Origin of the sequence: Pantoea stewartii subsp. stewartii, from assembly GCF_008801695.1 — a bacterium.
Lineage (GTDB): Bacteria > Pseudomonadota > Gammaproteobacteria > Enterobacterales > Enterobacteriaceae > Pantoea > Pantoea stewartii.
Genome location: NZ_VZPF01000010.1, coordinates 1 through 56,831 on the forward strand (window position 1 = coordinate 1; position 56,831 = coordinate 56,831).

A 56,831-nucleotide genomic window follows, 5' to 3' on the forward strand; every position below is an offset into this window, starting at 1 on the left:
GACGTGGTTGCGTTACGTCATCGGTCATATACAGGACTGGCCGGTGAACCGGGTCCGCGATCTGCTGCCATGGAAGGTCGAGCTTCCCTCTGCCTGAACGTCAATACGGTCTGAATGCGACGCTTACGTTCTTTTATTGCGTCCGCAAAAAGATAAAGTGCCACCAGCAGGTCGGGTGGCGGCATAAAAAAAGGGACGATATCTCGTCCCTTTTATCTGTATCAGAACCGATTACTGCAGCAGCGAGATATCGGCCACCTGCAGGAACAGCTCACGCAGTTTCGACAGCAGCGTCAGTCGGTTAATTCGCACCGCCGGGTCTTCTGCATTCACCATCACTTTATCGAAGAAGTTGTCTACCGCTTCACGCAGCTGCGCCAGTTCAATTAACGCATCCTGATAACGTCCTTCTGCAAAGTAAGGCTGCAGTTTGCTGCTCAGGGCGGTCACAAACGTGGCCAGTTGGATCTCTTCATTTTCTTTCAACAGTGATGCCTGAACGCTGTCATTCAGCGGTTCTGTTGATTTTGCCAGAATATTCGAGACACGCTTGTTGGCCGCCGCCAGCGCGGCCGCTTCATCAAGCGTACGGAAATGCGAAACCGCCTTCATACGTGCATCAAAGTCCGCCGGACGGGTTGGACGACGTGCCAGCACCGCCTGCAAGGTATCGATGCTGTGGCCTTCTTCCTGATACCAGGTACGGAAACGGCCCAGTATAAAGTCGATGACGTCATCAACCACGTTCGCATTGCTCAGCTTGCTGCCATACAGACGTACGGCCTCTTCGGTGAGCGTTTGCAGATCAAGCGGCAGATTTTTTTCCACGATGATGCGCAAAACGCCCAGCGCGGCACGACGCAGAGCAAAGGGATCTTTATCGCCTTTAGGATGTTGACCGATGCCGAAAATACCGGCCAGCGTATCCATCTTATCAGCAATGGCCAGCGCACAGGCTACCGGGCTGGACGGCAAATCATCACCTGCGAAACGCGGCTGATATTGCTCGTTCAGCGCCACAGCGACATCTTCGGCTTCACCGTCATGACGCGCATAGTGCATGCCCATAACGCCCTGGGTGTCGGTAAACTCAAACACCATGTTAGTCATCAGATCGCATTTTGACAGCAAGCCTGCGCGTGTGGCGTGATTCACATCTGCGCCCGTTTGTGCCGCAATCCAGCCCGCCAGCGCCTGAATACGATCCGTTTTATCACGCAGCGAACCGAGTTCCTTCTGGAACAATACGGTTTCAAGACGCGGCAGATGATCTTCAAGACGTTTTTTACGATCGGTATTAAAGAAGAATTCAGCATCCGCCAGACGCGGGCGCACCACCTTCTCATTACCAGAAATAATCTGCTGCGGCTCGCTCGACTCAATGTTGGTGACGAAAATAAAATTTGGCAGCAGTTTGCCTTCCGCGTCATAAACCGGGAAATACTTCTGATCGCCTTTCATGGTGTAAACCAGCGCTTCAGCCGGCACCTTAAGGAATTTTTCCTCGAAGGTGGCGGTCAATACCACCGGCCATTCCACCAGCGATGTTACCTCTTCCAGCAGGCTGTCACTCAGGTCGGCTACGCCACCTAAACGCCGTGCTGCGGCTTCCGCATCGGCTTTGATCATGGCTTTGCGGACCTGATAGTCGGCAATCACCTGACCGCGCTTTTCCAGCACATCCGGATACTGATCGGCGTTCTCAAGCGTGATTTCACTTTCGCCCATGAAGCGGTGACCACGGATAACGCGATCGGACTTGATGCCAAGAATCGTGCCGGGGATCAGTTCATCGCCCAGCAGCATCGTAACGGTGTGCACCGGACGCACAAACTGCACGTCGCTATCGCCCCAGCGCATCAGTTTCGGTACCGGCAGTTTGCTCAGCGCCGTGGCAATCATGCCCGGCAGCAATGCCTGCGCCGCTTCGCCTTTCACCTGAGCGCGATAGACCAGCCATTCGCCTTTATCGGTGCTCAGACGTTCAGCCTGATCGACCGTGATACCGTTACCCCGTGCCCAGCCTTCTGCCGCTTTGGTGGCATTGCCCGCTGCATCAAAGGCGGCGGCAACGGCAGGTCCACGCTTTTCTACTTCACGATCGGGCTGGGAGGCGCTCAAATGGGCGACTTTCAGCGCCAGGCGACGCGGTGCAGCAAACCAGCTCACTTCGCCATGGTTCAGATTCGCGGCATCCAACTCGGCCGTCACCTGGGCAGCAAAGGCTTCTGCCAGGCTACGTAATGCTTTCGGTGGCAGCTCTTCGGTGCCGATCTCCACCAGGAAGGTTTTCTCAGTCATGGCTGCCTCTTACTTTTTGTTATTGCACATCGGGAAGCCCAGCGCTTCACGAGAAGCGTAATAGGCTTCAGCCACGGCTTTGGTCAGGGTGCGAATACGCAGAATATAACGCTGACGTTCGGTCACCGAGATCGCCTTGCGCGCGTCCAGCAGGTTAAAACTGTGTGCGGCTTTCAGAATGCGCTCGTAAGCGGGCAAAGGCAGCGGTTTTTCCAGCGCCAGCAACTTCTGCGCTTCCTTCTCATACTGTTCGAAACAGGTGAAAAGAAAATCGACGTCGGCATATTCGAAGTTATACGTCGACTGCTCCACTTCATTCTGATGGAACACATCACCGTAGGTGGTTTTGCCTAACGGACCGTCGCTCCAGACCAGATCGTAAACGCTGTCCACGCCCTGGATATACATGGCCAGACGTTCCAGACCATAGGTGATCTCGCCGGTAACCGGTTTACACTCCAGGCCACCGACCTGCTGGAAATAGGTAAACTGCGTCACTTCCATACCGTTAAGCCAGACTTCCCAGCCCAGTCCCCAGGCACCCAGCGTCGGGTTTTCCCAGTTATCTTCAACAAAGCGAATGTCGTGTACGGTAGGATCCATACCCAGCGCTTTCAGCGACCCGAGGTACAGCTCCTGAATATTGTCCGGCGACGGCTTGATGATCACCTGGAACTGATAGTAGTGCTGCAAGCGGTTCGGGTTTTCGCCATAGCGGCCGTCGGTAGGACGACGGGATGGCTGCACATAGGCCGCAGCAATCGGCTCCGGGCCAAGTGCGCGCAGGCAGGTCATTGGGTGTGAAGTACCAGCGCCCACTTCCATGTCCAGTGGTTGAACAATGGTGCAGCCCTGGCGCGCCCAGTAATCCTGCAATGTCAGGATCAGGCCCTGAAAGGTCTTGGTATCAAACTTTTGCATGATGAGTTCGCACGCGGTTCGGCTAGATAAAAAAAGAGTGCGACAGTATACCCTTTGACCGCGTGATATGCAGCCGGAAATCCGGCGGCGCAGCCGCGAGAGTGGATTTTTGGTGTCAGATTTAGCCTGCTGGCGGCCTGTCATCGCCTGATTAACCGATACGGTTATGCGTTTTCATGCGATCCTGTGCACAGAGGGTTCTGAATCCCCGCTATTGCGCTTGTTGACGTCGACGCGACTGGCTACGCTTTGCACCGGGACGGTGCTGCGCCAGAGGACACCATGTCGCAAAAGATTTACTGGATTGATAATTTGCGGGCGATTGCCTGCCTGATGGTCATCGTCATTCACACCACAACGTGGTATCTGACCGGGCCGATGGCCATAAAAGGTCACTGGTGGGATATTGCTAACCTGTTCAATTCAGCGTCACGCATCTGTGTGCCGCTGTTTTTTATGATTTCAGGCTATCTGTTCTTTGGTGAACGCAGTACGCAGCCGCGCCACCTGTGGCGACTGCTGGGATGTCTGGTTTTTTACAGTGCCGTGTCACTGGTTTATATCAGCCTGCTGACGCCAATTGGCGAAGGCCGTTCAATTTTAAAAATGCTGCAGAAGCCGGTGTTCTACCATCTGTGGTTTTTCTTCGCGCTCATGGGGATTTACCTCTTGTCGCCCCTGATTCAGGTAAAAAGCGTGCGGCCGCGCTACGTGGCGCTACTGGTGCTGATTGTGGTGGTCCTCGCGAATCCCAATACCATGGACCAGTCGTGGGGGCGCTTTCACTGGTTGCCCATTAACCTTTACCTGAGCGGCGACAGTATCTATTACCTGCTCTACGCCTTATTAGGCCGGGCGATCGGTACCATGGACACAGAAAGGCGCGCTATCACACCGTTGGCTGCCGTGACCTTTGTGGCCTGCGTGACCGGCATTATGCTGGGTACGAAGCGCGCGTTAATCGTTAATGGTGCCTTTAACGATACGTGGTATCTCTATTGCGGACCGCTGGTATTCATTGCCGCAATAAGCGCGCTGGTGGTGTTCAAAAATGCCTTTAATCAACGTACGCTGCCCGGTCTGGCCATCATTTCGCGCTACTCTCTGCCCATCTACGGCTTTCACGCCCTGTTCATCCATTTTATTCGCACCCATCACTATGACGATATGGCGCGTCCCTGGCTCGACCTGCCTGCCGTTTTTACCGTCACGCTGGTGGGCAGCTTATTACTGGGAATGCTGCTCAGTCGGGTGGATAAACGACATTGGGTGACCTGAGTCAGCGCGTCAGGTTCCAGCCTCTGGCGCGCCACAGCGCGGGTAACGCGGCCATATCGGTGAACACGGTCACCAGCGGATGATGGAGTTCGGGATTATGAGCGTCGGCACAGTAATAAAACACCGGCATGCCTGCTGCGATACCGGCACGCGCCCCCGCTTCGGAGTCATCCACCAAAATACAGCGCTCGACGGGTACCTGCATTTGTTGGGCTGCGTGAAACATCAGCTCGGGTTCGGGCTTCCAGTGGCCAATATCGTAACCGCTGTAAAGACGGTCAGCGAAATGATTCAGCATGCCGGTGAGGCCCAGCGAGTGCTGCATCTTTTTCACCGTGCCGTTTGACACCACGCATATCGGTACTGCCATTTGCCCGACCAGTGCCTTCGCACCGGCTATCGGCTTCAGTTCACGGTCAAACAAACGGGCCACTTCGCGCCGGTAGGCCGGTTCAACGTCCTCCAGCGGCAGAGCGACCCGATGCGTTTCACTGACGTCGCGGATGATGTCATACAGCTTTACCCCTTTGTACTTTTCGAACATCTCCTGTAGAGAGAGCGTAATCCCGTACTGGGCAAAGGTGGTGACATACGCGCGGGTGCACAGGACTTCACTGTCAACCAGGGTACCGTCACAATCGAAAAAGACGCATTCAACAGACATCTGACTCCTCCTTTTGTTCGGGGTACCTTAACACGTCAGCGTGGCCCTGAGGGGCCGGGATATGGCAATCGGTTGCGAAAAATCATTGTATTGCCGGGGCAAAATCGCCAGGATACGCGCCGGTGAAATTTTCTTCTGGATAAATGGCATGAATAAACAAGGCCTTTTTCAGCGCGTATTCAAACTGCAGGAGCATGGTACAACGGTTCGTACCGAAGTGATCGCAGGCATTACCACGTTTTTGACCATGGTATACATTGTTTTTGTGAACCCGCAGATTTTAGGTGTCGCAGGCATGGATACCCGGGCAGTGTTCGTAACGACCTGTTTGATTGCCGCGTTCGGCAGCATCCTGATGGGGCTGTTTGCCAATCTTCCTGTCGCCCTGGCCCCGGCGATGGGCCTCAATGCCTTTTTTGCCTTTGTGGTCGTCGGCGCGATGGGTTACTCATGGCAGGTCGGCATGGGTGCCATCTTCTGGGGCGCACTGGGTCTGCTCATCCTGACTCTGTTGCGGGTACGTTACTGGATGATCGCCAATATTCCGCTTAGCCTGCGCGTAGGCATCACCGCTGGCATTGGCCTGTTCATTGCCATGATGGGCCTGAAAAACGCCGGTATCATTGTGGCCAACCCGGATACGCTGGTCAGCGTGGGTAACCTCAGCTCACACAATGTGCTGCTGGGTGCGCTGGGCTTCTTTATTATCGCCATTCTGGCCTCACGCAACATTCACGCCGCCGTGCTCATTTCGATGATCGTCACTACGGCGTTGGGCTGGCTGCTGGGCGACGTGACGTTTACGGGCGTAGTTTCTGCGCCGCCATCTGTCACCGCGATTGTCGGTCAGGTTGATATTAAAGGCGCGTTCAACATCGGCATGGCAGGCGTCATATTCTCCTTTATGCTGGTCAATCTGTTTGACTCGTCCGGCACCTTGATTGGCGTGACCGACAAAGCCGGACTGGCTGATGAAAAAGGCACGTTCCCGCGCATGAAACAGGCGTTGTATGTCGACAGCATCAGTTCGGTAACGGGCGCGCTGGCAGGAACGTCATCGGTGACCGCCTATATTGAAAGTACCTCCGGCGTAGCTGTCGGCGGCCGTACCGGATTGATGGCCGTGGTCACAGGCCTTCTGTTCCTACTCGTCACGTTTTTATCGCACCTGGCGGCCATGGTACCGGCCTATGCTGCGGCAGGCGCGTTAATCTATGTTGGCGTGCTGATGACGGCCAGCCTGTCCCGCGTCAAATGGGATGACCTGACCGAAGCCGTCCCGGCATTTGTAACTGCCGCCATGATGCCCTTTAGTTTTTCGATTACAGAAGGCATCGCACTGGGCTTTATTGCGTACTGTGTAATGAAGCTGGGCACCGGTCGCTGGCGAGAAATCAGCCCCTGCGTCGTCATTGTCGCCTTGCTGTTTGTATTGAAAATCGCCTTTATCGACGCGCATTAAAACCGTACGCACCAGACTAAAGGGCGGGAAAGCAGTGAGCGTTACGGTAAGCTCGTAACGCTCCAGTACCTCAGACGAACTGGCAGGCCTGCTCCAGGCTCAGCCGGGGTAATCGGGGCGGGAGCTTGTCGGGTAAGCCATAGCCCAGGTTAATGAGCAGGTTGGCCTGCCAGCTGGTACCGGCAAAAAAGGCCGCGTTCACTTTAAGCGGATCGAATCCTGACATCGGGCCTGCATCCAGCCCCAGCGCACGCGCGGCCATGATCAGATAGCCTGCCTGCAGGCTACTGTTACGAAATGCGGTTTCTTTAACCAGATCGGGTGTGTTGGTAAACCAGTTTCGCGCATCGGCATGTTGAAACAACATGGTCAGATGCTGATAAAACTCGCTGTCCCAGGCAATAATCACGGTGACAGGGGCGCGCAGGGTTTTCTCAAGGTTGCCGGAGGCCAGGGCCGGCTTCAGCTTTTCTTTTCCCTCCGCAGAGGTGACAAAAACAAAGCGACCGGGTGAGCAGTTGGCCGAGGTCGGTGCCAGGGCAACCATCTGATAGAGCTTCTCCAGCAGCGACTGCTGCACCGGTTCAGGCTGCCAGTGACTGTGCGTACGGGCCTGGTAAAACAACGTATTCAGCGCGGCATCATCGAGCGGTATCGTCATATAACTCTCCAGGAAAACATCCAGTATTTAACCTGTACGTTGCGTTCACGCTTTTGGATGCCTATTCGCCCGGTTTAGTGTGAATGACCTGGCACGCCGCAAAACGTGAGCAATCTTATCCCTCGTTATCATACCTTGCGTTACGGCAACCGATGCGCAACGCACGGCGGATTGCGTTTCTGGATGCACATTTCCACCGCCGTCTGCCCGCTGAGCTACTTACCAATACAGAAACTGGAGAAAATCCGGCCTAACAGATCGTCCGAGGTAAATTCACCCGTAATTTCACTTAGCGCCTGCTGCGCCAGACGCAATTCTTCTGCCAGTAATTCCCCTGCCCATGCGCCCAGCAGTTGATGTTTTCCCTGCTCCAGGTGGGTTGCGGCTAATTCCAGTGCCTGCAAATGACGACGGCGTGCCAGGAAGCCGCCTTCCATATTGTCGGCAAACCCCATGGTCTGTTTGAGGTGATCACGTAAGGTATCAATCCCTTCGCTGGTGCGGGCAGATAGTCTGATCAGGGCATGACCATTGACGTCCGTCAGGCCGAGCGTTTCACCGGTGATGTCCGCTTTATTCCGCACCACGGTGATCGGCAGTTGAGACGGCAGGCGAGCGACAAAATCGGGCCAGATTTCCGCCGGTTCGGTCGCCTGCGTGGTGGTGCCATCAACCATAAACAGTACGCGGTCCGCCTGTTCTATTTCATGCCAGGCGCGCTCGATGCCGATACGTTCCACCTCATCACTGGCTTCGCGTAAACCGGCGGTATCAATGATATGCAGTGGCATACCATCAATATGGATGTGTTCACGCAGCACATCGCGCGTGGTGCCGGCGATATCCGTGACGATAGCCGCTTCACGCCCGGCAAGTGCATTAAGCAGGCTCGATTTTCCGGCATTTGGCCGACCGGCAATGACGACTTTCATCCCTTCGCGCAGCAGGCTGCCCTGTCTGGCTTCCGCGCGCACCGCATCGAGATCGCGAATGACAGCATTAAGCTGCCCTTCGATTTTGCCGTCAGACAGGAAATCGATCTCTTCATCTGGAAAGTCAATGGCCGCTTCCACGTAGATACGCAGGTGAGTCAGGGCTTCCACAAGCTGGTTAACACGGACAGAGAATGCGCCTTGCAGGGAATTTACCGCCGAACGCGCGGCCTGTTCTGAGCTGGCGTCAATCAGATCGGCAATGGCTTCCGCCTGGGCCAGATCGAGTTTGTCGTTCAGAAACGCGCGTTCAGAAAACTCCCCAGGCTGCGCGATACGTAATCCGGGCAGGGCCACAATCCGTTTCAGCAGCAGATCCAGAATCACCGGGCCGCCGTGACCTTGCAGCTCCAGCACATCCTCGCCGGTAAAGGAGTTAGGGCCAGGAAACCATAGCGCGATGCCCTGATCCAGCACGCTGCCATCACTGTCGTTAAACGATAAGTAGTCGGCATAACGTGGTTTAGGGAGTTTACCCAGCACCTGGCGGGCAACCTCTGCGGCCTGCGGACCGGAAACACGCAAAATGCCAACGCCGCCGCGTCCGGGCGGCGTGGCCTGAGCAACAATGGTATCGCTATGGCTCATACATTTTCTCTCACTACAAAAAAAAAAGGCGGTCGCTTTGACCGCCTGAGCATAACCTGTTTTATCGCGGGAGACCTCCCGCGACGGTTTTACGCTTTCTTCTTGTCGCGGCTGTGTAAGCCACGTTTTTCCAGCCCGCGATAGATCAGCTGCTGCTGGAGAATGGTCACCAGGTTACTGACGATGTAGTACAACACCAGACCTGACGGGAACCACAGGAAGAACACGGTGAAAATTACAGGCATATACGTCATGATCTTCTGCTGCATCGGATCGGTCACCGTCGTCGGTGACATCTTCTGAATGAAGAACATGGTGATGCCCATCAGGATCGGCAGAATATAGTACGGATCCTGCGCTGACAGGTCATGAATCCATAAAATAAACGGCGCATGACGCAGTTCAACCGAGCCAGACAGCATGTAGTACAAGGCCAGGAAGATAGGCATCTGAATCACCAGCGGCAGACAGCCACCCAGCGGATTCACTTTTTCAGCCTTATACAGCGCCATCATTTCCTGGCTCTGCTTCTGCTTATCATCCCCTAAACGCTCACGCATCGCCTGAATCTTCGGCTGCAGCATGCGCATTTTCGCCATCGAGGTGTACTGCGCTTTCGTCAGCGGGTACATGATGCCACGCACGATGAACGTGATGATGATGATGGAGAAGCCCCAGTTACCGATAAAGCTGTGAATGAACTTCAACAGTTTAAACAGCGGCTGAGAGATAAACCATAACCATCCATAGTCCACAGTCAGGTCAAGATGCGGCGCAATCGCGGCCATTTTATCCTGAATTTCCGGACCTACCCACAGTGTGGCATCCAGTGTCTGCTGTGCACCCGGTGCAACGGTGACCGGCGCAGATTTATAGCCGATAGCCGCCACGCCATTTCCCAGATTGCTGGTGTAAAGCGTGTTGGTTCCCTGCGTGCGCGGCACCCAGGCGGTAGCGAAATACTGCTGCAACATCGCCACCCAGCCATTGGTGGTGGTGGTGTTGAGGTTTTCGTTATCGGCGATGGTATCGAACTTAATCTTTTCGTATTTCGATTCGCTGGTGGAGTAAGCCGTACCGCGGAAGGTATGCAGCGCAAAGTTATTGCTGCCGGTATCGCGGTGCTTAGGCAAATCGATGGTCTGTTTTAACTGACCAAACATTGACACTTCCAGCGGCTGCTGGCTGGTGTTGTTAATGTTGTAATCAACGTTAACTGCATAGTCGCCACGCTTGAACACAAACGTTTTGGTATAGACAACGCCGTTTTCCGCCGTGAACGTCATCGGAACACGCAGCTCGCTCTGACCGTCAGCCAGTTCGAAGTGATCCTGTGCCGTGGTATACAGCGGACGCGCACCATTGTTCGGGTTGTCCGGACCATTACGGCCAGTCAGACCGCTCTGCGCCTGATAGACAAACGATGGTGTGGTTTCAAGCAGCTCAAACGGCTTGTCAGAACCCAGCTTATCCGGGTAAGTCAGCAGCAGCGCCTGATCAACATCGCCACCGCGAGTGTTGATGGTTAATGACAGGACATCGGTCTTAACGGTGATCGTTTTACCCTGGCCACTGGCGGGAACACCGGTAGCATCACCGGCAGCGCTGTTGGTGTTTTGCGTGGTCTGGGTCTGCAATGGCTTCGGAGCGTGGTCCGTCTGCCAAGCTTGCCAGATCATGAAAGACACGAACAGAAAAGCGATGAGAAAGAGATTGCGTTGCGAATCCATCGTTAATGTTCTCTGGTATCAAAGGTTTTTGGCGGCACAGGATCGTCACCACCCGGGTTCAAAGGGTGGCATTTTAATACGCGTTTTAAAGTCAACCAACTGCCTTTTATCACGCCAAACCTGCGTAAGGCCTCAATTCCGTATTGAGAGCAGGTCGGATGAAACCGACAGTGTGGCCCCAGCAATGGACTGATACCGCGTTGATATACGCGTATCAGGACGATCAGGAACCGCGCGCCAGGCGACAGTGACGACGCCATAATTTCTCCAACGCTTCCGCCAACATACGGTTATCGAGATCGGCAACACCCTTTTTCGCGATCACCACAAAGTCCATCGACGGCAATTCATGTTGACGCAGACGAAAGCTTTCGCGGGTCAATCGCTTGATCCGGTTACGTTCGTGAGCGCGTTTCACATGTTTTTTCGCGACGGTAAGACCGATGCGGGGATACCCCAGCGCGTTAAGGCGGCCGAGAATAGTAATTTGCGGCGTGCCAGCCCGTTGTGGCTGCTGAAAGACGAAAGTGAAATGAGTGGGAGTTAACAAACGTAACTCCCTGGGAAATGCGAGCTTACCCATCAGGGTTAGCTTTATTACTTAGAAACGGTCAGACGAGCGCGGCCTTTAGCACGACGACGTGCCAGAACCTGACGACCATTTTTAGTAGCCATACGAGCACGGAAGCCGTGTGAACGGTTGCGCTTCAGTACGGACGGTTGAAAAGTGCGTTTCATGGCGATTTCTACCTAAACTTGAAAATTTTCACTGGGTGACGCGTTTTCGGGCCAACAAACAGACCGACGCCTCAATGTGTCTTTAATAAAGAGGCGGGATTGTAATAATTGTACAGTCCCGAGTCAATTTACTTCGCTTGTCGCGGTGCCAGAAAACCCGGATACAGCCCGCTGAGTCCGGGCATTGGGCTTTACGCGACAACGCCGGGGGGAGAATTATACGGGGTCTGCGTTAAAGCGCAAGGATCGCGCAGGATCTTATTGCGATCAAATTCGCCTGCCACACGTCAAAAACGAGAAGCCGTCCGAAAATTTGGATCATTCAGCACGATCCCAGGTGGTTTTTTCTGCCGCAGGCGTAGACTTTTACCCGCGTTCATGCCCTGTGGATAAAAAGGAGAAAAACTGTGTAGAAAGGGAAGATCTCTGTCGCGCTTTGCGCTATGATCCGCCCTCCCTCTGGCGATCCTCCGATGGTTGCGGGGTGGAAAACCGCTGATAGCGGTCGCAGGCGCTTTCTTTCGTCTGTGTCAAAAATGAACGTTTCTTAGATTAGTGCCTACTTTTTCTTATCGAATTTGTACGAGTGGAGTCCGCCGTGTCACTTACGCTTTGGCAACAGTGTCTTGCCCGTTTGCAGGATGAGCTCCCTGCCACCGAATTCAGCATGTGGATCCGTCCACTACAGGCTGAATTAAACGACAATACGCTTGCCTTGTATGCTCCTAACCGCTTCGTACTCGACTGGGTTCGGGATAAATACCTAAACAGCATCAACGCATTGCTGAACGAATTCTGCGGTGCCAATGTCCCGCTGTTGCGTTTTGAGGTGGGCACGCGTCCGGTTCAACACGCCGCAGCGGTCAGCCAGCCCGCGATGGCCAGCGTCAGTGCGCCGGCGGAGCCTGTGCCAAGCCGTCCGGCACCGACACAGATTTTACGTCCGAGCTGGGACAACGTGCCTGCTCCTGCGGATGTGACCTATCGGTCCAATGTTAACAATCGCCATAACTTCGATAACTTTGTTGAAGGTAAATCTAACCAACTGGCGCGCGCGGCGGCACGCCAGGTGGCCGATAACCCTGGCGGTGCCTACAATCCGTTGTTCCTTTATGGCGGTACTGGCCTCGGCAAAACTCACCTGCTGCACGCCGTGGGTAATGGCATCATTGCGCGTAAGCCAAATGCGAAAGTGGTTTACATGCATTCCGAGCGCTTTGTGCAGGACATGGTAAAAGCGCTGCAAAATAACGCGATTGAAGAGTTTAAGCGTTATTACCGCTCGGTTGATGCGCTGTTGATCGATGACATTCAGTTTTTTGCCAATAAAGAGCGTTCGCAGGAAGAATTTTTTCACACCTTCAATGCCCTGCTGGAAGGCAATCAACAGATCATTTTGACGTCGGATCGTTACCCCAAAGAGATCAACGGGGTTGAAGATCGACTGAAGTCACGGTTTGGCTGGGGCCTGACCGTGGCGATCGAACCACCTGAACTGGAAACCCGCGTTGCGATCCTGATGAAAAAGGCGGACGAAAACGACATTCGTTTGCCGGGCGAAGTGGCCTTCTTTATTGCCAAGCGTTTACGTTCGAACGTACGTGAGCTGGAAGGGGCACTGAACCGGGTGATTGCGAACGCTAACTTTACCGGTCGGGCGATTACGATCGATTTCGTTCGCGAAGCATTGCGGGATCTGCTGGCCCTGCAGGAAAAACTGGTCACTATTGATAATATTCAGAAGACCGTTGCGGAGTACTACAAAATTAAAGTCGCGGATTTGCTCTCTAAGCGCCGTTCGCGCTCAGTCGCGCGTCCGCGTCAAATGGCGATGGCGATGGCGAAAGAGCTGACCAACCACAGTTTGCCGGAAATTGGCGATGCTTTTGGCGGTCGCGACCATACCACGGTGCTTCATGCCTGCCGCAAGATTGAGCAGTTGCGTGAAGAAAGCCACGACATCAAAGAAGATTTCTCTAATCTCATCAGAACATTATCTTCGTGACGCTATGAAATTTATTGTTGAACGTGAACAGTTGCTAAAGCCGCTGCAGCAAGTCAGCGGCCCCCTTGGTGGTCGTCCGACGCTGCCGATCCTTGGCAACCTGCTGATGCAGGTGAATGACGGATCGCTGTTGCTGACCGGCACCGATTTGGAAATGGAAATGGTGGCGCGCGTGGCGCTTACTCAGGCGCACGAGCCTGGCGCAACCACCGTGCCGGCACGCAAATTTCTCGATATTTGTCGCGGCCTGCCGGAAGGCGCAGAGATCAACGTCACACTGGAAGGCGAACGGATGTTGGTGCGCTCTGGCCGCAGCCGTTTCTCGCTTTCGACCTTGCCCGCCAGCGACTTCCCCAACCTGGATGACTGGCAGAGCGAGGTGGAATTCACGCTGCCGCAGGCAACGCTGAAACGGCTTATTGAAGCCACGCAGTTTTCCATGGCGCATCAGGACGTGCGTTACTACCTGAATGGCATGATGTTTGAGACCGAAGGCGAAGAACTGCGTACGGTCGCCACCGATGGTCACCGTCTGGCCGTCTGTTCCATGCCCGTTGGCCAGGCGCTGCCCAGCCATTCGGTCATCGTGCCGCGTAAAGGGGTTATCGAGCTGTTGCGTCTGCTGGATGGCGGCGATACGCCGCTTCAGGTACAGATTGGCAGCAGTAATATCCGTGCACATGTGGGCGACTATATCTTCACCTCTAAGCTGGTGGATGGTCGCTTCCCGGATTATCGTCGTGTGTTGCCCAAGAATCCGGATAAGGTGCTGGAAGCCGGTTGCGATCTGCTGAAACAGGCCTTTGCCCGTGCTGCGATTCTGTCGAATGAGAAATTCCGTGGCGTTCGTCTGCATATCACCGAAAATCAGCTAAAAATTACCGCGAATAACCCTGAACAGGAAGAAGCGGAAGAGATGCTGGATGTCAGCTATAACGGCAGCGAGCTGGAAATTGGGTTCAACGTGAGTTACGTGCTGGACGTGCTGAATGCGCTGAAGTGCGAGAACGTCCGTTTGCTGCTGACGGATTCTGTGTCGAGTGTGCAGATTGAAGATGTCGTCAGCCCGGCGGCGGCCTATGTCGTCATGCCTATGCGCCTGTAGGCCATCGTACGCTGGCCTGCTCGCCATTCGGGTTTAGGACAGTATTGTCCGTGACCCGAGCGGCTTGTTTTTCAAAGGCACAATCCCTTTCATCCTGACTTTTGCCCTTCACGCTGGATTGATTCATGGCTTTAACCCGCCTGCTAATAAAAGATTTTCGCAATATTGAACAGGCTGACCTGGCGTTAGCGCCGGGATTTAATTTTCTGGTGGGCGCGAACGGTAGCGGCAAAACCAGCGTGCTTGAGGCGATCTATACGCTGGGCCACGGACGTGCGTTTCGCAGTTTGCAGGCGGGACGGGTAATTCGGCACGATCAGGCCGCCTTTGTGCTGCATGGCCGGCTGGAAGGCCAGGAGCGCGAGTTCTCCGTCGGGCTCAGTAAAAATCGCGCCGGGGAGAGCAAAGTCCGCATTGACGGCAGCGACGGACATAAAGTGGCCGAGCTGGCGCAGTTACTGCCGATGCAGTTGATCACGCCAGAGGGTTTTACCCTACTTAATGGCGGTCCTAAATATCGCAGAGCCTATGTCGACTGGGGCTGCTTTCACAATACGCCGGGTTTTTTTAATGCCTGGAGCAACCTGCGGCGCCTGCTCAAACAGCGCAATGCGGCATTGCGTCAGGTCACGCGCTACAGTCAGGTTCGTCCATGGGATCAAGAACTGGTGCCGCTGGCCGAACAGATTAGCCAGTGGCGCGCCGAGTACAGTGACGCGATCTCAGCCGAGATCGTAACCACCTGCGGGCAGTTTTTACCCGAATTTGATCTGCGTTTTTCGTTCCAGCGCGGCTGGGACAAAGAGAGCGATTATGCCGAACTGCTTGAACGCAACTTTGAACGCGATCGGGCCTTAACCTACACCGCCAGCGGCCCGCATAAAGCGGACTTTCGTATTCGTGCCGAAGGTACGCCGGTGGAAGATTTACTCTCACGCGGGCAGCTTAAACTGCTGATGTGTGCATTGCGTCTGGCGCAGGGCGAGTTCCTGACTAACCAGAGCGGACGCCGTTGTGTTTACCTCATTGATGACTTTGCCTCTGAACTGGACGACAGTCGCCGCCGCCTGCTGGCGGAACGACTGAAGGCGACTCAGGCTCAGGTCTTTGTCAGCGCCATCTCGTCCGAGCATGTAATCGACATGACTGACGAAAAGGGCAAGATGTTCCGCGTGGAACAGGGTAAAATAGCGGTTCAACCTAAAGATTAAATGAGCGAGAAACGTTGATGTCGAATTCTTATGACTCTTCAAGTATCAAAGTTCTGAAAGGGCTTGATGCGGTACGCAAACGCCCGGGCATGTACATCGGCGATACCGATGACGGAACCGGTCTGCATCACATGGTATTCGAGGTCGTGGATAACGCAATCGACGAAGCGCTCGCCGGTCACTGTAAAGATATCGTTGTCACCATCCATGCGGACAACTCGGTTTCCGTACAGGATGACGGACGCGGTATTCCAACCGGTATCCACGAAGAAGAAGGCGTGTCCGCGGCAGAAGTGATCATGACCGTGCTGCACGCTGGCGGTAAGTTCGACGATAACTCGTATAAAGTCTCGGGCGGCCTGCACGGCGTGGGCGTGTCTGTGGTTAACGCCCTGTCACAGAAGCTGGAGCTGACCATTCGTCGCGAAGGCAAAGTGCACCAGCAGATTTATCTGCATGGCGTGCCCGAGGCGCCGCTGGCGGTGACAGGCGATACCGACGCGACCGGTACCCGTATCCGTTTCTGGCCAAGCCATGACACGTTCACCAACGTGACCGACTTCGAATACGACATTCTGGCGAAGCGCCTGCGTGAGCTCTCTTTCCTGAACTCCGGTGTTTCCATTCGTCTGGAAGACAAACGTGACGGCAAAAACGACCATTTCCACTATGAAGGTGGGATTAAAGCGTTTGTCGAATACCTGAACAAGAACAAAACGCCTATCCATCCGACCGTATTCTATTTCTCAACCGAAAAAGACGGCATTGGCGTAGAAGTAGCCCTGCAGTGGAACGACGGCTTCCAGGAGAACATCTACTGCTTCACTAACAACATTCCTCAACGCGATGGCGGTACGCACCTTGCCGGTTTCCGCGCCGCGATGACGCGTACCCTGAATGCCTACATGGATAAAGAGGGATACAGCAAGAAGGCCAAAGTCAGCGCCACTGGTGATGACGCGCGTGAGGGCCTGATTGCCGTGGTGTCGGTGAAAGTGCCGGATCCAAAATTCTCTTCACAGACCAAAGACAAGCTGGTGTCTTCTGAAGTGAAATCGGCCGTTGAGCAGCAGATGAATGAACTGCTGGCGGAATATCTGCTGGAAAATCCGGGTGATGCAAAAATCGTTGTCGGCAAAATCATTGATGCCGCCCGCGCCCGTGAAGCCGCGCGCCGTGCCCGTGAAATGACCCGCCGCAAAGGTGCGCTGGATCTGGCTGGCCTGCCGGGCAAGCTGGCGGATTGTCAGGAGCGCGATCCGGCTCTGTCTGAAATCTACCTGGTGGAGGGTGACTCCGCGGGCGGTTCTGCCAAGCAAGGCCGTAACCGTAAAAACCAGGCTATTCTGCCGCTGAAAGGGAAAATTCTGAACGTTGAGAAGGCGCGTTTCGATAAGATGCTGGCGTCTCAGGAAGTGGCTACGCTGATTACCGCGCTGGGCTGCGGCATTGGCCGCGACGAATATAACCCGGATAAACTGCGCTATCACAGCATCATCATCATGACCGATGCGGACGTCGACGGCTCGCACATTCGTACACTGCTGTTGACCTTTTTCTATCGTCAGATGCCAGAAATTATTGAGCGTGGTCACGTCTACATTGCTCAGCCGCCGCTGTATAAAGTGAAAAAAGGCAAGCAGGAACAGTATATTAAAGACGATGAAGCGATGGATCAGTATCAGATCGCTATCGCCCTCGACGGAACGACGCTGCACACCAATGCCAGCGCACCGGCATTAGGTGGTGAGCCGCTTGAATCTCTGGTCGCGGACTTTAACAGCACGCAGAAGATGATCAAACGTATGGAGCGCCGTTTTCCACTGGCGATGTTACGTGCGCTGGTCTATCACGACACGCTGAGCGATCTGAGTAATGAAGCGGCCGTTAACGCCTGGATTAACGGACTGGTGAGCTATCTGACTGAACGTGAAGCGCACGGCAGCACCTATGTGGCACACGTACGTGAAAATCGTGAGCTGAATCAGTTTGAGCCTGTTTTACGCGTACGGACCCATGGCGTGGACACGGATTATCCTCTGGACAGCGAGTTTATTATGGGGCCGGAATATCGCAAAATTTGCGCCCTGGGTGGCAAACTGCGCGGCCTGCTGGAAGAGGATGCTTACATCGAGCGCGGTGAGCGCCGTCAACCGGTATCCAGCTTCGAACAGGCGATTGAGTGGCTGGTGAAAGAATCCCGTCGTGGTCTGTCTGTACAGCGCTATAAAGGTCTGGGTGAGATGAACCCGGATCAGTTGTGGGAAACGACAATGGACCCAGACAGCCGTCGCATGCTACGTGTCACCATTAAAGATGCGATCGCCGCCGACCAGCTGTTTACAACCCTGATGGGGGATGCCGTTGAACCACGCCGCGCCTTCATCGAAGAGAATGCGCTGAAAGCCGCTAACATCGATATCTAATCGCACAAAAAGATATAAAACCCTTCCTCGTGAAGGGTTTTTTTTTGCCAGATCATCGTGGACCCAAACGTGACACGTTATGGTTCACGCGTGCTGAAAAGCGCCGATAAACTGGTCAATGTGAGCTGAATCGCGCTAGCATTGCTGCAAACCCGACACAATGAGGATGCTATGGCTATTAAACTGATCGCAATTGATATGGATGGCACGCTGCTGAATCCGCAGCACGAGATCACCGCAGGCGTAAAATCGGCACTGAACCGCGCCCGGGAAAAAGGGGTTTCCATCGTGTTGGCGACCGGCCGACCTTATGTTGGCATTGAGCGTTATTTAATGGAACTTGATCTCCATACGCCAGGTCAGTACTGCATCAGTAATAATGGCGCGCTTGTTCATCGGGCTGAAGATGGTGAAGTCGTCGCCGATGTGACGCTGGGCTTTGACGATTACATGTATGTTGAGAAGCTGGCCAGAGAACTGGGCGTGCATTTTCAGGCGTTTGATAAATCACACCTGTATACGCCAAATAAAGATATCAGCGAATTTACGATTCATGAAGCCAGCCTGACCGGCATCCCGGTACGTTATCGGGCCGTTGAAGAAATGGATCCGGCAACGCGTTTTCCAAAACTCATGATGATTGATAAACCCGCTCTGCTTGATGCGGCCATCGCCAGACTGCCTGAGCATGCGCACCAGACGTATACCATTTTGAAAAGCGCGCCCTACTATTTGGAAATTCTCGACCGTCGGGTAAACAAAGGTTATGGCGTAAAAATGCTGGCGGAGAAACTGGGTTTGCAAGCGGAAGAGGTCATGGCGATAGGCGATCAGGAAAATGATCTGGCGATGATTGAATACGCAGGGACCGGCGTCGCGATGGGCAATGCGATTGATTCTGTGAAAAAAATAGCCCAGTTTGTGACCAAAACCAATATGGAAGATGGGGTTGCGCACGCCATTGAAAAATGGGTGCTTTAATCGGTTTCTTTTATGGGTAAAACCGCGCAGACAGGTCAGTCATCTGCAAGGTTTTACCCATAACATCACTGCAACTGTCAAATAACGCGCCTGCTCACGAGTGCTTTCATGCCTGAAAAACAGATTACTTTTGCTCCTCGTCATCATCAACTGACCAACATCAACGTCTGGACGCCCGACAGCCAGTGGCTGGCCTTTGATGTGCGGCCTTCCGGCGCGTCGTTCACCGGTAAGACAATTGAACGCGTTAATGTGAATACCGGCGAAGTGGAAGTGCTGTATGAGGCAACGGCGGGCGCCCATGTTGGCGTGGTGACGGTTTGTCCCACCTTACCCGAGCGCTATGTCTGTATTCATGGGCCAGAGCATCCTGACGACAACTGGCATTATGACTTTCATCATCGCCGCGGCGTGATGATTGAAGCGGGTCAGGCCGCCAGTCTGGATGCATGCGATATCACGCCGCCCTTTACGCCAGGTGCTTTGCGCGGCGGTTCTCACGTCCATGTTTTTAGTCCGGATGGCTCGCGCCTCAGCTTCACCTATAACGATCACGTGATGCACGAGCTGGATATCAGTCTTGATCTGCGCAATGTCGGCATTGCCGTCCCGTTAAAAGCAGTGAAACCAGAAAAACAGCATCCGCGCGAATATGATGGCAGCCATTTTTGTGTAGTAGTCAGTGAAACGACAGCGCACCCACAGCCGGGCAGCGATCAAATCAATCGGGCCTATGAAGAGTGCTGGATTGGTCATCAGGGCTATGAAAAGCCGGACGGCAGCCGTCAACGCTGGGCCATCGCCTTTATTGGCGACACGCTTTCCGCGGCAGGAGACAAGCATCCCGAGGTATTTGTCGTCGATTTGCCAGAGGCACTGGAAGCCTATGCCAAACCCGGCCACTCACAGCTGGAAGGGGACAGCCACCATCTACCCGCGCCACCAGCGGGGGTTCAACAGCGACGGTTAACCTATAGCAAGGGACTGGCGCAGCAACCTCGCCACTGGTTACGTAGCTCACCCGATGGCAGCGCTATCGCCTTTTTGATGGCGGACAGCCAGCAGGTGATTCAATTATGGTCGGTATCGCCTAACGGCGGTGAACCGCGCCAGATAACGCGGCTGAACCACAGCATTCAGTCTGCATTTAGCTGGCATCCTCGTGGTGAAACCATTGCCTTTATTTGCGACAACAGCGTGATGCTGTGTCACTGGCAAACGGGAGAGTGCGAACGCTTAACCGCCCGCACCGGGTCGGCACCGTCCGGGGATGCGGTGGTCTGGTCACCGGATGGAAAAAAGATCGCTTTTATGCGGGAAAAAGAGGGCTGGCAGCACCTGTTTACTGTGACGGTTGCATAGCGGGCATGGGCTGAGCATGCGCCAGATTTTCCTCGGTGTGTGCCAGCTTTTCACTCTGAAGCACGCGGGCACGCGGCGAATCCAGGGCTTTATCCTTGTCGCTGCGATAGTAATCCCAGGGCAGTAACAGCGTATCCATGACGGCAGAAAAAGGCAGATCAACCAGCGCCAGGGGCTTTAGCGCCCAGCTGGCCTGACTGTCCGTCAGAATGTCGGCACTGGCACGTGTGCCCGGATAGTAGCCCTGACTTGCACCGGTATGCGTCATGACGCTGGAACATCCACCGGAAGCGACTGCGCAACACATCACGCCAGCCAACGGTAACCTTTTCATCATTTTCATATGTCGTCCCTTCGATTCTGGCACCTGATTGCGTGAGCGCACCAGCGTACCCTCTCAGTCATGAAGTCCGTTCTGGTCCGGCAATTTACCCTTGAGTGTATGCCATTTCGCCAGTTTGGCGAAAAAAATCACGCATCGGGTCTTGAAAGCCTGGCGTCTGCACCCATTTTCTAAACAGGGTCGTTAAGGCTGCCGCCGAAAGGGGCAATGCGGTCCTGCACAACCTGTCCAATAGTGGAAGGTTGCCAAAACTTGCTGACATTCAGGAGTCTTTTTATGCGTAACTTTGATCTGTCTCCCCTTTATCGCTCTGCCATCGGATTTGATCGCCTGTTCAACCTGCTTGAGTCCAATCAAAATCAGAGCAACGGTGGTTATCCCCCTTACAATGTTGAACTTGTTGATGAGAATCATTACCGCATCACTATCGCGGTAGCCGGTTTTGCTCAGAGTGAACTGGATATTACGGCCCACGACAACGTGCTCATCGTGCGTGGTGCGCATCCGGAAGAGCAGACAGAACGTAAATATCTCTATCAGGGCATCGCCGAGCGTAATTTCGAGCGTAAATTCCAGCTGGCTGACCATATCGTCGTGCGCGACGCGCGCCTGGAAAATGGTCTGCTAAGCATCGATCTTGAGCGTTTGATTCCTGAAGAAGCAAAACCACGCCGGATTGAAATTTTAAAATAAAGCGGCCGTGACGGCTGAGTAAACATGAGAACGGTCACAGCATACAGGTTGTGGCCGTTTTTTTATGACCGCGACAAGCAGATTGATGCGGATGCGGCGAAGCGATCAGTGATGGCCTGATGGTAAGAAAACGAAAAGCATCAGGTCGCGTTGACAAACGCAGGGCTTCACCTGTCCCGCGCCTTCTTTTGCAGGTTCAGATCAATGCTGAATCTGTGCCAGATCTGCTTCACTCAACCCGGTCATTTTCATTACGGTTGTTCTGTCCAGGCCATGCTGCAGCATAGTGCGCGCAACCTCGCGTTTACCTTCATTACGGCCTTCATGCCGCCCGGTCTGAATACCCTTCTCAAAGCCCTTCTGCATACCTTTTTGTTCAAGCTGCTGTGCAATGGTCATAAGCGCGTCTCCGTGTTGCGGCACCCGCAGGGCCAGTTCCTGAATAAAAGCCTCGACGTCTGGGGTTTCACCCGCCTGCACAATGTAGTGCACCAACGATACAATCTGTGATGACGAAAGATAACCGGACAGCAGCACAGGGACAAGTCTGTCCATCAGATTTGCGAGATCGCGCTGATGGATGTGCTTTTGCAGCAGCGTCAGTGCCGCCATGCTGCGATGTTCCATAATCTCATCGTCAGGCATTACCGTAATATCAACCAGAGGGAAGCAAGTACTGTAGAGCCTGCAGGCCAGTGCCGGATGCGTAAAATCATCCAGCCAGCAGGTGGAATAAGGATAGGGTCTGCGTTTACCCATATAAAACAGCACCGGTATCACCAGCGGCAGCGTTTTATAGCCGGCATCCAGGTGGCGCTGCATGGCCGCGACCGCGTAGCGAAGAAGCCTGAACGCCATATGCCTGTCAGGTGAAGACTGATGTTCGATCAGGACGTACATATAGCCCTCACCCGCTGTCGTTTTGAGACTATACAGCACATCACTGAAATACTGCCGGAGATCCGCTTCAACAAAAGAACCGGACGCCAGTTTTAATGTCCGTAAGTCGCAAATCGCGCGCAGATCTGCGGGAAGATGAATTTCCATGAAATCGCGGGCAATGTCAGGTTGGGTGAGAAACTGACGAAAGGTTGCATCATGCGGTGTTGGCGTTGCGTTTTTCTTCTTCATCATTGCTGGCCCGGTTGTAAAGCACACGGGCGAAAGTCGTGATGAGTGAAAAGAGTTGTCTGGTCGCCCTGGCAATGCGGATACTTCCATGCATCCGCATTGCTGTCCAGGCGGAGGTTTTATTCTGCGAGCGGGCTGCCAAAGCCAGCCCGAAAACGCGCGCATGCACAGGCATTTACGAAAGGGTAGTTTCGTCGGGCACGTCAGTTTGACGAGTGGTAAGCGCTAATGTTGCGGCTGCCTGAGCCAGCGCTGACCAATCACGCCACCAAACATATTGACCAGCAGCCCGACAATGATGATTACAGCACCCACAATCTGCTGGCGTGATAAGGTTTCCCCCAGCACCAGGGCTGCCGAAACAATCCCAACAACAGGCACCAGCAGGGAAAGCGGTGCCACACGCCAGGTTTCATAACGGCTAAGCAACGTACTCCAGATGCCGTAACCCATAATGGTCGCCACAAAGGCCAGGTAAATCAGCGTCATCACCGTCTGTAGATCAATGTGCGTCAGACTGGTAATGATTGCCGACCGGCCTTCAAACAGCAGCGAACAGGCAAAGAAAGGAACGACGGGCACCAGCGCGCTCCAGACCACCAGCGACATAACCGGTACGGGATAATGCCGGGTGATGATTTTATTGGTGATATTCCCCAGCCCCCAGGAAAACGCCGCCGCCAGCATAAGCATCATAGTGGTCAGTGTTATGCCGGCGGCGCTCTGGCCAGCCATGCCGGAGGTGGCTAATAAAAAAATGCCTGAGGTGGCAATCAGCATGCCCGCAATGTGATTCCAGCGCAGCTTTTCGGCCAGAAACAGCGCCCCAAGCAGCAGCGTAAAGAACGCCTGCGCCTGTAATATCAGCGAAGCAAGGCCTGCAGGCATACCCAGTATGATGGCCAAAAACAGAAACGCAAACTGCCCAAAACTGATGGTCATGCCGTAAAGTAAAAGCCACTTTACTGGCACAGCAGGACGGCGCACCAGTAAAAGGGCAGGAAAGGCAACCAGTGCAAAACGCAATCCCGCCAGCAAAAAGGGAGGCATGTTATGCAGACCCAGTTTTATGACAACGAAGTTCACGCCCCACGCAATCACTACACACAGGGCTAACAGCCAGTCTTTTCCCGACACCGCACTCTCCTTTTGCCCGCGCTGGCCCGCACGGCCATATGCGCATCACGTCTGTTAATAATGCAAAATGCCTTTGCGATCGGGTTAAGGCAGCGTTGCGCTTCATCAAGGCCGGCCGGATAGAGACGACGCCTTGTTGCCCGATCGGGTCTGTAGATTTAACTGTCGCGCCAGGCGATCTCCACTTCTTCAGCCAGAATCTGTATGGCGCGCTCAATGTTTTCCGCATCCGGTACATAATTCATGCGCATGCACTGGTGCGTGTGCGGCCAGTCATGCTCCAGACCCGGAAAGAAAAAGTGGCCCGGCACCATCAGCACGCCCCGAGCTTTAAGCCGCTGGTACAGCAACTCCGTACTGATCGGTAAATCCCGGAACCACAGCCAGAGAAAAATTGCCCCCTCCGGTTTATGGATCAGACAGCGCTCCGCCGATAAGTAGCGGCGAATAAGGGTGATCGTTTGCATCACCTTGTGCTGATAAAAAGGTTTAATCACTTCTTCAGACAAGCGCAGCAGATCGCCACGTTGAATCATTTCGCTGGCAATGGCCGGGCCAATACTGCCCGGTGCCAGGCTGATGATGCCGTTCATGTTACCGATCGCGGTAATCGTGCTCTCATCGGCGATGATAATCCCGCAACGTGCGCCAGGGAGACCGAGTTTGGATAAACTCATGCAGAGAATGATATTGGGGTTCCACAGCGGCCGCACATCACTAAAAATAATGCCGGGAAATGGCACACCATAAGCGTTGTCGATAAGTAACGGCACCTCATGCTGCTGCGCCAGCGCATCCAGTTGCAGAAGTTCGTCATCCGTAATGACATTGCCGGTTGGATTGGTCGGGCGCGATACGCAAATCAGCCCCACATCGTCATTCATGGGGAGATGTTCAAAATCGACGTGATACTTGAACTGCCCTTCCGGTAATAACTCTATGTTGGGCCTGGCAGAAATAAAGAGGTCTTCATCCAGGCCCGCATCAGCGTACCCCAGGTACTCTGGAGCCAGAGGAAACAGCACCCGTTTTTTACTGCCGTCACTGCGCCGCCCCGCGAACAGGTTGAAGAGATAAAAAAATGCGCTCTGACTGCCGTTAGTCAGCGCGATATTTTGCGCAGTGACAGACCAACCGCACTGCTCACGTAGCATTGCCGCCAGGGCATCCAGCAGCACGGCTTTACCGCGTGGACCATCGTAATTGCATAAGGCCTCACTCAGTTTGCCCTCGTCGTGCATCTGCTGCAGCAACTGCTGAAAATAATCGTTCATTGCCGGGATCTGTGCGGGGTTGCCGCCGCCAAGCATGATCGTGCCGGGCGTACGCAGGCCTGCGCCCATGTCTTCCATCAGACGTGAGATGCCGGAATGTTGAGTAAACTTGTCGCCGAACTGAGAAAAAGCCATAGCGGTTAAAAATTTGTAATAAAGAATGGGATAACCACCATAACGCCCGCTCCCGGCGGGCGCAATGGGCAGCCGCAGGATTACTTCAGCACCTGAGGATTCACGCAGTTCTTTTCAACCTTGCCGCTCATGGCGGCAATGAGATTTTCTACCGCGTCCTGCATCATCCCATAGCGGGTTTCGTGGGTTGCAGAGCCAATGTGCGGCAACGTAACAACATTCGGTAACGACAGCAGCGGCGAGTCAGCCGGCAGCGGCTCTTTTTCGAAAACATCCAGCCCGGCGGCGTGGATCGTGCCCTCTTGTAGCGCGGTAATCAGGGCATTTTCATCTACCACTGGCCCACGGCCCGCGTTGATCAGCACCGCACTGGGCTTCATCATCGCCAGCTGTTCTGCGCCAATTAAATGATGCGTTTCTTCGGTAAGCGGCAGGCTGATGCAAACGAAATCGCTTTCTTTGAGCAGCGTTTCCAGCTCACACCGGCGGGCTGCAAACTGCGATTCGGCCTGGTCGTGCTGACGGCGCGCATTGTAGAGAATGTTCATGCCGAATCCGAAGTGCGCACGCTGGGCCAGCGCCATACCGATGCGTCCCATACCAAGAATTCCCATCGTCTTATGGTGCACATCCATGCCAAACCGGTCCGGACCAATACTTTTTTGCCAGTTGCCAGCTTTCACCCAAGCATCCAGCTCCGGTATACGTCTTGCCGTACTGAGAACCAGCGCCATGATGGTGTCGGCCACCGTTTCCGTCAGTACCGTTGGCGTGTGCATCAGCACTACCCCTCGCTGATTCAGGGCATCCACATCAAAGTTGTCATAGCCGACAGAAACGCTGGAACAGGCGCGCAGTGCGGGCATTTTGGCCAGCAACTCGCCGTTGACTTTTCCGCCCGATCCCAGCATTCCTTCGGCCTGTTGCAGTGCCTGCGCATGTTGCTGCTGGCTTTCGGGTGATAAATCGTTGATTTCGGTGATCGTGGCATAGTCTGCGAGACGCGCACGGAGATCGTCAGGCAATTTTTTATAAAGAATGACGGCGGGTTTCATCAGATAGCTTCCTGTAAATAAATGACGGGCAACACAAAGGTCGCCCGGAGAAGATGCTAACGCTTACGCTTTCAGGCCGGTTTCGCGCCTTGTAGCGGAGGCGCCTTATTTTGTGCGGGTTTGACGATAAGCGTCAGGACCACGGACAGCAGTAGTGCGCCACCCATAAAAATATAGGAGGCCGAAGGACTGCCGGTTGCCCCGTTCAGATAACCCACAATCCAGGAGCCGATAAACGAGCCCAACGCCCCCATACTGTTGATAAGCGCCATTGCGCCGCCGGAAACATTGCGGGGCAGCATTTCCGGAATAATGGCAAAGAACGGGCCATAAGGCGCGTACATCGCGGCACCGGCGACGACTAACAAGGTATAAGACAGCCAAAAATTGCCCGAACCCACCATATACGAACCGAGGAAGGCGAAGGCACCCACCAGCAACAGTGGCCAGACAAACAGTTTACGGTTTTGCGTTTTGTCCGATGCCCAGGACACCACCACCATCGCAATCGTGGCTGCCAGATAAGGCACAGCCGATAACCAGCCCGCTTCCACCATGTCCATTTGTGTACCGTTGCGCAAAATTGAAGGCAGCCACAGGACAAAACCGTAAACGCCAATACTCCAGGCAAAGTACTGCATACAGAGAATGATCACGTTACGATTGCGAAAGGCTTCGCCGTAGTTGCGCACCGCTTTGATGCTTTCTTGCTCTTTTTGCAGCGCGGCCTGTAGCGCGGCTTTTTCTGCATTGCTCATCCAGCGCGCTTGCGCAGGCTTATCCTGTACCATAAACCACCAGGCAATGGCCCAGATCACCGCAGGAATGCCTTCGAAGATAAACATTTCCCGCCAGCCAAACGCCTCTATCAGATACCCTGAAACCACGGACATCCACAGGACCGTGACGGGATTACCGAGAATTAAAAAGGTGTTTGCCCGCGAGCGCTCAGATTTTGTAAACCAGTTACTGATGTAAATCAGCATAGCAGGCATTACCGCAGCCTCGACAACCCCCAGCACAAAGCGAATCGCCGCCAGCACAGGGATGTTGCTGACAACGCCGGTGAGTGAAGCACAGCCGCCCCACAACAGCAGGCACCAGAAGATCAGTTTTTTTACACTGCGGCGCTCCGCATAGATCGCCCCAGGGATTTGAAAAAAGAAATACCCCAGAAAGAACAACGCACCCAGCAGGGAAGACATTCCTTTGGTAATGCCCAGATCGTCATTGATGCCAGCGGCGGATGCGAAGGGCTTTGTTGAATAAAACGCTGTTCATTTTCGACGCCCATTCCATTTTCAGAAATAAAGCAGCGAGGGTTGCCGTAATTATCGCGCAGGTTGATCAGAATATCGTAAATACCCGGCGCATAGATTTCCCATCCGCGGTATGGGTTCATTTGTCGGCCAGGCATGTCGTAATGATCGAATAATGCCTCCGGCATAAACGGTGCGTCAGGGTTGACGGCGCTGTCCCGGCACTTCACACGGCGCGGTTGATAATAATTGACACCCAGCAGGTCGATGATGCCGTCGGCAAGCAAGGCGCTGTCGCCAGGCAGGCAGTGTGGCAACTGGTCATGCTGTTTTAATAAGCCCAGCAGCGCAGACGGATATTCGCCCTTGAGAACCGGATCGAGAAAGCTGCGGTTAAACAGCAGATCGGCATGCTGTGCTGCGTTGACATCTGCCGGATTCGTTGAGCGCGGATAGGACGGTGTGAGATTCAGTACCACGCCTATTTCGCCATCATAGCCGCCGTTACGCCAGGCTCGTACCGCCAGGGAATGTGTCAGTACGGTATGAAAGGCCACGGTAGCGGCGCGTTTAAAATCCACCACGTTGGGATAATGAAAATCATACAGATAGCCGCCTTCAACCGGCACAATGGGCTCATTAAAAGTAAACCAGTGCTTCACTTTGTGACCGAACAGCGTGAAACAGCGCTGCGCGTAGCGGCCAACCGCCTGCACCACTTCGCGGTTTTCCCAGCCCCCTTTCTCCTGCAGGGCCAGCGGCATATCGAAATGAAACAGTGTGATAAACGGCGTAATCCCCTGCGCCAGTAATTCATCAATGACCCGGTGATAGAAATCGACGGCCTCGGGATTGATCTCATCCGCTCCGTCCGGCATGAGCCGCGCCCAGCTCAGCGAGGTGCGAAAGCTGTTGTGCTTTAACGCTTTTAGCAGCGCGATATCCTGCCGCCAGTGTTGATAAAAGCCGGAGGTATCGGCCGGGCCAATACCGTGATGGAAACGATGCGGCTGGTGTGCGAACCAGTGATCCCAGGTGGTGGCGCTTTTACCGCCCTGAAGGCTACAGCCTTCGGTTTGCAACGCCGAGCTGGCGCTGCCCCACCAGAAATTGTCGGGAAAACGGTAGTGCATGTGACTGACTCCTTAAGCCTGGGGATGACCGTGCACGGTATTGCCTGCGGGCACGGTATCCTGAATTTTTTTCTCTTCTGCTTTGATCAGGCTGCGTTCGTAAGCGCGCAGAAAAGGTAAGTACATCAGTGCCGACATCACCATGCAGATCAGGCACATGACCAGTGGACTGAGCGCCCAGTTGGCCGCCCAGGAAGCACCAATCGGCGCGGGCGTCGTCCAGGGCGTCAGCGAAACTACCTGCGCAACCCAGCCCAGCTTTGTGGCGGTATAAGCCAGAACGGCATTAATCATCGGGACGCAGACGAAGGGAATAAACAGCAGGGGATTCATGATGATGGGCGCACCAAATAAGATCGGCTCATTGATATTAAAGAAGCTGGGAACCACGCCCATTTTGCCGATGGTACGCAGATGCAGCACCCGGCTGCGCAGCAGTAAAAAGGCCAGCGGCAAAGTGGAACCGACGCCGCCGATAAGCAGATAGTGATCCCAAAAGCCCTGCAGATAGACATGGGGCAGCGCCGCACCGGCTGCCAGAGCGGCCTGATTGGCGGAGAGATTAGCCATCCAGAAGGGATTCATGATGCCGGTGACGATGAGTGCGCCATGAATACCGGCGAACCAAAAAATCTGGCACAGCAGCACCGACAGCAAGATGGCTGGCAGGGAATCCGAGGCGGATACCAGCGGTTCCAGCAGATGCATAATCGCCTGAGGAATAATCATGCCCGTTTTGGCTTCAATAAACAGATTAAGCGGATGCAGGGTGCCAATGATCACCAATACCGGAATTAAAATCTCAAAAGAACGGGCGACGCCAGTGGGGACTTCTTTGGGCAGGCGAATCGTGACGTTATGCTGTTTGAGCCAGGCATAAACACGGGTGGCATAAATCGCGGTAACCAGGGCCGTAAAAATTCCCTGACCGGACAGGTACTGCGTAGAGATCTTTTCATCAGCATAGGGCGCTGCCACCAGTAAAAAGGCCATAAAAGCCAGTAAACCTGACATGATGGGATCAAGGTTGAACTGTCGGCCCAGACTGGCACCGATGCCGACTGAGATAAAGAAGGTCATGACGCCCATGCTGAGATGAAACGGCAGCATCAGTTGCTGGCGATAAGTGACCGAAAAGTCGAGCCAGGCCCGGGCAAAGCTGTTGGTGGTATCCGCTGAAAAGGGCGGGAAAATAAATACCAGCATGAACGAGCCAATAATCATAAACGGCAGGGCCGCCGTAAAACCATCACGAATAGCGATAACGTACTTTTGCTGACCCAATTTTCCGGCGAGGGGCGTAATAGCCTGTTCAATCACCGTCACCATTGACTGATATAACGAACCCATAAATGACACCTTTTAGTGTGTCGCTTCAATAAGCGACAGAGCGTAATCCAGCACGTTGTCACCGCGTTGCATACCGTAGTCCGTCATATCAATAGCCCGGACAGGAATACCGTAGGTGGCAGCTTTTTCTGAAAGCGTGTTTAACATGTACTTCACTTGCGGGCCGAGCAGCACAACCTGATACGTTGGAAACTGCGTATCAAACTCGGCAATGCCCCAGGCATCAATCTGCACAGCGAGGCCGCGTTGATCCGCCACCTCTACCATTTTGCGCACCAGCATGCTGGTGGACATACCTGCCGAACAGCACAACATAATCCTGATCATGAGAACGCTCCTTTACGGGTAAAACTTGTTACGGCGATGATTTGATACGATATGGAAACCGGTTTCCATTTGTCGCAAAAGAAAGTGTGACAGGCATCATGCTCTGGCTGATAACGGGTGTTTAATTACGATTCAGCTCACTAAATTAAGCGGTAAAAATCATTATTGAGTAGAAATGGAAAATCGATTTCCATGAAAAAACGAAAACGCTATACTGCCTGTGGCGAAAAATTAAGCCGCCGTTTCGGTCAGTTTTCAGGGAGCCGTTTGGTTCTGTTAGGGGAAAATGATGTCTACTATCAACGATGTATCGCGACTGGCTGGCGTGTCTAAAGCCACCGTATCGCGCGTGTTGAGTGGGTCACGTGGGGTGAAAGAGGCCAGTCGGGCTGCGGTGTTAAAAGCGGTGGATGAACTGAATTATCGTCCAAACGTCATCGCCCAGTCACTACTGAATCAGTCTACGGGCTGTATCGGTGTTATTTGTGCGCAGGAAAATATCAATCAGACGACGGGTTACCTTTATGCGCTGGAGAAACATTTCAGTCAGCATCAAAAACACCTGTTACTTCGTTTCGCCAACACGAAAGCGGACGTGATGACCTGCCTCAGTGAGTTGACCTGTGGGTTATGTGATGACGTCTTAATTATCGGCGCGCGCTTTCCGTTAAACCTGCGTCAGCCAAACGTGATGCTGGTGGATTGTCTGGAATCCGGCGAAGAAGTGAACAGTATCCAGCGTGATCATGCTTTTGCAGCGGAAACGGCCTGTAACTATCTTATCAGTCAAAATCGTCGTCAAATTGCTCTGATTCATCCCGAGGGCATGGGCTTTGCCGATCAGGTTCTGCTGGGTTATAAACATGCCCTGGAAAAAAATTTCCTGCCTTTTAACCGCAATCTGGTCTTTATGGACACGTCATCTTCTTCAGTGGCGTTGCAGGAACTTCTGAACAATGCCTGCACGCTCAATTTCAATGCATTGCTGGTGGCCGATGAACAGCAGGCACAAAAAGTGATTCCTCAGTTGCAGGCGTTCAATAAGCAGGTGCCAAAAGACATTATGGTCTTTAGTCTGGCCGGCACGCTGGATCTGCCCGGTATCCCGACGATTCCGGCTATCTCATATTCAATGGATGCCATGGCCGCGCGTATTGTGAAGGCACTGAATCAACAGACGCAGAGCGTGTTACATTCCTCAGTAATGCGTGGCGATCTGGTTATTCCCGATTTTCGCCAGCGCTAAGCCACCGGGCCACGCTCAGTGGCCTGTTACTCGAGGCGCTGCTCCATCTGTTCGATAATGGCCAGCGCCAGCCCGGTTGCCGGGGCCAGATGCGATTGCAGAAAATGTACCTGCGTATGGGCCGCAATAAACGCCAGTTTGTTGGCCTGCGTCTGATTGAGCACGGCCTGGCAAAAGGTCGGGCTGACACTCCAGGGGCAGTCAATGATGATTGTGGCGGGATTCAGTAATAACATGATTTGGCTGAGCGCGATGCCCAGATAGTTGCCTGCCAACTGCATCACTTCATTCACGACATTCGGTGCGCTGTCACGACTGTGCCAGGTTAATCCCGGCTGACGCTGGGCAAGCTGTTGGTTAATGGCAGGTTTACTGATCATCGCCTCCAGACAACCCTGCCGATTACAGCTACAGCGAGGGCCATTTGGCTGGACGGTAAGGTGACCTGCTTCACCAGCGGTCCAGCTGTTACCGGTGAAAACCACGCCATGCTGCACCAGCGCGCCGCCAATGCCTTCCGCAATGCGCAAATAAAAATGCCCGCTTTCGGCGGGCAGATTGAGCTGTTGCACAGACAGCAGCGCAGCGGCCCTGACGTTATTCATAATCCGAATCGGCAAGGCGATCTGTTTGCGCAGATCACTGGCCAGGTCAACATTCTGCCAGCCCAGGTGGGTCGATAAATGCATCCAGCCTCGCCGTGAATCGACGACACCGGGAAACCCCAGCCCAATTCCCAGCAGCCCTGGCCAGGCTTCCATCAGTTTTTCGCACAGGGCGCCGATTTCAGCCAGGATCGGGCCAGGTTTACTGGTGTCCGTCCGTATTGTCTGTTCGGCAAGCGTTTGTGAAAAATAATCGCAGATCTGCCAGTGAATCAGGTTTTTTTCCACCATGATACCGGCACTGACCAGCTTTTCCGGGCGCAGGGTAATGTGAATTTTAGGACGGCCAGCCGAAGAAACGCTGGCTTTACCTAGTTCCTGAACCCAACCGTTTTCCAGCAGATCATCAATAATCTGCGAAACGGTATTTTTGCTGAGCGCCAGTACCTGCGCCAGATCCTGGCGCGATGTGATGCGCAGCTGACGCAGTTGAGCCATTACGCGCTTTTGATTATTCAGCCGCATCAATGCAGGCCCTTTGCCAGTTGCTCTCATGACGGCTTACCCCAGAGGTGCACAGCGGCGAGGGAACGCCCACCGCCAACGAAGTCTTTTTAGTTTGATGTCTAATGAAAACTTAGCATTGGGCAGAGAGGGCTGCCAAATAGCAATGTCCTCTGAATAAGGGGATTACGTCAGAAATGGGGGCCAGGCCACACGATCATGCAACTGGGGAGTAACCCTACCGCCCGCTTCAGCGGGCAGCAACATCAGTATTCGTCACCCCGGACGCGGCTGCGATAGCTTTCCCAGTCGAAGCGCACCCACAGGCTGTTACCTAAACGCATACGATCCATCACGCGTTCACCTAACAGGGCGTTCATGCCGGTGGGATCGAGATTGGTGAGCATCCCCGTCGGACGTTTAGATGACGAGCGGCGGTCAACAATCTGGTTAATAATCACTTTTTCGTAGCGCGATTCACTCTGCATACCAATCTCATCAATGACCAGCAAATCCACGCTGCTCAGATCCTGAATCAGTCGCTCTTCGGTGATATCACTGCTGCCGCTGAACGTTCCTTTCATGCTGGACATCAGATCCGCGACAGTCACGATAAGCACGCTCTTGCCACGCAAAATCAGATCGTTACCGATGGCGGCAGCCAGATGATTTTTCCCTGTGCCCGGCCGACCTGCAAAGACAAAACTGGCGATGTTTCCTTCAAAATTAGCAGCATACTGGCGCGCCTGCTCCAGGGCTTTGCGCTGACCTTCATTCTCGACGCGGTAGTTGTCGAATGAGCAGTTAATATGCAGATCACGAATCCCAGAACGCCCCATGATACGCTGCATTTTCATCGCGCGGTTTTCTCGCACAATCGCTTCTGAACGCAACCGCCCCTGTTCCTGGTTCCAGGCCAGCAACTCTTCACCATTGGTGAATTTGGGACGGGTTCCTGCTGGCATCATTCTTTTCAGACGGTTAAACAGATCGTTGGGCGTTTTCATTACTCACCTCGGAAACCATCGGGAATATCGTAGTCAGTACTGCTGATCTGCGTAATATCGCGACGCGGCTGTCCGCCATTGGCGGCGCGGTTCATCTGCAGGCTACGCGCCAGCTTCTGTTGCCACTGTACATGATGAAAAAGGCGGCCTTCGGCCTGCCAGTAAGCCACAAAGGCGGCCAGCTCTGCCGCCGTCACCGGCTCGCTGAGCGCGACGCCCCAGATTGCTGCCTGGCGGGTAAAGTCGGCGTCAGGCTGCCAGCCGTCATACATGGCAAACTTGCCGACGGGTTTATGCAGCGTAGCAGAAACATCGTCATACAGACTGTCATCCAGCGCCACATCACTGGGTTGCTGAGCGGCGGCTTCAAGGGCTAATAACTGTGCAAGACGCGCGGGAGTGAGGGCATACATCACCGGCGTGTAATTATCCAGCACCGCCAGCATGCCGTCTTCAGCCTGCTGTAAGGCGCTCTGCGGGTCCTGACGGAAAGCCTCCAGACCGATTAGCGTTGACGTTAAGATTTTGACTGACATGAAAAGACCTGCGGTTAACTTACACCCAACACCGGATCACCTGTCGCGGTGCAGAAGGGCATATTGTACCTTTTTTAAGGCGCGGGATCGCTGAAAAAGCGTTGCCGGCGATCTCCCCGGCGAGCGCCTGTTATGCAACCGTGGGGCGGACAGAGACTTGCGCGTTCACGGCCGGGTTTGCCACAGATAGCGCAGACCGGCCAGCCAACACAGGCTGTATCCCAGCAGCTCTATCCCTTCTTCGGCCATGTTTTTTACCCCGCGGTTGTAATGATCGGGCATCAGGTGTTGCCAGAGGGTGTTCATGCCAAACAGACGTGAGAAAACCAGCACAATCATCAGTCCGGTCGCCATCACGGGCCAACGGTTATGGTGCAGCAGGTTCGCCAGCGTACGGAGCGTCTGCCTGGGAGTACGCATGGCGACGGCGAAACTCGCCAGTGCGGTCGCCAGTGCAAACCACACCCAACTGCCGTGACGAACAAGATCGAAGAAGAAATCCAGCTCGCGGATAAGCATACAGCTGTAAAAACCGGCTATTAAGGTTAATCCACCGCACTGGTCGGGACGGTGTCGTGCGGCAATATAAAATGCGCCGGCGAGACTAACTAACAACAGTTCCTGTGTAGTTTCAGTAAAAGAGGCTTCGTGCAGCGCGTTATCCATCCACACCACATCCATATAGAGGGGGACAAGCATGAAGGTGATAAACAGGGAGGCAAAAAGGAATACCGTGATTTCACGGCCGATAAGAATGACTTCGTTGCGCATGGAATGACCTGAAAATGACTATCGTTATCATTGTATTCGCCTGGCGTGGGGCTGCCTTCGCTTTCAATGCTTTACAGATGTGGTGGTGACTATGGAAGCCGCCTCGCATTTTGTCATGTGGCGGGTTCAAATGGTGGCGGTTTCCCTCTACCATCGGTCAACAAACTGGCGCTTTATAAAGGAATACCATAATGCAACGATGCGGCTGGGTTACGCAGGATCCCCTCTATCTGGCTTACCATGACAATGAGTGGGGCCGTGCGCAGAGAGATAAACTGGCGCTGTTTGAAATGCTGTGTCTGGAAGGTCAACAGGCCGGGTTATCCTGGATTACGGTGCTGAAAAAGCGCGAGAATTACCGCGCGGCCTTTCACCAGTTTGATCCGCATGCGGTGGCATTGATGAACGATCAGGACGTTGTCCAACTTATGCAAAACAGCGGCGTCATTCGTCACCCGGGTAAAATTGCGGCGATTATAGCCAACGCCAGAGCGATGCTGGCGATGGAGGCGGAAGGGGAAGATTTTGCCCATTTCGTCTGGCAGTTCGTCGCTAACCAGCCAATTGTTCACCACTATGCGGATTACAAACAGAGCCCGACCACCTCTCCGCAGGCTATAGCACTCTCTAAAGCATTAAAGACGCGTGGTTTCAAATTCATCGGTCCGACAATTTGCTACTCCTTTATGCAAGCCTGCGGCCTGATTAACGATCACCAAACCAACTGCTTTTGCCATCCTGATAACATTTAACACCGCTCCTTTACAAAATAAGACATTGTCTCAGGATTTCCCTCACTTTTACGCGGCATAATCAGGGCCAGTAAGGGGCCGGGGCGCTCCGATTAGAGAAACCCAAGGGACACATAATGCAGAAAAAATTGATTGCCATCTCGTTATTAATCAGCGGTAGCCTGGTGATATCCGGTTGTACCACGAATCCCTATACCGGCGAGTCGCAGGCCGGAAAATCCGGCGTGGGGGCGGGTCTTGGTGCATTAGTCGGCGCCGGTGTGGGCGTGCTTTCATCCTCGAAGAAAGATCGGGGTAAAGGGGCACTCATCGGTGCCGCCAGCGGCGCAGCCTTAGGCGGCGGTGTGGGGTATTACATGGATGTTCAGGAAGCAAAACTGCGCGATAAAATGAAGGGTACGGGCGTCAGTGTGACGCGCCAGGGCGACAATATTGTGTTGAATATGCCAAACAATGTGACCTTCGATTCCAGCAGCAGCAGTCTGAAGCCAGCCGGTGCCAATACCCTGACCGGCGTCGCAATGGTACTAAAAGAGTATCCGAAAACGGCCGTAAACGTGGTGGGGCATACGGATAGTACGGGGTCGCGCGCATTGAATATGCGCCTGTCACAGCAGCGCGCAGAAAGCGTGGCCAGCGCCTTGATCGTACAGGGCGTGGCGGCTGACCGTCTGCATACGCAGGGTGTCGGCCCCGACAGCCCCATTGCGACCAACAGTACTGAAGCAGGCAAAGCCCAAAACCGCCGGGTTGAAATTACGCTGAGCCCGTTAAATTGATCATTTCGCCCCCTGTCACCGGGGGCGAAAGACATGCTACTGTCAGTTATTCGACAATTTTTAGACAATAAACTCGGTAAGGTTTCCAGTTGGTGCCTGTACACAGTGCCAGTTAACGCTTTATGCCAGCATGGTTCAAATTGAACAATGGATAACGCATCATGTCACTTAAAGCCATTGCGTCAGTCCTGGGGCTCTCAGTAACCACCGTGAGTCGCGCCCTGAATGGGTATGAGGATGTAGCAAAACACACACGTCAGCGCGTGGAAGAAGAAGCCCGGCGACGTGGCTACCGTCCTAATGTAGCTGCCCGGCGTTTAAAAACCGGACGCGCTAACGCGGTCGGCGTCGTCTACCCGATGAGCGCCCCACCCCTCAGCGATATCCATTTCAATAAGATATTACTGGCGCTGGACCAGCGTCTTTCCCACTATGATATCGACCTGCTGTTGCTGACGGATAAACCCTGTGACGGACAGCGTTCACTGATGCGTATGCTACGCAGTCGCGTGGTCGATGCGCTAATCATCACGCACACCTTGCCGCAGGACGAACGCCTGCGCTGCCTACAGCAGAAGGGCTTTAATTTTCTCTCGCTGGGGCGCACTGATGCACAGCAAAATCATGCCTGGTTTGATGTCGATAACGCCGCAGGTTCCGCGCTGGCGGTAAAACACTGCCTGACCCAGGGCATGCAGCGCATCGCCTTTCTCGGGGGAAACGAACGCTGTACGTTTGTTCGCGATCGCCGTCAGGGCTACCTGAACGCCCTGGATTCCGTACCACCTTATGCCACTGCGGCGGTTGCTCCCTCGCGCCGCGCAGGGTATCAACAAGTCTCCGCCTGGCTGGCTGAAGGGCTACAACCTCAGGCCATTATTACTGATAGCAGTACGCTGGCCGAAGGCGCGTTAATGGCGCTTCAGCAGGCAGGACGACTGCAGGGTAAGGATGCCATCACTTTGATGGCCTGGGATGGACTCCCGGTTGATGCCATCATTGATTTTCCGGTTATTGCGATTCGTCAGGCCAGTGAGCAGGAGAGAGGCGAACAGCTTGCGACCATGGTGATGCAGTTACTGGACGGCGCACCGCTGGCCCAGCTACAGGTCTTGTGGCAACCCAGTCTGCAACTGCCCGCACAGCGCTAACGTGTTTGTCATGCCGGACGCCTGTGGTAGTCTCGCGGCATGCGTAATTTGCGGAATATTCTATGAAAATCAGGCCTTCTCGCGCCACTATTAGCGATGTTGCCCGCGCGGCAAAAACCGGGAAAACCAGCGTCTCGCGTTATCTTAACGGCGAACAGCATCTGCTTTCTCCCGACTTAAAAGCGCGCATTGAACAGGCAATTAGCGATCTTAACTATCGGCCAAGCCAGATGGCGCGCGGGCTTAAACGGGGGCGAACCCGGCTAATCGGGTTAATCATTGCCGATATCACCAATCCCTATTCCGTGGACGTTATGTGCGGCATTGAAGCGGCCTGTCGTGCCTGCGGCTTTACATTGCTTATGTGTAACACCAACAATGAAGTCGATCTTGAACAGCATTATTTGCAGTTGCTGAGTAGCTATCAGGTTGAAGGCATTGTCGTTAACGCGGTAGGTATGCATGAAAAGGTACTGAGCCGGCTGCAGCAATCTTTGCTGCCGATGGTGCTGATTGACCGAAAAATCCCCGATTTTCCCTGTGATGTGGTGGGCCTGAATAATGCTGAAGCGGCAGAAACGGCCACCGATCACTTAATTGATAACGGTTATGAGGCGCTGCTGTTTTTGAGTGAACCGTTAGGCAGCGTGAATACCCGTCGTGAGCGCCTGCAGGCGTTTCGCCAGCGTCTGGCTGCGCATCCGGCCATCCTCCATGAAAATGCAGAAGTCTCGCTGCATCAGCCCGATGTGATGGATACCGTCTTGCGTGACTTCTGTCAGCGTCATGCAGACAGGCGTTGCGCAGTTATGGTGGCAAACGGTGCGCTGACCTTACAGGTGGCCCGTTCCCTTCAGCGTCTAAATCTGCACTGGGGAAGCGACATGGGTTTATTGGGGTTTGATGAGCTGGAGTGGGCGGCGTTGGCAGGTGTCGGGATTACCACGCTTAAACAGCCCACCTGGCAGATTGGCTACCATGCGCTGGAGCGCCTGATTTCGCGTATTGAAGGCCACGATCATCCTCCCTGTGAGCAGGTTTTCTCGGGTGAGCTGATTGTCCGGGGATCAAGCCAGCGTCTTCGCTAATTTTCAGATTGTTCCCTTCACTTACGTGCTCGCTTCGTGAGCACGATCATAATTCCGCATTTTGCTACTTTGCTTTGGAACCGGTTCCATTTAACGTTTTTATAACGTTAATACCGATTTTCCCCCTCAGGAGTCCGCAATGGAGCCCGAAATTATCGTCGTCACGGCGGCTTATGGACATCAACAGATTGCTGCGCTGGGCGGACAAAGGGCGCTCTTACCGATCATTCAGCAGGCTGGTGCGGACGGTGTGGAAATCCGTCGCGAATTGTTCGATGACACGACTTTCGATGACCTGCCCGCGCTGGCGCTGGCCATTGATCAGCACCGGCTGCGCGCCAGCTATTCTGTACCCGATACCTTGTTCAGTGAGGACGGTAAGCTGAACCCTTTGCTGACGCGTTATTTTACCGAAGCTCGTCAACTAAACGCGCAGAGACTAAAGGTGGCGCTGGGCAATTTTACGGGGGCTCTGTACAGCGAAACACTGCGCATGCTGATTGCGGAATATGGCGTGCCGCTGACCGTGGAAAATGACCAGACAGTGCACGGCAAACTGCAACCGATGCTGCGCTTTTTTAACGCTGCCCGTGAGGCGGCATTGCCGATTGGCATGACTTTCGATATGGGGAACTGGCACTGGACAGGCGAAAACCCGGAGCAGGCCGCAGTCCTGCTGACCGACCAGGTGGGTTACGTGCACGTCAAAGCAGCGGTGCCGCAGGGGAAAAGCTATCGAGCTATTGCGCTCGACGATGCCGGACCGGGCTGGCAAGACCTGTTGCATCGGCTACCGGCGAGAGCCCCTCGCGGTATTGAATTTCCGCTGGAAGGCGACAATCTGATTGCGGTTACGCGCCATTATGTGACGCTGCTGCGTAATGTCTGAGGAGTAAAAATGACGACTCATCCTAACGGTACGCTTGATGTCATCACGATCGGCGAAGCCATGGCCATGTTTGTCGCCCGCGAAACGGGTGATTTGGCTGCAGTAGAAACATTTATCAAACGCGCCGCAGGTGCAGAACTGAATGTCGCCATCGGTCTGGCACGCCTCGGGCTGAAAGTAGGCTGGGTGAGCCGTATTGGACAGGACGCGTTTGGTCGTTTTATTTGTCAGGTGCTGGATAAAGAAAATATCGACCATCGTCAGGTGACCGTCGATCCGCGCTATCCCACGGGCTTTCAGCTTAAATCTAAAGTGGATGATGGTTCCGATCCGCTCGTGGAATATTTCCGCAAAGGCTCCGCTGCCAGTCATCTGTCACCCGAGGATTTTGACCACGATTATTTTGGCTCTGCACGCCATTTGCATCTGAGCGGCGTGGCGGCAGCAATATCAGACAGTTCGCTTGAGCTGACCAGGCATGCTGCGAAAGAGATGCGGGCGCGGGGTAAAACAATTTCCTTTGATCCTAATCTGCGTCCGGTGCTGTGGCGCAGCGAAGAGGAAATGCGTAAGCAGCTCAATCTGTTAGCGGAATACGCAGACTGGGTACTGCCCGGTGAAAAAGAGGGTTACATCTTAACCGGCTATCGCCAACCGCAGGATATTGCCGATTTTTATCTCGATAAAGGGGTAAAAGCGGTGGTGATTAAAACCGGCGGCGAGGGCGCCTGGTATAAGACAGCCGGGGGGGAGCAGGGCCAGGTGGCGGCAATCAAAGTTGATCAGGTTGTGGACACGGTCGGGGCCGGAGATGGGTTTGCCGTGGGAGTCATAAGTGCATTGCTGGAAGGGAAACCACTGATAGAGGCGATTGGCCGGGGGAACAAAATTGGTTCACTGGCGATTCAGGTGAGTGGTGACAGCGAAGGTTTGCCGACGCGTCAGCAATTAGGTGATGTGTAGCCCGGCCCGCAAACAGAAACAGAGGAGTTCCCGATGAAAACGCAGATTATCGCGCCTAAACGCTGGTGGTTCATTATGCCCATCGTGTTTATCACCTACAGTCTTGCCTATCTGGATCGGGCAAATTTTAGCTTCGCATCGGCTTTGTTGAATAAATCGAACTTTTGCTGAGTTGCAGGATCAGATCGGCTTTGTTGAATAAATGAATTTTATGCTGTGGTACTATGAAAACGGTTGTTTCAGATAACATAAAATCAATGCGTTACATGCTTGCGTATGACGGTGTTCTGTCTGGCATCAGCGTTTTCTACCAAAACAGTGCAGACAAAACAGAATGATTACCTATTATTCAACAAAGCCGTCAAAATGCTGAGTATGGGTGTGTTACAACTTTCAGTATTGGGAAAAGTCCTGCAGGCCGATACCTATAATCTGCTGGCGGTCGTCATTACAGGCTTGATGGTTATTGACACTCTGGCCGATCGTGGTTTTTCCAATACGTTGATTCGATATGCACCGCTGCCAGTAAAAACGCTGTCCGTGCTTTACTGGGGCAATATATTCATGGGCCTGGTCATTTTTTCTGCCCTTTTTACTTGCGGTCTTATGCTTGAACATATGTTTGGGCTACCCGAGGTGGCCAGGATTGTTGAAATCGCATCGGTCATCTTTATTATTATTCCTCAGGGCCAGTCTTATCGCGCCCTGATGCAGCGTGAAAAGCAATTCTCTGATATCGCTTTTTGCGAGATCGCCTCTGTATTTGTCGGCCTGATCATTACACTATTGACCCTATGGCTGGCGCCTTCCGTTTTATGTGCTTTATGGGGCTATCTGGCAATGGCATCAGTGAGAATGCTGACGTATTGCTTTTATGGTCGTAAATGGTTTCGACCCGACTATGACTTCAACCTGAAAGCGTTCTTTCAGCTTCATATGAAGCACTGACAAACCGCTACTGGCTGGAAGCAGCCCGACGGTAAAAGCAGGAAAACGTGCTGTTAACCGGTACGTTTTCCTTAATAAAACCCACCACTTTTCATTTCAGACACCTTCTGTGTGCGTTGTTGTCCTCTTTATCCTTATTCTCACCTTACTTCCCCCCGCATTTAGCCCACGGACAGGTCCCCATGCTCTGCTTTGCGTGGTTTGCTTTCTCTGTCTGTCACCACATAATGTCGCCGACGGGCAAGGGTTCAACGTTGTAAACAGGCTGGCGTTGGCTTTGTTGAATAAATGGATTTTATGCTGTGGTACTATGAAAACGGTTGTTTCAGATAACATAAAATCAATGCATTACATGCTTGCGTATGACGGTGTTCTGTCTGGCATCAGCGTTTTCTACCAAAACAGTGCAGACAAAACAGAATGATTACCTATTATTCAACAAAGCCGCTGGCGTCATATCGGCGAAAAATTCGCATCACGACGTTTTTTAATTCGTCTCCGTGTAAAAACCGATACAGCCTTTTGATAATAAAGGCATTACTCTTGCCCGCATAATTTTTACTAATACTTTAACTCTTAATAACAGAAAAACTCAGTCGCGCCGTTTTTGTCAGTGGCGTAGCCTTGCCGCCGTCTTCCTGGAGCCTGCTATGTTACTTACTGTTCTTTATATTATTGGGATCACCGCCGAGGCGATGACGGGTGCGCTTGCCGCAGGTCGCCGTAAAATGGATCTGTTCGGCGTCATTATCATTGCTTCCGTTACCGCGATAGGCGGAGGCTCCGTGCGCGATATATTGCTGGGGCACTATCCGCTTGGCTGGGTCAAACATCCTGAGTACATCATGATCGTGGCCGCTGCTGCTGTAGTAACGACTTTTTTGGCACCGCTAATGACGCACCTGCGCAAGGTGTTTCTGGTATTGGATGCGCTGGGCCTGGTGGTATTTTCGATTATTGGCGCGCAGGTGGCGCTGGACTCAGGCCACGCCATGATCATCGCCGCAATCAGCGCCGTGATCACAGGCGTCTTTGGCGGCGTTTTACGCGATATGTTTTGTAACCGCATCCCACTGGTATTCCAAAAAGAGCTGTACGCCGGCATCGCTTTTGCAGCGGGCTGGATGTATATCCTGCTCCTGAAAACGCCGCTGCCACATGAAGCAGTGGTGATTATCACCTTACTCTTCGGCTTCTTTGCGCGTCTGCTGGCGCTGAGATTCCGTCTCGGGCTGCCCATCTTCAATTACCCTCATCCTGAGCATTGATGAAGAAGGAATGCCCTGCTGCTGCAAAAAGTGGATTAACGCTCTGAGCCCGGCATCCTGAAACTGCGACGTAATCTGCTCTGCCCGGCGTGCGCCAACGCCCGGCAGAGATTGCCAGGCCTGTTTATCACGGGCAAGAACACTCTCCCAGTCGCCGTCGGCTAATGACAGTAGCGCCTTTTGTGGCAACGCCACCCCTAACGCGCTAACCCAGCGGCGCAAAGGCTGTTGACGGGTCAAACTGAATTGATGCCAGATTTGCTGCGCCCTTTCGGGTGAAATACTCGCTGCTGTCGCGATCTGTTCGGGGGTTAAGGCCAGCCACGCAAACAGATGTGTAATCAAACCCGTTTCCAGTAACCGTTGCCAGGTGCTGCGTTGCACACCCGCAATATTCAGCACCGATTTTTGACTCAACCAACTGAGGCGCGCCAGTAACTGACGATGGCACTGCGGTGCCAAAATATAACAACTCAGCGACGTGAAACGATCCGTCTGAGGCGGCTCAGGATAGTCACGTTGCGCAACGCGCCAGATAACGCGATCCAGACGTGGAATGCCTTGTCCGGCAAGGCTGCCCGTCACCTGGTCGCCCGCAATAATGTCCCGCTCTCGCCAGCGTTTTAGTGAGCCGATGCTGACTCGCCGGACGATTTTGTCATCCAGTTGAACGGGTTGCAGGTTGAGTACGACCGCGATTTTTCCCGTTCGCCCGATTGAGAAATCAACGGAACGGACCTCAGTGCTGACCTCAGGAGGCGGGTATTTCCAGGCGACAGCCCACTCGCCTTCACCGGGCCGCCAGTGTTTGCCTGCAGGCCGGGCCGTCTGATGCACAACAATGCCATCGGTTACAAAAGGCAGTGGCGCGTGAAACCAGCGCTCGCGCCATTCAGCCGCGTCCTCTTCATCCTGAACAGGCTGACTCCATTGACGGGCAAGGCTAAACCCCCAATCCGATAAACGCGTCAGTCTTTCCCGCATGGCATCTGGTCCGTCAGGCCATCCCCAGATAAAAATGCCCAGTTGTGTCAAAAGCGGTGTGGCGTCATTACGCAACATTGCGCCTGCGACCAGAGCCCTGGCATTCTTCCCGCCGTCAACCGCCTGGTGATGACCGGTCATCTGCAAAAAGAGTTCGCCCTGTAAAACCACGGGCTTTGTTGAATAATAGGTAATCATTCTGTTTTGTCTGCACTGTTTTGGTAGAAAACGCTGATGCCAGACAGAACACCGTCATACGCAAGCATGTAACGCATTGATTTTATGTTATCTGAAACAACCGTTTTCATAGTACCACAGCATAAAATCCATTTATTCAACAAAGCCAAAACCACGCTCTCTTCATCGCTGTCAATCTCCAGCGGAATAGCAGGGATCAGCCTGGCTTTTTCGACCCACTCCTCACCGTGTAAACCGTCGCCACGACTGATGAATGACACCAGTTTCCCGTGCCGATAGACCAGCGAAACGGCCACGCCATCGACTTTGGGCTGCACCCAGAGATCCCGGCGTGGCTGCATCCAGTAGCCTAAAGCACGCTTATCCCGAACCTTTTTAACACCAGTATGCGCAACGGGATGCCAGCGCGTGCCATTGTTGGGCAACACCGGTACATCCTCTTTCTCACCCGTCCTGAAGCAACGTTGCCAGTGATTGAGCCGCGTCTGCAGGCTATCGTAGTCGGCATCGGTAACGGACGAATGACCTTGCTGATAATACGCCGCGTCCCACTGCCGGAGCTGTTGTTTTAAATGGTCAATCTCCTTTGCCGCGCGACCCGGCGTCCAGGCCGGGCACAGCGCCCCAAACGCGGAAAATGTGCTGGCTGTTATGAGCAGCCCGGCGACTAAGCATCCTTTCATCCCTGACCTCCTGATGTTTAGGATATTCAACCGCCAAAACAGCCGGTTCAGCCAGCCCCGCTTCCCGGTTCTGGAACGCCTCCTGGAAAATGAATACCTCTTTACAGCCTGCGAAACAGTGGTTGCGGCGCACCCCGTATAAACTTTTCGTAATGAGGGCGGTGCAAACGCTGCGTGGCGCGGGGAAGCCGTGTATACTGTGCAGGAAATCGACTCCGCAATTAATCAATTCAAGAACATCATGGCCCAAGGTACGCTCTATATTGTTTCTGCTCCTAGCGGCGCAGGAAAATCCAGCCTTATTCAGGCACTGTTAAAAACGCAGCCGCTGTACGATACGCAAGTGTCTGTTTCGCACACCACTCGCGGCATGCGCCCCGGTGAAGCGCACGGTGAGCATTACTTCTTTGTGCAAAAGCATGAGTTTGAAAAAATGATTGCGGAAGATGCTTTCCTTGAACACGCGAAAGTTTTCGATAACTACTACGGCACGTCGCGCAAGGCGATCGAACAGGTGCTGGCAACTGGCGTCGATGTTTTCCTTGATATTGACTGGCAGGGCGCACAGCAAATTCGCGCTAAAATGCCCGACGCGCGCAGTATATTTGTCCTGCCTCCTTCTAAAGAAGAGCTGGATCGTCGCCTGCGCGGCCGCGGTCAGGACAGCGAAGAGGTGATTGCCCGTCGTATGGCACAAGCCGTGGCCGAAATGAGCCACTATGGCGAATACGATTATTTAATTGTGAATGATGATTTTGATCTGGCGTTATCCGATCTGAAGACCATTATTCGTGCAGAACGTCTGCGCATGGCCCGCCAGAAAGCGCGCCATGATGCTTTAATCAGCAAACTGTTGGCAGTCTGAACCCAGTTTCAGTATGATGCCGAGTCATTTCTTCATCTGTGGAGTAGCACACCTATGGCACGCGTAACCGTTCAGGACGCAGTAGAAAAAGTTGGTAATCGTTTTGACCTGGTGTTGGTCGCTGCACGTCGTGCACGTCAGATGCAGGTAGGCGGCAAAGATCCGCTGGTTCCGGAAGAGAACGATAAACCGACCGTTATCGCATTGCGCGAAATCGAAGAAGGTCTGGTCACCAATCAGATTTTAGATGTGCGTGATCGTCAGGAGCAGCAAGAGCAGGAAGCCGCTGAGTTACAGGCCGTTACCGCTATCGCTGAAGGTCGTCGTTAACCGCGAACTGCAGGTCAACCTTGTATCTGTTTGAAAGTCTCAATCAACTGATTGAACAATACTTGCCTGAGGACCAGATCAAGCGCCTCAAGCAAGCCTATCTCGTATCACGTGATGCCCACGAGGGACAGACACGCTCCAGCGGTGAGCCTTACATTACCCATCCTGTTGCGGTGGCGTGCATTCTGGCGGAAATGAAGCTCGACCATGAAACCCTCATGGCCGCGCTTTTGCACGACGTCATTGAAGATACGCCAGCGACCTATCAGGACATGGAACAACTGTTTGGCAAAAGCGTAGCTGAACTGGTTGAAGGCGTTTCGAAGCTGGATAAGCTGAAATTCCGTGATAAAAAAGAGGCGCAGGCAGAAAACTTCCGCAAGATGATTATGGCGATGGTGCAGGACATCCGCGTTATTCTCATCAAGCTGGCTGACCGCACCCACAACATGCGTACGCTCGGGTCCTTACGCCCTGATAAACGTCGTCGCATCGCGCTGGAAACGCTGGAAATATACAGCCCACTGGCGCACCGCCTGGGTATTCATCACCTTAAAACGGAACTGGAAGAGCTGGGTTTTGAAGCGCTCTATCCGAACCGTTTTCGGGTAATTAAAGAGGTCGTGAAAGCGGCCCGCGGCAACCGTAAAGAGATGATTCAAAAAATCCTCTCTGAAATCGACGGTCGTTTGCAGGAAGCCGGTATTCCCTGCCGGGTAAGTGGTCGCGAAAAGCACCTTTACTCGATTTACCGCAAAATGACGCTGAAAGAGCAGCGTTTTCACTCGATCATGGATATCTATGCCTTTCGCGTCATTGTGAAAGATCTGGATACCTGTTATCGCGTACTGGGCCAGATGCACAGCTTATATAAGCCGCGTCCGGGCCGGGTCAAAGATTACATTGCTATCCCCAAGGCTAACGGCTATCAATCGCTGCATACCTCTATGATCGGGCCACATGGCGTGCCGGTTGAGGTGCAAATCCGTACCGAAGATATGGATCAGATGGCCGAAATGGGGGTGGCGGCACACTGGGCCTATAAACAGGCCGGTGAAAGCGGCACAACCGCACAGGTGCGTGCGCAACGCTGGCTGCAAAGCCTGCTGGAGCTGCAACAAAGTGCCGGTAGCTCATTTGAATTCATCGAAAGCGTCAAATCCGATCTCTTCCCGGATGAAATCTATGTCTTTACACCGGAAGGCCGCATCGTCGAGCTGCCTACCGGGGCAACGCCTGTCGATTTTGCCTACGCGGTCCATACCGATATCGGTCATGCCTGCGTTGGCGCGCGCGTTGATCGCCAGCCTTATCCGCTGTCACAGCCGCTTACCAGCGGCCAGACCATCGAGATCATCACAGCGCCTGGTGCGCGTCCTAACGCGGCCTGGCTCAACTTTGTCGTCAGTTCCAAAGCCCGCGCGAAGATTCGTCAGTTGCTGAAAAACCTGAAGCGCGAAGACTCGGTAAATCTGGGGCGTCGCCTGCTCAGCCATGCGTTGGGTGGCAGTCGTAAACTGGCGGAGGTGCCAGCCGAAAACATCAAGCAGGAGCTTGATCGGATGAAGCTGACCTCACTGGACGATCTGTTAGCCGAAATCGGCCTGGGTAATGCCATGAGCGTGGTCGTCGCCAAGAACCTGTTGCAGACCGACACCAGCGCGCTCAACAACAAAAAACAAGGCAAGCTGCCGATTAAAGGGGCAGACGGCGTCCTCATTACTTTTGCAAAATGCTGCCGCCCCATTCCAGGCGATCCTATCGTTGCCCACGTCAGCCCGGGCAAGGGCCTGGTCGTTCACCATGAGTCCTGTCGCAATATTCGTGGCTACCAAAAAGAGCCCGAAAAATTCATGCCTGTGGAGTGGGATAAAGTTACAGAGCAGGAGTTTGTCGCAGAGATAAAGGTGGATATGTTTAACCACCAGGGCGCACTGGCCAACCTGACGGCCGCCATCAATACGGCGGGCTCAAATATTCAGAGCCTGAATACGGAAGAACGCGATGGCCGTGTTTACAGTGCTTTTATTCGTCTGACCGCACGCGATCGCGTCCACCTGGCCAATATCATGCGTAAAATCCGTGTGATGCCGGATGTGATTAAAGTTCACCGCAACCGTAACTAGTGCATGAATCCTCAACGTTTTGCCCGAATTCAGGAAATGCTGGCCTTGCGCCAGCACGACCTTACCGTCTGCATGGAGCAGGTACATAAGCCGCACAATGTTTCTGCTGTCATTCGCACCGCGGATGCTGTCGGTATCCATGAAGTCCATGCCGTATGGCCAGGCCAACGCATGCGAACGCAGGCCTCAGCCTCGGCTGGCAGCAACAGTTGGGTAAACGTAGTAACGCACCGCTCAATCAGCGACGCGATTAGCCACCTCAAAACGCAAGACATGCAGATACTGGCGACGAACCTGTCGGCGGATGCTGTGGATTTTCGTGAGATTGACTACACCAAACCTACCTGCATTTTGATGGGTCAGGAAAAAACGGGCATTACCGATGAAGCCCTGGCGCTGGCCGACCACCATATCATTATCCCGATGGTGGGTATGGTACAATCGCTTAACGTTTCCGTTGCCTCTGCCCTGATTCTGTATGAAGCCCAGCGCCAGCGGCAGAATGCTGGCATGTACCGTCGTCAGTCCAGCCTCCTGGCAGAGAAAGAGCAACAGCGTCTGCTGTTTGAGGGCGGCTATCCCGTTCTGGCGCGCGTGGCAAAACATAAGCGGATGCCTTATCCCCATATTAACGCGCAGGGTGACATTGAAGCCGATGAGAGTTGGTGGGCCGCCATGCAGTCAACGGGCAGACGTCAGAAATGAAAGGCCGTCTGCTGGATGCCATCCCGCTCAGTACCCTGACCGGCGTCGGCGCCAGTCAGGCAGCAAAGCTGGCTAAAATCGGCCTGCACACCATTCAGGATTTACTGCTTCACCTTCCTCTGCGTTATGAAGATCGTACGCAGTTATATGCCATTAACGACCTGTTGCCCGGCATTTGGGCGACAGTGGAAGGCGAAGTCCTGCATACCGATATCACCTTTGGCCGTCGGCGCATGATGGTCTGTCAGATCGGGGATGGCAGTGGCGTTTTAACGCTGCGCTTTTTCAACTTCAATGCCGGCATGAAAAACAGCCTCGCACCGGGCCGACGTGTCACCGCTTACGGCGAAATCAAACGCGGTCAGCGCGGCGCAGAAATCATCCATCCGGAATACCGCGTACAGGGCGAGCACAGCCATGTCACGCTGGAAGAAACGCTGACGCCCGTTTATTCCACGACCGAGGGCATTCGTCAGGCGACCCTGCGCAGCCTGACCGATCAGGCTTTAACCCTGCTGGATAGCTGTGCCATCACAGAACTTTTGCCGCAGGCGTTAAGCGGCGGGCTGTTAAGCCTGCCTGAAGCCCTTCGCACGCTGCACCGCCCGCCGCCGGACCTCAAACTCAGCGAGCTCGAGAGTGGGCAGCATCCCGCACAGCGCAGGCTGATTCTGGAAGAACTGCTGGCGCATAACCTCAGTATGCTGGCCGTCAGGGCCGGCGCACAGCGCCATTACGCCCTGCCGATGCCTGCCCGGCATATATTAAGTGACCGGTTACTGGCCGCCCTGCCGTTTTCACCCACGGCAGCCCAAAAACGCGTTGTCGCAGAGATCGAAAAAGACTTAGCGAATGACTTCCCCATGCTGCGCCTGGTACAGGGAGACGTCGGTTCAGGTAAAACCCTGGTTGCCGCGCTCGCCGCGCTGAACGTTATCGCCCACGGTAAGCAGGTGGCCCTGATGGCACCTACAGAGTTACTGGCTGAGCAACACGCCAATAATTTTCGCCAGTGGCTGGCACCGCTTGGCCTTGAGGTCGGCTGGCTGGCGGGCAAACAAAAGGGCAAAGCGCGACAGGCCCAGCAAGAGGCGATTGCCAGCGGGCAGGTTGCGATGGTGGTCGGCACGCATGCCCTGTTCCAGGAGCAGGTGAAGTTTAACGGGCTGGCGCTGGTCATCATTGATGAGCAACACCGCTTTGGCGTGCATCAGCGACTGGCGTTATGGGAAAAAGGGGAAGAGCAGGGTTTTCATCCCCACCAGCTCATCATGACAGCGACGCCGATCCCGCGCACGCTGGCCATGACCGCCTACGCCGATCTTGATACCTCAACCATTGATGAGCTGCCGCCAGGCAGAACACCGGTGACCACCGTAGCGATCCCTGACAGTCGTCGTAATGAGATCATTGAGCGTGTGCAAAAGGCCTGTCACGAGGGCCGTCAGGCTTACTGGGTCTGTACGTTAATTGAAGAGTCAGACCTGCTGGAAGCTCAGGCTGCGGAAGCCACATGGGAAGAACTCAAAGTGGCGCTGCCTGATTTGCAGGTCGGGCTGGTTCATGGCCGTATGAAGCCAGCGGAGAAGCTGGCGGTCATGCAGGCTTTCAAAGCCAACGAAATCCAGCTGTTAGTTGCCACAACCGTCATTGAAGTCGGTGTGGACGTGCCGAACGCCAGCCTGATGATTATTGAAAATCCGGAACGACTTGGCCTGGCGCAACTGCACCAGCTACGTGGTCGCGTAGGACGCGGCGCGGTCGCCTCTCATTGTGTTCTGCTGTACAAAGCGCCGTTGAGCAAGACGGCCCAGAAGCGTTTGCAGGTGTTGCGTGACAGCAATGACGGTTTCGTGATTGCTCAGCATGATTTAGAGATTCGTGGTCCGGGGGAGCTACTGGGAACACGCCAGACCGGTAATGCGGAGTTTAAAGTTGCCGATCTGCTGCGCGATCAGGCCATGATCCCTGAAGTCCAGCGCGTCGCTCGTCATATTCACGAACATTATCCTGAGCAGGCGCAGGCGCTGATTGAGCGTTGGCTGCCCGAAACCGGCCGCTACAGCAACGCCTGACCTTTTTTTGCAACCGTGAGCAAACGTTTGCTTTTGATCCGGGGACGATTACAATCGCCTCACTTTTTTTGGGAACCATGACGATGTCGACCACACAGCAACCAGCCCCCACCACCGCCAGTAAAAGTGAACTGATCTATCGCCTGGAAGATCGTCCACCGCTAACACAAACCTTGTTTGCAGCCGGACAACACCTTCTGGCGATGTTTGTTGCGGTGATCACGCCCGCGCTGCTCATCTGCCAGGCGCTCGGTTTACCGGCGCAGGATACACAGCACATTATCAGCATGTCCCTGTTCGCGTCCGGTGTGGCATCGGTACTGCAAATCAAAACCTGGGGACCGATCGGTTCAGGGTTACTCTCCATTCAGGGCACCAGCTTTAACTTTGTCACACCGCTGATTATGGGGGGAATGGCGCTGAAAAATGGCGGCGCGGACGTACCCACAATGATGGCGGCGCTGTTTGGTACATTGATGGTAGCCTCCTGTACGGAAATGGTGCTGTCGCGCGTGCTGCATCTGGCACGCCGCATCATCACGCCGTTAGTCTCAGGTATTGTGGTGATGATTATCGGCTTATCCCTGATTCAGGTCGGCCTTACCTCTATCGGCGGCGGGTTTGCTGCGATGAACGATCACAGCTTCGGCGCGCCGAAAAACCTGCTGTTAGCCGGTGCCGTGCTGGTGGTGATTATCCTGCTGAATCGCCAGAAAAACCCTTATCTGCGCGTTGCGTCGCTGGTGATTGCGATGGCGGTGGGCTACCTGCTGGCCTGGGCAATGGGCATGCTACCCACCCTCAGCACGCCTGCCGGGCAGCCGATCGTGGCGTTCCCCACTCCGCTCTATTACGGCCTGGGATTTGACTGGAATCTGCTGATCCCGCTGATGCTGGTCTTTATGGTGACCTCGCTGGAAACCATTGGGGACATCACCGCCACTTCGGATGTCTCTGAACAGCCGGTCAGCGGCCCGTTATACATGAAGCGCCTGAAAGGCGGTGTGCTGGCAAACGGCCTGAACTCTTTTGTATCTGCCCTGTTTAATACCTTTCCTAACTCCTGCTTTGGCCAGAATAATGGCGTGATTCAGCTGACTGGCGTTGCCAGCCGCTACGTGGGATTTGTTGTCGCGCTGATGCTGATCCTGCTGGGACTGTTCCCGGCAGTGAGCGGACTGGTACAGCACATTCCTGAGCCCGTGCTGGGCGGCGCTACGATTGTGATGTTTGGCACAATCGCCGCATCCGGTGTCCGTATCGTTTCCCGGGAGCCGCTGAATCGCCGGGCTATCATGATTATCGCGCTGTCGCTGGCGGCAGGACTCGGTGTTTCCCAGCAGCCCCTGATTCTGCAATTTGCACCCGACTGGCTGAAAACGTTACTCTCTTCCGGTATCGCTGCGGGTGGGATTACCGCGATTGTGCTGAATCTTATCTTCCCACCCGAAAAGTAACGTTCAAGGCAGGCGGCAACCCGCCTGCTATTTCGGCTGATTTACATCCAGGCGGTTGAGCTATAACGATAATTCAGGCATAACAACCTTTCAGCGGACTGAACCCGGGAAGGATACGATGAAATTTATAGGAAAGTTTTTCCTCACTTTATTGTTACTGCTGCTGTTTGCGCTGATCGTCGTCTATGTTCTGCTGCAAACTCAGTGGGGCGCGGGCTGGTTTAGCCGTTGGGTGAGTGATAAAACAGAATGGCATCTGTCTCTGAGCAAAATTGAGCACAATTTTTCTTCACCTACGCACATTATTCTGGATGACTTCAGCTTTGGTCATGAAGGCCAGCCTGCCGTACTGGTGGCCAAACGCGTCGACCTTGGCATCGCCCTGTTACAGTTCAGCGATCCGTTTCATTTTGCCAGCATAGAATTACGTGACGGCGAGGTAAACCTTGCTAACCTGGCGAACAAAAGCGCACTGCCCATGCAGGCAAACCGCCTGCAGTTAAACAACATGCGCATCGACAGCCCTGCCTCAGCGCTACCGCTGGCGGCACAGCAGGTGAATGGCGGCATTGTGCCCTGGCATCCGCAGGCCGGTGATTTGCTGGGTCGTGATGCGCAGTTCCAGATGAGCGCGGCCAGGATGACGCTCAACAGCGTTGACGGTGAAAACGTGCTGATTCAGGGTAATGTGTCCCAGGGCCGCATGGTATTTAGCAACATTGGGGCGGACTTAGCACGCGGTTCAATGACCGGTAACGGTGAGCGCGACGCGCAGGGTAACTGGAAGATTAATCAACTGCGTCTGAACGATATCCGTCTGCAAACGGCGCATACGCTTGTCGATTTCCTGAAACCGTTTGAAGAAGTACCCTCAGTTACGCTCAACCGGGTTGATATTACCGATGCCCGGCTCCAGGGCCCTGACTGGGCGGTGACCGATCTCGATCTGACGCTGAAAAATCTGAGCTGGAAGGGCCGGGACTGGCAGAGCCAGGACGGATCGCTGGCCATGAATGCCGGTAACTTTATTAACGGGCGCTTCGAACTTAACGATCCCATCATTAACATGGATTTCTCGCCTCAGGGGATTGCCCTGACGCAGTTCAGCTCGCGCTGGGCCAATGGCGTTATCCGGGCTGACGGCAACTGGTCACGTCAGGATAAACGGTTAACGCTGAATAATCTGGCGGTGGCCGGGCTGGAATATACCTTGCCTCAGAACTGGCGGGCGTTATGGCAGGATGCCCTGCCTGACTGGCTGGATGCCGTAACCGTGACGCGCTTTACCTCGAACCGCAATTTACTGATCGATATTAATCCGGCCTTCCCTTTCCAGCTCACTTCACTGGATGGCAGCGGCGAAAATCTGCAGCTGGCCCGTCAGCATCAATGGGGAATCTGGTCAGGTAAGCTGAGTCTGAACGCGGCGGAGTCGACCTTCAATCGTACGGATTTACGTCATCCTTCTGTCGCACTGGAGGCTGATGAACAACAAATTAAGGTGACAGAGCTCAGTGCGTTTAGTGGTAAAGGGTTGCTGGAAGGCACGGCGACCATAGGGCAGCAGGCTGATCGACCTGTCAGCCTGAACCTGACGGGACGCGGCGTGCCCGTTAATGTTCTGCAAAACTGGGGCTGGCCGGCGCTTCCCTTGCAGGGTGACAGCAATTTGCAGCTGCGCCTGAACGCCTCACTGAAAGCGAATCAGCCGCTGGCCCCGTCGGTTAACGCGACACTGTCCGTAACCACAGACAGCCAGCAGCTACAGCAGAGCATGCAGGCCGGACAGGTCCGCTAACGCACACAGGGCCGCAATAGCGGCCCTGTGGTTTAATTGATACGCGCGCCGGAGCCGCCCTCTTCCAGTGGTCCGTCGGGATCCACCGGCAACACGATGTAAACCGCTTCAAATACCGCGCCACACTCATCATCGCCAAACAGCTGCACTTCAAGCTGTACACGGGCTTTGCGTCCGCGCGCCAGGCGATCAAGATCGCCACTCAGTGAGCCAAGATCGGCAATAGCACCGGGTTTACCGGTAATCGGACGACTGTAGCGTATGTGCGCGTCGGCCAGAATAATGGTGCCGCCCAGATGGCGCTCCCGCAGTAACAGCCAGATCAGCCCCCAGCCGGTGAGCGTAGCCAGTGAAAACAGGCTTCCGGCAAACAACGTATAGTGCGGATTTTGGTTGCCGGTTTCCGGCATGGTGGTAATAAACTTCTGCCCGGTATATTGCAGGATGCGCACGCCCATTTTTTCACTCAGAGGAATGTGCTCATACCAGGCCTGTTGTAACTGCCCGCACCAGTCCGCACGGTGCAGAATATCGTCCAGTGTGACGACCGATTTGATCATCAGAAAGTGGCGCACCGGCGTCGTCTGCGGTGCGGTAATCTCGCCCTGATTCAGGTAGCCAAGTTTAGCGAAGAACGCCACCGCATCTTCTCGTGCGCTACAGGTCACGCGCTTCACACCTTCCTGACGCGCAACGGACTCCAGCGTCATCGCCACCAGCGTGCCGAGGCCTTTGCCCTGTACGGTGGGATGAACGGCCAAAAAACGGATAGCCGCTTCGTTATCAGCATTGATATAGAGCCGTCCTACTGCAACCGGCTTGCCCTGTTCATCCACCACCATTTGATGATGCGCTAATGCATCCCAGGCATCGCGTTCAGAACCCTGAGGCTGATGCAGCGGCTTTCGTAACATTTCCCAGCGGAACTGATAATACATATCCAGCTCTTCCGCCGTTTGTGGCACACGAAGATGATACATAAAATGGTTCTCTCGTTCTGATGCGGGGTTGCCGAGGCTAAGCCGTGCGAAATGAGGCGTCATACCTGTAACCAGAACGTCACCGGACCGTCGTTGACCAGAGCAACCTGCATATCGGCAGCAAAACGGCCATTGGCAGTCGTGACATCATGACGGCGACAACACGCGCTGAAATACTCATATAACCGCTCCGCTTCCTGCGGCGCGGCGCCACCGGAAAAAGACGGCCGCATGCCCTTTTGCGTATCGGCAGCCAGGGTGAACTGTGATACCACCAGCACGCTTCCGCCAGCCTGTTTGACGTTCAGGTTCATTTTGCCCTGTTCATCGCTAAAAATACGGTAGCCCAGTACGCGCTCCGCCAGTCGTTCAGCGCGCTTTTCGTCATCACCTTTTTCAACGCCTAACAGAATCAATAATCCCTGCCCGATCTCACCCACGACCGCATGATCAATGCTGACGCTGGCACGCTGAACGCGTTGAATTAAAGCAATCATCCGTCCTCTCGTTCTTTTTCTCTTTCCTGCCGTTTGAACTGGCGATAGTCATCTAAGGTAACCGTAATTTCGGCACCGAGCAAAACGATGCACCAGGTCCAGTACACCCACAGGAAAAGAATGGGGATCACCGCCAGCATGCCATAGATTAACTGATACGTCGGGAACATCGTAACATACAGCGCAAACCCCTTTTTCCCCAGTTCAAACAGCAACCCGGCGACCAGCGCCCCCGTCAGCGCATCGCGAGAAGGCACCCGCTGCGTTGGGACAATACTGTACAGCAACCAAAATGACAGCCACGACAGAAGCAAGGGAAAGAAACGCAGCGTCTGATCGACCAGGCTGGTCACCCCCGTCACGTTTATCCATTTCAGCGACAGCAGGTAAGAGCTGATGGCTAAACTGGCACCTGCCAGCAACGGCCCAAGCGTCAATATCATCCAGTAGACGGCAAAGGAATAGACCAGCGGGCGCTTTTTATGACTGCGCCAGATAGCATTCAGAGCCGAATCGACAGAATGCATCAACAGCAGCGCCGTGACAATCAGCCCCACGGCGCCCACGGCGGTCATGCGGTGCACGTTAGCCACAAACTGCTCAAGGTAACGCTGCAACGTGTTCCCCGCAGCAGGCATAAAGTTGGCAAAAATAAAGTTTTTAAGCTGGACGCTGATATCAGAAAACACAGGAAACGCGGCAAACAGCGCAAAAACTACGGCGATCAGCGGCACCAGCGCCAGTAGCGACACAAAGGCCAGGTTGCCCGCCTGTGTCGTCATGGCATCATTATCAATGCGCTTCCAGAGCAGCTTAAGCCACAGCCAGAAGGCATGAAACCTGGGGCGAAAACGATGTAACTTCATGGCTTAAGGCTGACCCGCGAACCAGTCGGGCACGGTTTTACTGTCGGTCACCAGCACGCTGGTAATGCCTAATGCGCGCGCACCTTCAATATTGGCGGCATTGTCGTCGAAGAAGACGGCCTGATCGGCACTGAATCCTTCCGCATCCAGTACGTGCTGATAAATGCGGGCTTCAGGTTTACGCATGCCCAGTTCCTGGGACAGATAAATCTTGTCAGCCGCCTGCTGCACATCAGGATACTGGGTCGGCCAGAAGGTGCAATGCAGTGCATTGGTATTCGACAATATCACCACCCGATGTCCTGCCTGGCGTAGCTGATTCATCAGCGCCAGCGTATCCGGACGCACTCCCACAAAGATAGCCTGCCAGCCCGCAGCAAACTGTTCATAGCTCAGCGCAATCTCCAGTTTTTCACATAAGGCTTCTGCAAAGGCTTCATCGCTGATTTCACCGCGCTCATGCTGCTCAAAAGCCGCATCCATTTGAAAATGACTTTG

Annotated in this window: 53 protein-coding genes and 2 pseudogenes (1 of these 55 running past the window's edge); 27 read left to right on the plus strand and 28 right to left on the minus strand. The window is 54.0% G+C overall.

Features of this window, described 5'->3' with window-relative positions; genetic code table 11:
• On the plus strand, positions 1–97 hold a 97-nt coding region (locus F7Q90_RS04170), incomplete at its 5' end, for a transposase domain-containing protein (RefSeq protein ID WP_151160719.1).
• 134 nt (positions 98–231) lie between these two features.
• Here the strand turns inward: F7Q90_RS04170 and glyS are convergent.
• Positions 232–2,301, minus strand: a complete 2,070-nt coding sequence (glyS, locus tag F7Q90_RS04175; protein WP_006121388.1) for a glycine--tRNA ligase subunit beta — start codon at positions 2,299–2,301, stop codon at positions 232–234.
• A 9-nt stretch (positions 2,302–2,310) separates the two neighbouring features.
• On the minus strand, positions 2,311–3,222 hold the full coding sequence (gene glyQ, locus F7Q90_RS04180) for a glycine--tRNA ligase subunit alpha (protein WP_006121387.1): 912 nt from the start codon (positions 3,220–3,222) through the stop codon (positions 2,311–2,313).
• Between the two features lie 282 nt (positions 3,223–3,504).
• On the opposite strand from glyQ, the gene F7Q90_RS04185 reads away from it, so the two are divergent.
• Positions 3,505–4,500, plus strand: coding sequence for an acyltransferase (locus F7Q90_RS04185; RefSeq protein ID WP_006121386.1), 996 nt, complete (start codon positions 3,505–3,507; stop codon positions 4,498–4,500).
• Between the two features lies 1 nt (position 4,501).
• Here F7Q90_RS04185 and yieH read toward each other — a convergent pair whose 3' ends face one another.
• Entirely contained in the window at positions 4,502–5,164 is a 663-nt protein-coding gene (gene yieH, locus F7Q90_RS04190) for a 6-phosphogluconate phosphatase (RefSeq protein WP_006121385.1), read from the minus strand.
• 148 nt (positions 5,165–5,312) lie between these two features.
• On the opposite strand from yieH, the gene F7Q90_RS04195 reads away from it, so the two are divergent.
• The gene (locus F7Q90_RS04195) at positions 5,313–6,626 is read left to right on the plus strand and encodes an NCS2 family permease (RefSeq protein WP_006121384.1); all 1,314 of its coding nucleotides are present in this window, start codon (positions 5,313–5,315) and stop codon (positions 6,624–6,626) included.
• A gap of 70 nt (positions 6,627–6,696) precedes the next feature.
• On the opposite strand, the gene F7Q90_RS04200 is transcribed toward F7Q90_RS04195, so the two are convergent.
• From F7Q90_RS04200 to rpmH, 6 genes are all read right to left on the minus strand, one after another.
• Positions 6,697–7,287 (minus strand): malonic semialdehyde reductase, encoded by a 591-nt coding sequence (locus tag F7Q90_RS04200; RefSeq protein ID WP_006121383.1) that lies wholly within the window; start codon positions 7,285–7,287, stop codon positions 6,697–6,699.
• Between the two features lie 215 nt (positions 7,288–7,502).
• On the minus strand, positions 7,503–8,867 hold the full coding sequence (gene mnmE, locus F7Q90_RS04205) for a tRNA uridine-5-carboxymethylaminomethyl(34) synthesis GTPase MnmE (RefSeq protein WP_006121382.1): 1,365 nt from the start codon (positions 8,865–8,867) through the stop codon (positions 7,503–7,505).
• Between the two features lie 89 nt (positions 8,868–8,956).
• Positions 8,957–10,597 (minus strand): membrane protein insertase YidC, encoded by a 1,641-nt coding sequence (gene yidC, locus F7Q90_RS04210; RefSeq protein ID WP_006121381.1) that lies wholly within the window; start codon positions 10,595–10,597, stop codon positions 8,957–8,959.
• Positions 10,598–10,599: 2 nt separating this feature from the next.
• Complete coding sequence (gene yidD, locus F7Q90_RS04215; protein WP_006121380.1) at positions 10,600–10,857, minus strand: membrane protein insertion efficiency factor YidD; 258 nt, start codon at positions 10,855–10,857, stop codon at positions 10,600–10,602.
• The gene (gene rnpA, locus F7Q90_RS04220) at positions 10,821–11,180 is read right to left on the minus strand and encodes a ribonuclease P protein component (protein ID WP_006121379.1); all 360 of its coding nucleotides are present in this window, start codon (positions 11,178–11,180) and stop codon (positions 10,821–10,823) included. Before rnpA ends, yidD begins: the two co-directional genes overlap by 37 nt.
• 14 nt (positions 11,181–11,194) lie before the next feature.
• Positions 11,195–11,335 carry a 50S ribosomal protein L34 gene (rpmH, locus tag F7Q90_RS04225; protein ID WP_000831330.1) on the minus strand — a complete coding sequence of 47 codons (141 nt, stop codon included), beginning with the start codon at positions 11,333–11,335 and terminating at the stop codon, positions 11,195–11,197.
• Positions 11,336–11,933: 598 nt separating this feature from the next.
• Between rpmH and dnaA the strand changes: the two genes are divergently transcribed.
• From dnaA to F7Q90_RS04260, 6 genes are all read left to right on the plus strand, one after another.
• The gene (gene dnaA / locus F7Q90_RS04235; RefSeq protein WP_006121378.1) at positions 11,934–13,340 is read left to right on the plus strand and encodes a chromosomal replication initiator protein DnaA; all 1,407 of its coding nucleotides are present in this window, start codon (positions 11,934–11,936) and stop codon (positions 13,338–13,340) included.
• 4 nt (positions 13,341–13,344) lie between these two features.
• On the plus strand, positions 13,345–14,445 hold the full coding sequence (gene dnaN / locus F7Q90_RS04240) for a DNA polymerase III subunit beta (protein ID WP_006121377.1): 1,101 nt from the start codon (positions 13,345–13,347) through the stop codon (positions 14,443–14,445).
• Between the two features lie 125 nt (positions 14,446–14,570).
• Entirely contained in the window at positions 14,571–15,656 is a 1,086-nt protein-coding gene (gene recF / locus F7Q90_RS04245) for a DNA replication/repair protein RecF (RefSeq protein WP_006121376.1), read from the plus strand.
• Positions 15,657–15,673: 17 nt separating this feature from the next.
• Entirely contained in the window at positions 15,674–18,082 is a 2,409-nt protein-coding gene (gene gyrB, locus F7Q90_RS04250) for a DNA topoisomerase (ATP-hydrolyzing) subunit B (protein WP_006121375.1), read from the plus strand.
• 171 nt (positions 18,083–18,253) lie between these two features.
• Positions 18,254–19,063: a sugar-phosphatase gene (gene yidA / locus F7Q90_RS04255; RefSeq protein WP_006121374.1), complete on the plus strand. Its 810-nt coding sequence runs from the start codon at positions 18,254–18,256 to the stop codon at positions 19,061–19,063.
• Positions 19,064–19,171: 108 nt separating this feature from the next.
• Entirely contained in the window at positions 19,172–20,425 is a 1,254-nt protein-coding gene (locus F7Q90_RS04260; protein WP_006121373.1) for a DUF3748 domain-containing protein, read from the plus strand.
• On the opposite strand, the gene F7Q90_RS04265 is transcribed toward F7Q90_RS04260, so the two are convergent.
• Positions 20,406–20,768 carry a YceK/YidQ family lipoprotein gene (locus F7Q90_RS04265; protein WP_006121372.1) on the minus strand — a complete coding sequence of 121 codons (363 nt, stop codon included), beginning with the start codon at positions 20,766–20,768 and terminating at the stop codon, positions 20,406–20,408. The two genes, F7Q90_RS04260 and F7Q90_RS04265, sit on opposite strands and share 20 nt — an antisense overlap.
• Before the next feature lie 276 nt (positions 20,769–21,044).
• On the opposite strand from F7Q90_RS04265, the gene ibpA reads away from it, so the two are divergent.
• Positions 21,045–21,461, plus strand: a complete 417-nt coding sequence (ibpA, locus tag F7Q90_RS04270) for a small heat shock chaperone IbpA (protein ID WP_006121371.1) — start codon at positions 21,045–21,047, stop codon at positions 21,459–21,461.
• A 201-nt stretch (positions 21,462–21,662) separates the two neighbouring features.
• Here ibpA and F7Q90_RS04275 read toward each other — a convergent pair whose 3' ends face one another.
• The 8 genes from F7Q90_RS04275 to F7Q90_RS04310 form a co-directional block, all read right to left on the minus strand.
• Positions 21,663–22,592: an Rpn family recombination-promoting nuclease/putative transposase gene (locus tag F7Q90_RS04275; protein WP_044242852.1), complete on the minus strand. Its 930-nt coding sequence runs from the start codon at positions 22,590–22,592 to the stop codon at positions 21,663–21,665.
• 225 nt (positions 22,593–22,817) lie between these two features.
• The gene (locus tag F7Q90_RS04280; protein WP_006121368.1) at positions 22,818–23,729 is read right to left on the minus strand and encodes an O-acetylserine/cysteine exporter; all 912 of its coding nucleotides are present in this window, start codon (positions 23,727–23,729) and stop codon (positions 22,818–22,820) included.
• A 158-nt stretch (positions 23,730–23,887) separates the two neighbouring features.
• The gene (locus F7Q90_RS04285; protein WP_006121367.1) at positions 23,888–25,138 is read right to left on the minus strand and encodes a valine--pyruvate transaminase; all 1,251 of its coding nucleotides are present in this window, start codon (positions 25,136–25,138) and stop codon (positions 23,888–23,890) included.
• Between the two features lie 80 nt (positions 25,139–25,218).
• Complete coding sequence (gene ghrB / locus F7Q90_RS04290) at positions 25,219–26,193, minus strand: glyoxylate/hydroxypyruvate reductase GhrB (protein ID WP_006121366.1); 975 nt, start codon at positions 26,191–26,193, stop codon at positions 25,219–25,221.
• 71 nt (positions 26,194–26,264) lie between these two features.
• Positions 26,265–27,398 carry an MFS transporter gene (locus F7Q90_RS04295; protein WP_085980106.1) on the minus strand — a complete coding sequence of 378 codons (1,134 nt, stop codon included), beginning with the start codon at positions 27,396–27,398 and terminating at the stop codon, positions 26,265–26,267.
• Entirely contained in the window at positions 27,311–28,585 is a 1,275-nt protein-coding gene (locus F7Q90_RS04300) for a glycoside hydrolase family 1 protein (RefSeq protein WP_006121365.1), read from the minus strand. Before F7Q90_RS04300 ends, F7Q90_RS04295 begins: the two co-directional genes overlap by 88 nt.
• Before the next feature lie 12 nt (positions 28,586–28,597).
• Positions 28,598–29,935 carry a PTS cellobiose transporter subunit IIC gene (locus F7Q90_RS04305; RefSeq protein ID WP_006121364.1) on the minus strand — a complete coding sequence of 446 codons (1,338 nt, stop codon included), beginning with the start codon at positions 29,933–29,935 and terminating at the stop codon, positions 28,598–28,600.
• A 12-nt stretch (positions 29,936–29,947) separates the two neighbouring features.
• Positions 29,948–30,262, minus strand: a complete 315-nt coding sequence (locus tag F7Q90_RS04310) for a PTS sugar transporter subunit IIB (protein ID WP_006121363.1) — start codon at positions 30,260–30,262, stop codon at positions 29,948–29,950.
• Positions 30,263–30,551: 289 nt separating this feature from the next.
• On the opposite strand from F7Q90_RS04310, the gene F7Q90_RS04315 reads away from it, so the two are divergent.
• Entirely contained in the window at positions 30,552–31,508 is a 957-nt protein-coding gene (locus F7Q90_RS04315) for a LacI family DNA-binding transcriptional regulator (RefSeq protein WP_006121361.1), read from the plus strand.
• Between the two features lie 26 nt (positions 31,509–31,534).
• On the opposite strand, the gene F7Q90_RS04320 is transcribed toward F7Q90_RS04315, so the two are convergent.
• The 4 genes from F7Q90_RS04320 to F7Q90_RS04335 form a co-directional block, all read right to left on the minus strand.
• Positions 31,535–32,668, minus strand: a complete 1,134-nt coding sequence (locus tag F7Q90_RS04320; protein ID WP_006121360.1) for an ROK family transcriptional regulator — start codon at positions 32,666–32,668, stop codon at positions 31,535–31,537.
• Positions 32,669–32,883: 215 nt separating this feature from the next.
• Positions 32,884–33,624 carry a DNA replication protein DnaC gene (dnaC, locus tag F7Q90_RS04325; protein WP_006121359.1) on the minus strand — a complete coding sequence of 247 codons (741 nt, stop codon included), beginning with the start codon at positions 33,622–33,624 and terminating at the stop codon, positions 32,884–32,886.
• Positions 33,624–34,160: a primosomal protein DnaT gene (gene dnaT / locus F7Q90_RS04330; protein ID WP_006121358.1), complete on the minus strand. Its 537-nt coding sequence runs from the start codon at positions 34,158–34,160 to the stop codon at positions 33,624–33,626. The genes dnaC and dnaT overlap by 1 nt, the downstream gene beginning before the upstream one ends.
• Before the next feature lie 165 nt (positions 34,161–34,325).
• Positions 34,326–34,931: a hypothetical protein gene (locus tag F7Q90_RS04335; protein WP_006121357.1), complete on the minus strand. Its 606-nt coding sequence runs from the start codon at positions 34,929–34,931 to the stop codon at positions 34,326–34,328.
• A 191-nt stretch (positions 34,932–35,122) separates the two neighbouring features.
• Between F7Q90_RS04335 and F7Q90_RS04340 the strand changes: the two genes are divergently transcribed.
• The 9 genes from F7Q90_RS04340 (at position 35,123) to F7Q90_RS04380 (ending at position 42,769) form a co-directional block, all read left to right on the plus strand.
• Positions 35,123–35,683, plus strand: coding sequence for a DNA-3-methyladenine glycosylase I (locus tag F7Q90_RS04340; RefSeq protein ID WP_006121356.1), 561 nt, complete (start codon positions 35,123–35,125; stop codon positions 35,681–35,683).
• A gap of 116 nt (positions 35,684–35,799) precedes the next feature.
• On the plus strand, positions 35,800–36,462 hold the full coding sequence (locus tag F7Q90_RS04345) for an OmpA family lipoprotein (RefSeq protein WP_006121355.1): 663 nt from the start codon (positions 35,800–35,802) through the stop codon (positions 36,460–36,462).
• Between the two features lie 161 nt (positions 36,463–36,623).
• Positions 36,624–37,613: a LacI family DNA-binding transcriptional regulator gene (locus F7Q90_RS04350; RefSeq protein ID WP_006121354.1), complete on the plus strand. Its 990-nt coding sequence runs from the start codon at positions 36,624–36,626 to the stop codon at positions 37,611–37,613.
• Between the two features lie 62 nt (positions 37,614–37,675).
• Entirely contained in the window at positions 37,676–38,701 is a 1,026-nt protein-coding gene (locus F7Q90_RS04355; RefSeq protein WP_006121353.1) for a LacI family DNA-binding transcriptional regulator, read from the plus strand.
• A gap of 139 nt (positions 38,702–38,840) precedes the next feature.
• Positions 38,841–39,590 carry a sugar phosphate isomerase/epimerase family protein gene (locus F7Q90_RS04360; protein ID WP_006121352.1) on the plus strand — a complete coding sequence of 250 codons (750 nt, stop codon included), beginning with the start codon at positions 38,841–38,843 and terminating at the stop codon, positions 39,588–39,590.
• Positions 39,591–39,599: 9 nt separating this feature from the next.
• Entirely contained in the window at positions 39,600–40,553 is a 954-nt protein-coding gene (locus F7Q90_RS04365) for a sugar kinase (protein WP_006121351.1), read from the plus strand.
• Positions 40,554–40,586: 33 nt separating this feature from the next.
• Complete coding sequence (locus F7Q90_RS04370; protein ID WP_156879128.1) at positions 40,587–40,724, plus strand: hypothetical protein; 138 nt, start codon at positions 40,587–40,589, stop codon at positions 40,722–40,724.
• Positions 40,725–40,919: 195 nt separating this feature from the next.
• Positions 40,920–41,501: an oligosaccharide flippase family protein gene (locus tag F7Q90_RS04375; protein ID WP_052310153.1), complete on the plus strand. Its 582-nt coding sequence runs from the start codon at positions 40,920–40,922 to the stop codon at positions 41,499–41,501.
• A gap of 650 nt (positions 41,502–42,151) precedes the next feature.
• A complete protein-coding gene (locus F7Q90_RS04380) occupies positions 42,152–42,769 on the plus strand; it encodes a trimeric intracellular cation channel family protein (protein ID WP_006121350.1) in 618 nt (205 codons plus the stop codon).
• On the opposite strand, the pseudogene ligB (F7Q90_RS04385) reads toward F7Q90_RS04380, so the two are convergent.
• Together ligB (F7Q90_RS04385) and ligB (F7Q90_RS04390) are read right to left on the minus strand one after the other, a co-directional pair.
• A pseudogene (gene ligB / locus F7Q90_RS04385) lies at positions 42,683–43,924 on the minus strand (NAD-dependent DNA ligase LigB); the annotation flags it as partial. The gene F7Q90_RS04380 and the pseudogene ligB (F7Q90_RS04385) overlap by 87 nt on opposite strands.
• A gap of 188 nt (positions 43,925–44,112) precedes the next feature.
• Positions 44,113–44,634 (minus strand): annotated as a pseudogene (gene ligB, locus F7Q90_RS04390) (NAD-dependent DNA ligase LigB); the annotation flags it as partial.
• 241 nt (positions 44,635–44,875) lie between these two features.
• Here ligB (F7Q90_RS04390) and gmk point away from each other — a divergent pair.
• The 7 genes from gmk (at position 44,876) to F7Q90_RS04425 (ending at position 53,990) form a co-directional block, all read left to right on the plus strand.
• The gene (gmk, locus tag F7Q90_RS04395; protein WP_006121348.1) at positions 44,876–45,499 is read left to right on the plus strand and encodes a guanylate kinase; all 624 of its coding nucleotides are present in this window, start codon (positions 44,876–44,878) and stop codon (positions 45,497–45,499) included.
• Positions 45,500–45,553: 54 nt separating this feature from the next.
• Positions 45,554–45,829, plus strand: coding sequence for a DNA-directed RNA polymerase subunit omega (gene rpoZ / locus F7Q90_RS04400; RefSeq protein WP_003851346.1), 276 nt, complete (start codon positions 45,554–45,556; stop codon positions 45,827–45,829).
• A 20-nt stretch (positions 45,830–45,849) separates the two neighbouring features.
• Positions 45,850–47,955, plus strand: a complete 2,106-nt coding sequence (spoT, locus tag F7Q90_RS04405; protein ID WP_006121343.1) for a bifunctional GTP diphosphokinase/guanosine-3',5'-bis pyrophosphate 3'-pyrophosphohydrolase — start codon at positions 45,850–45,852, stop codon at positions 47,953–47,955.
• A gap of 3 nt (positions 47,956–47,958) precedes the next feature.
• Positions 47,959–48,660: a tRNA (guanosine(18)-2'-O)-methyltransferase TrmH gene (gene trmH / locus F7Q90_RS04410; protein ID WP_006121342.1), complete on the plus strand. Its 702-nt coding sequence runs from the start codon at positions 47,959–47,961 to the stop codon at positions 48,658–48,660.
• Positions 48,657–50,735: an ATP-dependent DNA helicase RecG gene (gene recG, locus F7Q90_RS04415; protein ID WP_006121341.1), complete on the plus strand. Its 2,079-nt coding sequence runs from the start codon at positions 48,657–48,659 to the stop codon at positions 50,733–50,735. The genes trmH and recG overlap by 4 nt, the downstream gene beginning before the upstream one ends.
• 83 nt (positions 50,736–50,818) lie before the next feature.
• Positions 50,819–52,192, plus strand: coding sequence for a nucleobase:cation symporter-2 family protein (locus F7Q90_RS04420; protein WP_006121340.1), 1,374 nt, complete (start codon positions 50,819–50,821; stop codon positions 52,190–52,192).
• Between the two features lie 118 nt (positions 52,193–52,310).
• Entirely contained in the window at positions 52,311–53,990 is a 1,680-nt protein-coding gene (locus F7Q90_RS04425; RefSeq protein ID WP_006121338.1) for an AsmA family protein, read from the plus strand.
• Between the two features lie 32 nt (positions 53,991–54,022).
• Here F7Q90_RS04425 and fabY read toward each other — a convergent pair whose 3' ends face one another.
• The 4 genes in view from fabY to yihX are tightly spaced (at most 59 nt apart) and all read right to left on the minus strand, a layout consistent with a single transcriptional unit that may run on beyond the window.
• Positions 54,023–54,970, minus strand: coding sequence for a fatty acid biosynthesis protein FabY (gene fabY, locus F7Q90_RS04430; RefSeq protein WP_006121337.1), 948 nt, complete (start codon positions 54,968–54,970; stop codon positions 54,023–54,025).
• Positions 54,971–55,029: 59 nt separating this feature from the next.
• On the minus strand, positions 55,030–55,467 hold the full coding sequence (gene dtd, locus F7Q90_RS04435; protein WP_006121336.1) for a D-aminoacyl-tRNA deacylase: 438 nt from the start codon (positions 55,465–55,467) through the stop codon (positions 55,030–55,032).
• Positions 55,464–56,333 (minus strand): virulence factor BrkB family protein, encoded by an 870-nt coding sequence (locus F7Q90_RS04440; RefSeq protein ID WP_006121334.1) that lies wholly within the window; start codon positions 56,331–56,333, stop codon positions 55,464–55,466. Before F7Q90_RS04440 ends, dtd begins: the two co-directional genes overlap by 4 nt.
• A 3-nt stretch (positions 56,334–56,336) precedes the next feature.
• On the minus strand, positions 56,337–56,831 hold the 3' portion of the coding sequence (gene yihX, locus F7Q90_RS04445; protein ID WP_006121333.1) for a glucose-1-phosphatase. The gene runs 102 nt beyond the window's last position; 495 of the gene's 597 nt are visible here — the last part of the coding sequence; its start codon lies beyond the right edge, outside the window; its stop codon occupies positions 56,337–56,339.

What these genes read in the sequence shown, in the direction of transcription:
- ibpA (WP_006121371.1), top strand. Translation starts at nt 21,045, where the DNA reads ATGCGTAACTTTGATCTGTCTCCCCTTTATCGCTCTGCCATCGGATTT.
- F7Q90_RS04425 (WP_006121338.1), top strand. Translation starts at nt 52,311, where the DNA reads ATGAAATTTATAGGAAAGTTTTTCCTCACTTTATTGTTACTGCTGCTG.
- F7Q90_RS04305 (WP_006121364.1), bottom strand. Translation starts at nt 29,935, where the DNA reads ATGGGTTCGTTATATCAGTCAATGGTGACGGTGATTGAACAGGCTATT.
- ghrB (WP_006121366.1), bottom strand. Translation starts at nt 26,193, where the DNA reads ATGAAACCCGCCGTCATTCTTTATAAAAAATTGCCTGACGATCTCCGT.
- rpoZ (WP_003851346.1), top strand. Translation starts at nt 45,554, where the DNA reads ATGGCACGCGTAACCGTTCAGGACGCAGTAGAAAAAGTTGGTAATCGT.
- F7Q90_RS04310 (WP_006121363.1), bottom strand. Translation starts at nt 30,262, where the DNA reads ATGATCAGGATTATGTTGTGCTGTTCGGCAGGTATGTCCACCAGCATG.
- recG (WP_006121341.1), top strand. Translation starts at nt 48,657, where the DNA reads ATGAAAGGCCGTCTGCTGGATGCCATCCCGCTCAGTACCCTGACCGGC.
- F7Q90_RS04440 (WP_006121334.1), bottom strand. Translation starts at nt 56,333, where the DNA reads ATGAAGTTACATCGTTTTCGCCCCAGGTTTCATGCCTTCTGGCTGTGG.
- F7Q90_RS04355 (WP_006121353.1), top strand. Translation starts at nt 37,676, where the DNA reads ATGAAAATCAGGCCTTCTCGCGCCACTATTAGCGATGTTGCCCGCGCG.
- mnmE (WP_006121382.1), bottom strand. Translation starts at nt 8,867, where the DNA reads ATGAGCCATAGCGATACCATTGTTGCTCAGGCCACGCCGCCCGGACGC.
- gmk (WP_006121348.1), top strand. Translation starts at nt 44,876, where the DNA reads ATGGCCCAAGGTACGCTCTATATTGTTTCTGCTCCTAGCGGCGCAGGA.
- F7Q90_RS04200 (WP_006121383.1), bottom strand. Translation starts at nt 7,287, where the DNA reads ATGACGATACCGCTCGATGATGCCGCGCTGAATACGTTGTTTTACCAG.
- dtd (WP_006121336.1), bottom strand. Translation starts at nt 55,467, where the DNA reads ATGATTGCTTTAATTCAACGCGTTCAGCGTGCCAGCGTCAGCATTGAT.
- gyrB (WP_006121375.1), top strand. Translation starts at nt 15,674, where the DNA reads ATGTCGAATTCTTATGACTCTTCAAGTATCAAAGTTCTGAAAGGGCTT.
- F7Q90_RS04375 (WP_052310153.1), top strand. Translation starts at nt 40,920, where the DNA reads ATGCTGAGTATGGGTGTGTTACAACTTTCAGTATTGGGAAAAGTCCTG.
- F7Q90_RS04420 (WP_006121340.1), top strand. Translation starts at nt 50,819, where the DNA reads ATGTCGACCACACAGCAACCAGCCCCCACCACCGCCAGTAAAAGTGAA.
- dnaT (WP_006121358.1), bottom strand. Translation starts at nt 34,160, where the DNA reads ATGTCAGTCAAAATCTTAACGTCAACGCTAATCGGTCTGGAGGCTTTC.
- yidA (WP_006121374.1), top strand. Translation starts at nt 18,254, where the DNA reads ATGGCTATTAAACTGATCGCAATTGATATGGATGGCACGCTGCTGAAT.
- F7Q90_RS04380 (WP_006121350.1), top strand. Translation starts at nt 42,152, where the DNA reads ATGTTACTTACTGTTCTTTATATTATTGGGATCACCGCCGAGGCGATG.
- F7Q90_RS04350 (WP_006121354.1), top strand. Translation starts at nt 36,624, where the DNA reads ATGTCACTTAAAGCCATTGCGTCAGTCCTGGGGCTCTCAGTAACCACC.
- F7Q90_RS04260 (WP_006121373.1), top strand. Translation starts at nt 19,172, where the DNA reads ATGCCTGAAAAACAGATTACTTTTGCTCCTCGTCATCATCAACTGACC.
- F7Q90_RS04265 (WP_006121372.1), bottom strand. Translation starts at nt 20,768, where the DNA reads ATGAAAATGATGAAAAGGTTACCGTTGGCTGGCGTGATGTGTTGCGCA.
- F7Q90_RS04345 (WP_006121355.1), top strand. Translation starts at nt 35,800, where the DNA reads ATGCAGAAAAAATTGATTGCCATCTCGTTATTAATCAGCGGTAGCCTG.
- fabY (WP_006121337.1), bottom strand. Translation starts at nt 54,970, where the DNA reads ATGTATCATCTTCGTGTGCCACAAACGGCGGAAGAGCTGGATATGTAT.
- yidD (WP_006121380.1), bottom strand. Translation starts at nt 10,857, where the DNA reads ATGGCGTCGTCACTGTCGCCTGGCGCGCGGTTCCTGATCGTCCTGATA.
- glyS (WP_006121388.1), bottom strand. Translation starts at nt 2,301, where the DNA reads ATGACTGAGAAAACCTTCCTGGTGGAGATCGGCACCGAAGAGCTGCCA.
- F7Q90_RS04365 (WP_006121351.1), top strand. Translation starts at nt 39,600, where the DNA reads ATGACGACTCATCCTAACGGTACGCTTGATGTCATCACGATCGGCGAA.
- dnaC (WP_006121359.1), bottom strand. Translation starts at nt 33,624, where the DNA reads ATGAAAACGCCCAACGATCTGTTTAACCGTCTGAAAAGAATGATGCCA.
- F7Q90_RS04300 (WP_006121365.1), bottom strand. Translation starts at nt 28,585, where the DNA reads ATGCACTACCGTTTTCCCGACAATTTCTGGTGGGGCAGCGCCAGCTCG.
- dnaN (WP_006121377.1), top strand. Translation starts at nt 13,345, where the DNA reads ATGAAATTTATTGTTGAACGTGAACAGTTGCTAAAGCCGCTGCAGCAA.
- rnpA (WP_006121379.1), bottom strand. Translation starts at nt 11,180, where the DNA reads ATGGGTAAGCTCGCATTTCCCAGGGAGTTACGTTTGTTAACTCCCACT.
- F7Q90_RS04340 (WP_006121356.1), top strand. Translation starts at nt 35,123, where the DNA reads ATGCAACGATGCGGCTGGGTTACGCAGGATCCCCTCTATCTGGCTTAC.
- F7Q90_RS04370 (WP_156879128.1), top strand. Translation starts at nt 40,587, where the DNA reads ATGAAAACGCAGATTATCGCGCCTAAACGCTGGTGGTTCATTATGCCC.
- glyQ (WP_006121387.1), bottom strand. Translation starts at nt 3,222, where the DNA reads ATGCAAAAGTTTGATACCAAGACCTTTCAGGGCCTGATCCTGACATTG.
- F7Q90_RS04285 (WP_006121367.1), bottom strand. Translation starts at nt 25,138, where the DNA reads ATGGCTTTTTCTCAGTTCGGCGACAAGTTTACTCAACATTCCGGCATC.
- recF (WP_006121376.1), top strand. Translation starts at nt 14,571, where the DNA reads ATGGCTTTAACCCGCCTGCTAATAAAAGATTTTCGCAATATTGAACAG.
- F7Q90_RS04315 (WP_006121361.1), top strand. Translation starts at nt 30,552, where the DNA reads ATGTCTACTATCAACGATGTATCGCGACTGGCTGGCGTGTCTAAAGCC.
- F7Q90_RS04320 (WP_006121360.1), bottom strand. Translation starts at nt 32,668, where the DNA reads ATGAGAGCAACTGGCAAAGGGCCTGCATTGATGCGGCTGAATAATCAA.
- F7Q90_RS04335 (WP_006121357.1), bottom strand. Translation starts at nt 34,931, where the DNA reads ATGCGCAACGAAGTCATTCTTATCGGCCGTGAAATCACGGTATTCCTT.
- rpmH (WP_000831330.1), bottom strand. Translation starts at nt 11,335, where the DNA reads ATGAAACGCACTTTTCAACCGTCCGTACTGAAGCGCAACCGTTCACAC.
- trmH (WP_006121342.1), top strand. Translation starts at nt 47,959, where the DNA reads ATGAATCCTCAACGTTTTGCCCGAATTCAGGAAATGCTGGCCTTGCGC.
- yieH (WP_006121385.1), bottom strand. Translation starts at nt 5,164, where the DNA reads ATGTCTGTTGAATGCGTCTTTTTCGATTGTGACGGTACCCTGGTTGAC.
- F7Q90_RS04295 (WP_085980106.1), bottom strand. Translation starts at nt 27,398, where the DNA reads ATGTCTTCCCTGCTGGGTGCGTTGTTCTTTCTGGGGTATTTCTTTTTT.
- F7Q90_RS04185 (WP_006121386.1), top strand. Translation starts at nt 3,505, where the DNA reads ATGTCGCAAAAGATTTACTGGATTGATAATTTGCGGGCGATTGCCTGC.
- F7Q90_RS04195 (WP_006121384.1), top strand. Translation starts at nt 5,313, where the DNA reads ATGAATAAACAAGGCCTTTTTCAGCGCGTATTCAAACTGCAGGAGCAT.
- yidC (WP_006121381.1), bottom strand. Translation starts at nt 10,597, where the DNA reads ATGGATTCGCAACGCAATCTCTTTCTCATCGCTTTTCTGTTCGTGTCT.
- F7Q90_RS04360 (WP_006121352.1), top strand. Translation starts at nt 38,841, where the DNA reads ATGGAGCCCGAAATTATCGTCGTCACGGCGGCTTATGGACATCAACAG.
- F7Q90_RS04275 (WP_044242852.1), bottom strand. Translation starts at nt 22,592, where the DNA reads ATGAAGAAGAAAAACGCAACGCCAACACCGCATGATGCAACCTTTCGT.